Origin of the sequence: Bacillus sp. UNC437CL72CviS29, from assembly GCF_000482345.1 — a bacterium.
GTDB lineage: Bacteria > Bacillota > Bacilli > Bacillales > Bacillaceae_G > Bacillus_A > Bacillus_A arachidis.
The window spans coordinates 115,344-173,014 of sequence record NZ_AXVB01000004.1 but is presented as its reverse complement, the minus strand read 5'-3'; the positions used below and the strand labels follow the sequence as shown (position 1 = coordinate 173,014).

36 protein-coding genes (2 of these 36 cut by a window edge) are annotated in these 57,671 nt (G+C 33.6%); 24 read left to right on the top strand and 12 right to left on the bottom strand.

The genetic code is table 11. From position 1 onward, the window contains the following. A protein-coding gene (locus tag M014_RS0103935; RefSeq protein WP_026590551.1) for a hypothetical protein crosses the window boundary here: on the bottom strand, positions 1-204 show its beginning. It extends 654 nt beyond the left edge of the window; only the first 204 of its 858 coding nucleotides appear in the window; the start codon lies at positions 202-204; its stop codon lies beyond the left edge, outside the window. 391 nt (positions 205-595) lie between these two features. Further along, positions 596-1,564, bottom strand: a complete 969-nt coding sequence (locus tag M014_RS0103930; RefSeq protein WP_026590550.1) for an ornithine cyclodeaminase — start codon at positions 1,562-1,564, stop codon at positions 596-598. A gap of 373 nt (positions 1,565-1,937) precedes the next feature. Between M014_RS0103930 and M014_RS29080 the strand changes: the two genes are divergently transcribed. The 14 genes from M014_RS29080 to M014_RS0103860 all read left to right on the top strand — a co-directional run bounded on the left by M014_RS29080 (position 1,938) and on the right by M014_RS0103860 (position 40,269). Next, entirely contained in the window at positions 1,938-2,075 is a 138-nt protein-coding gene (locus M014_RS29080) for a hypothetical protein (protein WP_155924315.1), read from the top strand. Between the two features lie 612 nt (positions 2,076-2,687). Continuing rightward, positions 2,688-4,052, top strand: coding sequence for a lysine 2,3-aminomutase (gene ablA / locus M014_RS0103920; RefSeq protein WP_051588534.1), 1,365 nt, complete (start codon positions 2,688-2,690; stop codon positions 4,050-4,052). An 80-nt stretch (positions 4,053-4,132) separates the two neighbouring features. Next, positions 4,133-4,870 carry a thioesterase II family protein gene (locus M014_RS0103915; protein ID WP_026590548.1) on the top strand — a complete coding sequence of 246 codons (738 nt, stop codon included), beginning with the start codon at positions 4,133-4,135 and terminating at the stop codon, positions 4,868-4,870. Continuing rightward, positions 4,857-5,834 (top strand): 2,3-diaminopropionate biosynthesis protein SbnA, encoded by a 978-nt coding sequence (gene sbnA, locus M014_RS0103910; RefSeq protein ID WP_035414545.1) that lies wholly within the window; start codon positions 4,857-4,859, stop codon positions 5,832-5,834. Before M014_RS0103915 ends, sbnA begins: the two co-directional genes overlap by 14 nt. 134 nt (positions 5,835-5,968) lie before the next feature. Then, complete coding sequence (locus M014_RS0103905) at positions 5,969-9,217, top strand: condensation domain-containing protein (protein ID WP_026590546.1); 3,249 nt, start codon at positions 5,969-5,971, stop codon at positions 9,215-9,217. A gap of 10 nt (positions 9,218-9,227) precedes the next feature. Next, positions 9,228-10,304, top strand: a complete 1,077-nt coding sequence (gene rsgA, locus M014_RS26350) for a ribosome small subunit-dependent GTPase A (RefSeq protein WP_051588533.1) — start codon at positions 9,228-9,230, stop codon at positions 10,302-10,304. A 66-nt stretch (positions 10,305-10,370) separates the two neighbouring features. Beyond that, entirely contained in the window at positions 10,371-19,847 is a 9,477-nt protein-coding gene (locus tag M014_RS0103895) for a non-ribosomal peptide synthetase (protein ID WP_026590545.1), read from the top strand. A 10-nt stretch (positions 19,848-19,857) separates the two neighbouring features. Beyond that, on the top strand, positions 19,858-31,101 hold the full coding sequence (locus M014_RS0103890; RefSeq protein WP_026590544.1) for a non-ribosomal peptide synthetase: 11,244 nt from the start codon (positions 19,858-19,860) through the stop codon (positions 31,099-31,101). A 103-nt stretch (positions 31,102-31,204) separates the two neighbouring features. Beyond that, complete coding sequence (locus tag M014_RS0103885; RefSeq protein ID WP_026590543.1) at positions 31,205-33,487, top strand: M28 family peptidase; 2,283 nt, start codon at positions 31,205-31,207, stop codon at positions 33,485-33,487. Positions 33,488-33,568: 81 nt separating this feature from the next. Beyond that, the gene (locus tag M014_RS0103880; protein WP_026590542.1) at positions 33,569-34,276 is read left to right on the top strand and encodes a 4'-phosphopantetheinyl transferase family protein; all 708 of its coding nucleotides are present in this window, start codon (positions 33,569-33,571) and stop codon (positions 34,274-34,276) included. A 61-nt stretch (positions 34,277-34,337) separates the two neighbouring features. Continuing rightward, on the top strand, positions 34,338-35,093 hold the full coding sequence (locus M014_RS0103875; RefSeq protein ID WP_026590541.1) for a ParB N-terminal domain-containing protein: 756 nt from the start codon (positions 34,338-34,340) through the stop codon (positions 35,091-35,093). Between the two features lie 108 nt (positions 35,094-35,201). Continuing rightward, a complete protein-coding gene (locus M014_RS0103870) occupies positions 35,202-36,455 on the top strand; it encodes an MFS transporter (RefSeq protein ID WP_026590540.1) in 1,254 nt (417 codons plus the stop codon). 403 nt (positions 36,456-36,858) lie between these two features. Further along, positions 36,859-37,431, top strand: a complete 573-nt coding sequence (locus M014_RS0103865) for a TetR/AcrR family transcriptional regulator (RefSeq protein ID WP_026590539.1) — start codon at positions 36,859-36,861, stop codon at positions 37,429-37,431. A gap of 249 nt (positions 37,432-37,680) precedes the next feature. Next, entirely contained in the window at positions 37,681-40,269 is a 2,589-nt protein-coding gene (locus M014_RS0103860; RefSeq protein WP_026590538.1) for a YhgE/Pip domain-containing protein, read from the top strand. A 40-nt stretch (positions 40,270-40,309) separates the two neighbouring features. Here the strand turns inward: M014_RS0103860 and M014_RS0103855 are convergent, their stop codons facing one another. Then, positions 40,310-40,834 (bottom strand): DinB family protein, encoded by a 525-nt coding sequence (locus tag M014_RS0103855; protein ID WP_026590537.1) that lies wholly within the window; start codon positions 40,832-40,834, stop codon positions 40,310-40,312. Between the two features lie 90 nt (positions 40,835-40,924). Beyond that, positions 40,925-41,866, bottom strand: coding sequence for a helix-turn-helix transcriptional regulator (locus tag M014_RS0103850; protein WP_026590536.1), 942 nt, complete (start codon positions 41,864-41,866; stop codon positions 40,925-40,927). 200 nt (positions 41,867-42,066) lie between these two features. On the opposite strand from M014_RS0103850, the gene M014_RS0103845 reads away from it, so the two are divergent. Next, positions 42,067-43,080 (top strand): LacI family DNA-binding transcriptional regulator, encoded by a 1,014-nt coding sequence (locus tag M014_RS0103845; RefSeq protein ID WP_026590535.1) that lies wholly within the window; start codon positions 42,067-42,069, stop codon positions 43,078-43,080. 40 nt (positions 43,081-43,120) lie between these two features. Here the strand turns inward: M014_RS0103845 and yhfH are convergent, their stop codons facing one another. Continuing rightward, positions 43,121-43,249 carry a protein YhfH gene (gene yhfH / locus M014_RS27815; protein ID WP_000567010.1) on the bottom strand — a complete coding sequence of 43 codons (129 nt, stop codon included), beginning with the start codon at positions 43,247-43,249 and terminating at the stop codon, positions 43,121-43,123. A 201-nt stretch (positions 43,250-43,450) separates the two neighbouring features. Here yhfH and M014_RS0103835 point away from each other — a divergent pair, with 201 nt between their 5' ends. The 3 genes from M014_RS0103835 to M014_RS0103825 all read left to right on the top strand — a co-directional run bounded on the left by M014_RS0103835 (position 43,451) and on the right by M014_RS0103825 (position 46,927). Continuing rightward, entirely contained in the window at positions 43,451-44,185 is a 735-nt protein-coding gene (locus M014_RS0103835; RefSeq protein ID WP_026590534.1) for an MBL fold metallo-hydrolase, read from the top strand. 9 nt (positions 44,186-44,194) lie between these two features. Continuing rightward, positions 44,195-45,184, top strand: coding sequence for a lipoate--protein ligase (locus M014_RS0103830; protein ID WP_026590533.1), 990 nt, complete (start codon positions 44,195-44,197; stop codon positions 45,182-45,184). Between the two features lie 210 nt (positions 45,185-45,394). Beyond that, the gene (locus M014_RS0103825; protein ID WP_026590532.1) at positions 45,395-46,927 is read left to right on the top strand and encodes a fatty acid--CoA ligase family protein; all 1,533 of its coding nucleotides are present in this window, start codon (positions 45,395-45,397) and stop codon (positions 46,925-46,927) included. Between the two features lie 344 nt (positions 46,928-47,271). On the opposite strand, the gene M014_RS0103820 is transcribed toward M014_RS0103825, so the two are convergent. The 3 genes from M014_RS0103820 to M014_RS0103810 are packed head-to-tail and all read right to left on the bottom strand — an operon-like array spanning position 47,272 to position 48,790. Then, positions 47,272-48,063: a DUF817 domain-containing protein gene (locus tag M014_RS0103820; protein WP_026590531.1), complete on the bottom strand. Its 792-nt coding sequence runs from the start codon at positions 48,061-48,063 to the stop codon at positions 47,272-47,274. Positions 48,064-48,081: 18 nt separating this feature from the next. Continuing rightward, positions 48,082-48,303 (bottom strand): helix-turn-helix domain-containing protein, encoded by a 222-nt coding sequence (locus M014_RS0103815; protein WP_026590530.1) that lies wholly within the window; start codon positions 48,301-48,303, stop codon positions 48,082-48,084. A 10-nt stretch (positions 48,304-48,313) separates the two neighbouring features. After that, entirely contained in the window at positions 48,314-48,790 is a 477-nt protein-coding gene (locus tag M014_RS0103810; protein WP_026590529.1) for a DUF2975 domain-containing protein, read from the bottom strand. 278 nt (positions 48,791-49,068) lie between these two features. On the opposite strand from M014_RS0103810, the gene M014_RS0103805 reads away from it, so the two are divergent. Then, complete coding sequence (locus tag M014_RS0103805; RefSeq protein ID WP_026590528.1) at positions 49,069-50,175, top strand: metallophosphoesterase; 1,107 nt, start codon at positions 49,069-49,071, stop codon at positions 50,173-50,175. A 45-nt stretch (positions 50,176-50,220) separates the two neighbouring features. Here M014_RS0103805 and M014_RS0103800 read toward each other — a convergent pair whose 3' ends face one another. Next, the gene (locus M014_RS0103800) at positions 50,221-51,363 is read right to left on the bottom strand and encodes an anti-sigma factor (RefSeq protein ID WP_026590527.1); all 1,143 of its coding nucleotides are present in this window, start codon (positions 51,361-51,363) and stop codon (positions 50,221-50,223) included. A 5-nt stretch (positions 51,364-51,368) separates the two neighbouring features. Next, positions 51,369-51,869, bottom strand: a complete 501-nt coding sequence (locus tag M014_RS0103795; protein WP_026590526.1) for an RNA polymerase sigma factor — start codon at positions 51,867-51,869, stop codon at positions 51,369-51,371. A gap of 118 nt (positions 51,870-51,987) precedes the next feature. Between M014_RS0103795 and M014_RS0103790 the strand changes: the two genes are divergently transcribed. The 3 genes from M014_RS0103790 (at position 51,988) to M014_RS0103780 (ending at position 53,703) form a co-directional block, all read left to right on the top strand. After that, complete coding sequence (locus M014_RS0103790; RefSeq protein ID WP_026590525.1) at positions 51,988-52,896, top strand: AraC family transcriptional regulator; 909 nt, start codon at positions 51,988-51,990, stop codon at positions 52,894-52,896. Between the two features lie 164 nt (positions 52,897-53,060). Beyond that, positions 53,061-53,279, top strand: coding sequence for a helix-turn-helix transcriptional regulator (locus tag M014_RS0103785; RefSeq protein ID WP_026590524.1), 219 nt, complete (start codon positions 53,061-53,063; stop codon positions 53,277-53,279). Beyond that, the gene (locus M014_RS0103780; RefSeq protein ID WP_026590523.1) at positions 53,266-53,703 is read left to right on the top strand and encodes a hypothetical protein; all 438 of its coding nucleotides are present in this window, start codon (positions 53,266-53,268) and stop codon (positions 53,701-53,703) included. Before M014_RS0103785 ends, M014_RS0103780 begins: the two co-directional genes overlap by 14 nt. A gap of 177 nt (positions 53,704-53,880) precedes the next feature. On the opposite strand, the gene M014_RS0103775 is transcribed toward M014_RS0103780, so the two are convergent. Continuing rightward, positions 53,881-55,641: a sensor histidine kinase gene (locus M014_RS0103775; RefSeq protein WP_026590522.1), complete on the bottom strand. Its 1,761-nt coding sequence runs from the start codon at positions 55,639-55,641 to the stop codon at positions 53,881-53,883. Positions 55,642-55,650: 9 nt separating this feature from the next. After that, the gene (locus tag M014_RS0103770) at positions 55,651-56,355 is read right to left on the bottom strand and encodes a response regulator transcription factor (RefSeq protein ID WP_026590521.1); all 705 of its coding nucleotides are present in this window, start codon (positions 56,353-56,355) and stop codon (positions 55,651-55,653) included. A 141-nt stretch (positions 56,356-56,496) separates the two neighbouring features. On the opposite strand from M014_RS0103770, the gene M014_RS0103765 reads away from it, so the two are divergent. Together M014_RS0103765 and M014_RS0103760 are read left to right on the top strand one after the other, a co-directional pair. After that, positions 56,497-57,324, top strand: a complete 828-nt coding sequence (locus tag M014_RS0103765) for a CPBP family intramembrane glutamic endopeptidase (RefSeq protein WP_026590520.1) — start codon at positions 56,497-56,499, stop codon at positions 57,322-57,324. Between the two features lie 154 nt (positions 57,325-57,478). Next, on the top strand, positions 57,479-57,671 hold the 5' portion of the coding sequence (locus tag M014_RS0103760) for a hypothetical protein (protein WP_026590519.1). 107 nt of this gene lie beyond the right edge of the window; the window shows 193 of its 300 coding nt (coding positions 1-193); its start codon is at positions 57,479-57,481; the stop codon falls past the right edge of the window.

The window sequence follows — 57,671 nt, the reverse complement described above, 5'->3', positions numbered from 1 at the left end:
TAGTAAATACACATCCATCCCATTATCACGAAAGCCAATCCATTTATAAGCAGTTATTAAAAGCCCGTCAGGTAGTCCTCCTAAATATCGTAAAACATAGTAATAATGATAAATTGAGACAAGAATTAACCAACTCAATAAGAGAGTGAGAGAAATCTTATTTAAAAAGGCTTGTTTTATATGTAAGTTAAGTGCACGCATCATGATTGAAATAGCCCCCACCATTTTTAATAAATATGTATATGTTCTATATTACTATTAATTGTAAAAAATTTCTTGTTTTTTGAATTGATAATTAAAAAAAATGGAGAATTCATAAAGTGAAACTTTAATCAGTGGGGATTTTCTTCATCTCCCACTGATTATTAGCCCTCACCAATCGGGATAAAAAAGTATGATTTAGAAGAGAATCAAAGATTCAACCATGATTCACATAGTAGTTATGCATTTTTAAATAAGCGCTGCGAAAGCGGTGTTTGATAAAATGAAAAAAGTGTTCTGAAGATCGAAAATCCAGAACACTTTTTTGTATTTTTCTTCAATTGGTTGATTAGGTTAACTGAACAGTTAAATCTTAATTTGAGTTGCTAATAGCCTATGCTTCTAGCGGTTGACCATAGCCTAAAGCAATGGCTTGATCATAGTAATATTGAGCAATTACGATATCAAAAGTAGCCATTCCCATTGGATGGAACATGACAACTTTATCTTCTGTAATCTCTTTAAATGCATTACTACAAACAATATCTTTAATATCAAGAGTGTCTGATTTTTGTAAATTTCTTTCATTATGCATGACTTCTATATCTGTATTTGCACGACATACCTCTTCCCAATTGTCAACTACAATTACTGGTGAATAGTCTAGTATATCAGTTTTAAAATCACGTAGTGATACGTTTAGTAGCAGTGCATTTGGTTTTGGAGGACCATCAATATATCCTTTACTTGATACAGTACACGTAATAAATATATCTGCATCACGGTACACATCTTCCCATGACGAGCATATTGTGACTTTTTCTCTAAGTTCTACTGGGATTTTATTTTTATCGATTTCCGATATATCAAAAAGACGTATATTTTTAATTTTATCTCCTAAAAGGGTTGTTGCCATTTGTAAATGTAATTGACCTATTGGGCCCAACCCGATTATTCCGAGTGTTACATCATTTAGATTATGTACTTTATCAAACTCTTGAATCATAAGACCTGATACAGAAGCAGTTCGTATACCACTCACAATTGGTGTATTAATTGTTGCGAATGGTACACCAGTAGTCGCATCATTTAATATTGTGATTGAATTTGCTCTAGGTATACTAACTTCAAGATTTTTAGGAAAGCTAGCGATCCACTTAATACCTGCTACTGAAAACTCTCCCCCAGCAAACGCTGGCATTGCTATAATCCGATTGTCTGGATCATTAAATTGTAGATAAGGCTTTATTGGTTGTGAGAAATCAGAATGATTCATAACGTTGACAGCTTTTTTAATTATTTCAACTGTTTTTATCCAGTTGATTCCAATATCAGTAATATCTTTAGAATTTAAGTAAAGCAATTTTCTACACCCCTAGTTAAAATGTATTAGTCTAAAACTTTCAGGCTTAAAATAAAACGTTTGTTTTAAAAAGTAGAATGAATATAAAGAGTAGAACACATCCTTTCAAAAATCCCTAATCTATAAACACTTATTGCTATTGTTTTTGAGATTGATATTTTAAAGTAGAATAACCATTTGTTTAAAATAACAATAATTAAGAATGCAAATGAAAGTTTATAGAAGTAGTATTTAGATATAAAGTTGTAGTTTTCTGAGTTGATTGACAATTATGTAAATTATTGTATCATATTTGCATATAAAAAAATATTCTAAAAATGATTAGCTGTATTTTAATCTAATGATAGAGCTGCTTTAGGAAAATTAAACGAAGATGATTCAACGTTATCTTGAAGAAGTGAGCCATCTTCGGCATACGGAAGAGAATAAAAAATGGTATGCGTTGGACAATCCTTCGGCGATTGAAAAATTTGTTCATGTAAGCGATACTTACATTTTTTTATTAATTTGAATGGGGTTTGTCGACAGTCTGACAGGTAGAAAGTAGATTCTACCTGTTTTTTTATTATACAAATTTTACTTGAAATAGAATTGGTAGCCACCCAGCATATTAAGTTTATAGGATCATAGACATGTAAAGGTCTTTCTTATATATAAAATGAGCAATGACAGAATTTTTACTATGTAGGAGTTTGCCATTCCTATTATTCCTAAATATAAACTGAAGTACTGTCATGATTTCTCTTCATCGCAAATATGTAAAATAAAGCAGTGAAAACAAGAAATGAATTGCCAGATTTTTTGTGAAATTTTACTGATTGTTATTAACATAAATTGACACGTATATTTTAGATACAGAAAGTTAAACAGCAAGAAGGTAGTGAATCTGATGCTAAATACAAAAAATGCCATAAATTATCAATTGGATAATGGTGGGGAATCATCAATATGTACCGTCCTTTTTAAATGAATATGAAGTATCGCTATATCATATTTACAAGCACAATACTTTAGATTAAAAAGCATTAAAGTTACTATCATAACCTATTCATCTAATAATTCAGGGAGTTGTTCAAAAGTGGATCAATTATACAAACCAACCCGTCATTGGAGAGATATAGAAATGTGGAAACATGTTACTGAAGACCAATGGAATGATTGGGTTTGGCAACTTACGAATACAATCCGTACCTTAGAAGATTTAAAAAAAGTAATTCATTTAACACCAGATGAAGAAGAGGGAATAAGAATATCTACAAAAACAATCCCGCTTAATATTACTCCGTACTATGCTTCACTGATGAATCCGGACGATCCGCATTGTCCAATTCGGATGCAATCTGTACCGATTTCGAATGAAGTATATAAAACAAAGTACGATCTTGAGGATCCATTAGAGGAAGATGAAGATTCTCCAGTTCCTGGTTTAACTCATCGATATCCAGATAGAGTGTTATTTTTAGTTACCAATCAGTGTTCAATGTATTGCCGATACTGCACACGTCGACGTTTCTCTGGCCAAGTGGGTATGGCGGTTCCGAAAAAGCAGTTAGACAGAGCTATTGAGTATATAAGAGAAACGCCTGAGGTTAGAGATGTATTAATTTCCGGCGGAGATGGTTTGTTAATTAATGACACTATATTGGAGTACATACTGAAAAGTTTAAGAGAGATCCCTCATGTTGAGATTATTCGAATAGGGACACGTGCTCCAGTCGTTTTTCCACAAAGAATTACAGAGAATCTTTGTAATATCTTAAAGAAATATCATCCTATATGGCTGAATACTCACTTTAATACATCAATTGAAATTACAGAGGAAGCAAAAAAGGCGTGTGAAATGCTTGCTGATGCAGGTGTGCCATTAGGAAATCAGTCAGTGATATTAGCGGGTATCAATGATAGTGTAACAATAATGAAAAAGCTAATGCATGATCTAGTAAAGATTCGTGTTCGCCCTTATTACATATATCAGTGTGATTTATCAGAAGGCATTAGTCATTTTAGAGCCCCTATATCGAAAGGTCTTGAAATTATTGAAGGACTCAGGGGGCATACGTCGGGTTATGCAGTACCTACATTTGTGGTAGATGCGCCGGGCGGGGGAGGGAAAATTGCTATTCAGCCAAACTATATCATTTCACAAAGTCCTGATAAAGTGGTTTTACGTAATTTTGAGGGTGTCATTACATCGTATCCTGAGCCGCAAGACTATAAGGCTGATAGGGCATTAGACTATTTCAAGAAAATCTATCCACAATATACAAATGAATCTTCAACTATAGGGGTTGCAGGGATACTCCAAGATAAACAGTCTAGCTTAATTCCAGAAGGTTTGTCGAGGTATAGTAGAAGAAAAGGGTATGAAGAAAATCCTGGTCATATTTCATTGAAGAATAATAGGGATAAAAGGGATAAATTAAAAGAAAAGAAGTATCAATCCCAGCTTCAAAAAATGGCAAGTAATCATGAACTCAATAAAGTGTAATAGTCTTTTTAATCTGTATTTTTGAATATTAATCTTAATAGTTATAATTAGAAAGTTTCTATTTAAAGGGGGGGGAATGCATGCTATTATTTTGTCTACCTTACGCTGGTGGTTCGGAGGTAGGGTATTACAAATGGGGGAATCATTTAGATAAATCTATTTATTTACATCCTGTTCCGTTGAAAGGAAGGGGACAAAGATTTAATGAGGGCTTCTATATGAGTATGAAAGAAGTAACGGATGATATTTATAATATGATTCAGGATAAGATCGACCAAAATCAGTATGCATTATATGGACATAGCATGGGAAGTATATTAGCTTACGAGCTATATCATAAGATCCGTTCTGAGGGCAAAAGATTACCAGAACATATATTTTTTTCTGGTTGCAAAACACCGGATCGGATGAAAGATAAAGAAAAATTACATCATTTTTCTAATCAGGAATTGCTAAGTAAATTGAGTGCTCTTGGAGGCATCCCACAAGAGTTGGTTGATAGTAAAGAATTAACAGATTTGTTTCTACCGATAATAAGGAATGATTTAAAGATACTAGGAGAATACGAATATAATCCTAATCAGCATAAAATCGAATGTGATATTTCCATTCTTATAGGAACTGAAGATACAGTAAAACTAGAGGAAGCTCTAGAATGGAATAAATACAGCGAGCGTGAAGCGATAGTTTATACATTAAATGGTAACCATTTTTTCATTAACAATAACATTGAATATATTAATAAAATTATAAACAAATCACTAATTTATGAAAAAAATAACAAGAATCAAGTGGGAGTAAATTATGAGTATTTATAATAGTGTATTAGATTTTGTTGGAAAAACGCCAATGGTACAACTAACAAGTAAAGACTTATGTAATGTGAATTTATTCGTTAAATTAGAGGGAAACAACCCTACTGGTAGCGTTAAAGATAGAGCAGCTGCACACATTCTTGAAACTTTGCTTCAGAAAGGTGATATCGACAAGGATACAACAATTATTGAATCTTCGTCTGGTAATTTTGGTATCGCTTTAGCAAGTTATTGTAAAAGGCTAGGTTTGAAATTTATTTGCGTAGTTGATCCGAAAATTTTACCTGTGAATGAAATGATCATTAGATCTCTAGGAGCAACAGTAATAAAAGTAACAGAACCCGATAATTCAGGTGGATATTTAATCACAAGGTTAGAGAAGGTTAATGAGCTAAGAAATTCAATAGCAAATTCATATTGGATTAATCAATACGGTAATAAATTAGTTGCAAATGCATATTACGAGACCGTAGGGAAGCAAATATGTAACGAAATTGAAGTGGATTATATTTTTTTAGGTGTAAGTTCTGGGGGGACAATTACTGGCATTTCTAATTGTGTCAAAGAGAAGTTCCCGAAATCAAAAGTTATCGCGGTAGATATGGAAGGTTCTGTTATTTTTGGTTTGCAACCTCAAAATAGATCCATCCCTGGGATAGGCTCAAGTATTGTACCGGATATTCTAAAAGATTCAATCATTGATGATGTTGTGATAATCAGTGAAAAAACGAGCATAGAAATGTGTAAAGAACTCTTAAGTAAACATGCAATATTTGCTGGAGGTTCTTCGGGTGCTGTATACGGTGCAGTGAAAAATTATTTTAAAGATAAAAACTATGTGAAAAAGCCTAATGTAGTAACGCTGTTTGCAGATAGGGGAGATCGATATTTTGATACGATTTACAATGAGGAATGGTGTCATAAAGTATTGAATCCTCATTCTGAAAAAGAACTCAGTTTGATATAGGGTTTTAAACATTTGTATCAATCAGATAGCACTAAGGAGTAATTAGGTTTTCTAAATGATGGGGGCTCATCATTTCTATTTTATAAAAAAGTACTTTGTTACTTAAACTACTGATACTTAGGGTGGGATCAAAAATGAATAAAGAATATAAATTGTCAGAGGGTCAAAAAGGATTATGGAAAATACAAACGGCCAATCCGCAATCAACGGCATATAATACTTACTTTTCTGCAAAGGTTGAAAGTGATATAGATGTATACGATTTACAAAAGGTTAGTGATTTAATTTCTGTGAAACATCCTATTTTATGTGCTCGTTTTATTGAGAAAAATGGTGAAATACTACAAACGGTTAACGAAAATAATCGTGTATCTTTTGAAACCTACACTTTTATAAACGAGCAGGAAGTACGTGATTTTTTCAATATTGAAGCAAATAAATTGATTGATTTAAAGAATGGACCACTTTCTAGATTTATAGTTGCTACTACTGATGATAATAATAAATATGTATTGCTTATTACACACCACATCGTTGTCGATTATTGGTCACTTATTGTGATATTGAAAGAAATCGCTTCTATTTATAAACAGATGAGGAATAACGAAGATTTTTCTCTAGTAGCAAATGACTGTTCTTTTTTTGATCATATTGAGATGTTAGATGAGTATAAAACAACAGATAAATATAAGAAGTCATTAGATTATTGGAAAGAAAGGTTACACAAAGGGGTAGAGGAACTTCAGCTGCCATTCGGAAAGTCTAGGGATATGTTGAAAAGTGAAACAGCTGAATCCATTGTTTTGCAGTTAGATAAAGGTTTAACTGAAAAAATTTATTCGGAGTCCTTTAAGATGGGTGTTACTCCTTTTAGTTTTTTATTAGCAAATTACCATATAGTGCTATCTTATTATTTTGATAATAACAATATCGCTACAGGAGTTCCTTTTTTAGGACGGCATTCAAAAAAACATCTAGATAAGATTGGTTATTATGTGAATACATTACCTGTAAACTGCTTGGTAAATGACACGCAATCTTTTGCTGAGTATGCCAATTTGGTACAACGTGATGTAAGAAAAATATTCTCAAATCAAAGGGTATCTTATCAAGAATTGATAGAGAAGTACAATGATCAAGGTAATTCCGCTAACCAGCCTTTATATCAAACTATGTTTGTACTAGAAAAAGCAAGAACTTCTGATTTTGAAGGTGCCTCGTTATTTTTTGCAGGTGTGGAAGGCATTACATTAGATATGGGAGAAATAAAATTTTCTTCATTCCCTCTTCTAAAGAAATTTGCGCAATCTGATCTAACGTGTATATTTGAAAAAGTTAATACTTCATTACATGGGGTTATTCAATATAATGCTTCTCATATGACGAAAGAGTTTATGGAGAGTTTTTTGAATTTTTATAAAAATATTCTTGATGTTACTACCTCACAGCCAGATAAGCAAATAGCAGAGCTTAAAGTATTATTAACAAAAGATGTAGAACTGATTGATCGAACAAACGAACATGCGGATAATTCAATGGGTGATTTGTATCATAAAGGTGGAGTTTCTTACTACTTAGAAAAACAATTCAATAAGGTTCCAGATCAAATTGCAATCGTAACAGAAAATCATTCTGTGACTTATAAAGAACTTAATTATAAAAGTGCATCCATCGGAAAGGTATTGTTATCTCATCCTGCACAACAAACAAGGCGCCGTGCACTTATTTGTTGTGATAAAGCGATTCATTCTATTTATAGCATAATAGCTGCCACGCGTTCAGGGTATTCTTATATTTTATTAGATAAGGGAACCCCTCTCACAAGAGTGAATGAGATTATCCATCAGACTTCACCGGAGGTAATCCTATTTGATGAAGGAAGTTCAAATGTTTTAAAAGAGTTACGTATTCCATCAGATATTTTAACTTTAAATATAAGTCGAATTGAAGATTCTACAGATATGTTATTCGAAAGTGTTTATGCGGATGATCAAGATGAGTTATATTGTGTCTTTACTTCTGGTTCGAGTGGAAACCCAAAAGGGATCAGCATTCCTAATGATGGTGTTCTGAGGTTAGTATTAAACCCTAATTATTGCAAGCTGTCAAACCAAAATGTTATTGCTCAAATGAACAACTTAGGTTTCGATGCTACAACGTTTGAAATTTGGGGAGCTTTTCTTAATGGAGCTAAACTCGTTTTAATCGAAAAAGAAGATCTGTTATCTCCGGATGTATTAAAGGAAAAGATTAGCCATAACGGTGTTGATACGTTATTTATTACAACATCTTTATTTAATCAATATTCTACTGCAGAAAGTAGCCCATTTAAGGGGGTAAAACAGATTCTTTTTGGTGGTGAAAAAGTTAATTTAGATTGTGTTAAAAAGTTCTCTAAGAATCTTCCAGGATGCCAATTTATTCATGTATATGGGCCGAGTGAAACAACTACGTTTGCTACTTTTCATAAAATTCACGATGTAGAATCATATGAAGAAGATTTACCTATAGGAATTCCTATTTCTGATACCGTTATTGATATTCGAAGTCAGGATGGCACTCATAATCTTCCTATTGGAGTGGTAGGTGAGATGTATATTGGAGGTAAAGGTCTTGCCAATGAATATCTGAATCTTGAGGAAGAGACCCAAAGGAAATTTATCTCTATTAAATTAGAAAATGGGGATATAACTCGGTTATATCGTTCGGGTGACTTAGCATATCGAAATACACAAGGTGAAATTGTTTATTGTGGTAGAAAAGATATGCAAGAAAAAATCAGAGGTTTTAGAGTTGAGTTAACGGATATAAAAAAGAAGATTGATAAAGATATAACTGTAGAGGATTCATATATTACAACAGTTCAAGATGAATTTGGCCAAAAGCAAATTGTGGCTTATATAAAACCGTTTGAAATAAATAGATTTGATCTATCTATTACTAAGGATACATTAAAGGGATTATTACCTGAGTATATGATTCCATCGTATTTCGTGATTGTAGAAAAATTCGTGCTAACAAAAAATGGGAAAATAGATAAAAATAATCTTCCTAAGCTTGTTATACACCAAGAAAACGTAAAGTATGAGGCACCTATTACTGAAACAGAAAGAATTATTTCAGAAATTTGGTGTGATATTTTAGGACGAAAAAAGGTAAGTTGTATTGCTGAATTTTTTGAAGTAGGTGGCCATTCTTTGCTCGCTATGAAAATTAAAATGAATATGGAAGAGCGATTTTCTATCAAGGTTGCATGGGAAGAATTTTATACATTAACTACTATTAGAAAAATGGCAGAGAATATTGATAAGATATTGCTTTCTGGTCAAAATGAACAGTTAAGTATGCCGAAAATCAAAAGAAGAGCAAGAAATAAGGTGTAGGAGGTTATTGATGGATATCTTAAAAAGTTATGGTTTGAATCTTCACTGGGAAAACGAGTTTAACAAGCATACAAGTTCACAATGTGAAATCGCAAGAGTAGTTACTTGTTTTACTAGTAAAGATATACTAATAGCCACACAATCAGGTTTGAGGAGATGTAGGACCTCTCAGAAACTATTAACATCTAATGCAGCGAGTCTACCGGTCCCTGGCGATTGGGTAAGGGCTAGAAGCATAAAGAATGATGAATATATTTTAGAATTCATTTTAGACAGGAAATCTATTTTTTATCGTAAGAAGCCAGGAAGCCTTTATGAAGAGCAAGTAATCGGCGTAAATCTAGATAAGCTATTTTTAGTGACATCAATGAATAAAGAATATAATCCGAGACGACTTGAAAGATACATTACTCAGGCTCAGAAATGTCGTATTGAACTTATTATTGTTTTATCTAAAGCGGATCTAGTCACTGATCCTGATTCTTATGTAGAAATAACTCGTAGAATTCATCCTGATGGTAAGGTCTTAACAGTATCTGCCCTTGAAGGCGTAAACGGCATACAGTCGTTAATTCCACATTTAATCCCTGGTGAGACAGTAGGATTTGTAGGGGCAAGTGGTGTTGGAAAAAGCACAATTATTAATACTCTAATTGGAACTGAAGTGATGAAGGTTGGTCATGTTAGTGAAGCTACCTCAAAAGGCCGCCATACAACTACACGTAGAGAATTAATTTTATTTAATAACGGGACTATTTTGCTTGATACACCTGGAATGAGAGAGTTTGGAGTTTTACTTGAAGAAAATGATAGTAAAGCAGGATTTCCAGAAATATTGGAGTGGGCAAAATATTGCACCTACTCCAATTGTCAGCATAAAAACGAAAAAGGATGTGCAGTTAATCAAGCTGTAGAGAACGGGATCATTTTGCGTAAACGCTTGGATAACTATCATAAAATAACGTATGAGCAAGATTTTCTATGGGTAAAAGGCAGAAGAATAAGTAAGGAGAAGTTGAATTATAGCAAAGGTGCTAAAGATAAAGAAAAATATAAAAGAAACAAATATAACTATTTTAAAGATTAACGTTATCAAAGTAGCTATTTGAGGAGTCTCTGAACAAAAATTAAAGGAAATGTGAGGTAATCTATTTTGAATGATATTTTTCAGATGTCTGCTTCGAAAGCCCAACAAAGGTTATGGTATTTCGAGCAAAAATACGCTAAGACGCAACTATATCATGTTCCCTTAGAATTTGAAATGAGCGGAGCGTTTCATGAAAATGCTTTTAAAGAAGCAATTAAAACTCTAGTTAAACGACATGAGCCATTGAGGACATCGTTAAAAGAGATAAATGGAGAAGTAGTACAATTTATCCACGAAGATATTGAAATACATGGAGAATCAAGAGAGTTTAGTCAATTGGAATTTTCGGAAAAAGTATATTCTGATGAATACAATGAAATATTCTTGCCAGTTTTTGATTTCCATACAGCTCCTTTATTTAGGTGGAAAGTTATCCATTTTAAAAATAATGTTCACAGAGTAATATTCGTATTCCATCATATTATTGTAGATGGTTGGTCGCTTGAACTATTTTTAAAGGAGCTGTCACAAGCATATAATGCATATTCAAAAGGAACCTGTTATCAACCAGATGAAATAGAAGTTCAGTATGCAGATTTCGCACAGTGGCAAGTAGAGTGGCTTAATAATGGTGAAAGAGAGAGAGTTAAAGAGTTTTGGGATGGTATGTTCGCAGATGGATATGAGAAAACAGATATTGATTATCCTGCAAATGATAAATCACTTATCAACTTTTCTGGTGGTTATCATGAACTGAAAGTGGACCATAAGACAAAGGAACAGATGAATAATTTTATTCAGAAAAATGGTGCCTCTTTATTTTCAGTATTGTTAACTACATATATCGGAACTTTGTCATATTTTTCAGGGGAAAATGAAATTGTATTAGAAACAGTAGGTTCTGGAAGAGTTAGTAGTGATCTGATGAACATGATGGGGTTCTTCGCAAATGTATTACCGTTAAAGATTAAGGCTGGTAGCAAAAGCTTTAATGATTTAGTGCAAGAGGTACATCAACTATCTCAAAAGTTAAATGAAAATCAATCGCTACCATATGAAGAAATAGTCAATCACTTTGCTAGTTCAGAGTATATTGAAGATTACTCACCTTTTTCTGACTTCATGTTTCTATTTCAAGATACATCTATTTCAGAAAATTTATTTAATGACTCGATCTGTAAACTGCATAAAACATATGGACCGTTGGCAAAGAAAGATATGACCATTATCGTTGATAAAGATAATGATGGATTATCTATTGGATTGGAATACTCATTACAAAAATATGATAGGAAATTTGCAGAGACATTTTTATCTACCTTTTTTATTTTGCTTAATCGCTATCTGAGAAAGCCAGATGCTGAAATAGTAAACATTTCACCTTATTCTCTAAGTGATTTCGATAGCCATTATGAAAAAATTAATCCAGTAAGAGAAACGGATTCTATTTTTAATGCTCATGCTATGTTGGAAGGTGCGATATTAAAACATAGTCAATTAGTCTTTACAAAATATAAAGGCGTTAATTATACATATAGTGACCTTAGTGAGCAAGCAGACTTAATACTAGGTGAACTCATTAGCAAAGGAATCGCTCCAGGTTCGAAGATTGCAATTATTACTGATAGAGAGCCTGCATTTATCTCTTCAGTGTTAGGTTGCTGGAGAAATGATTGTACATACATCCCTCTTGATTTATCATTGCCATCAGAACGTATGCAACAAATTTTAAACGCAGCAAATTGTAGTTGTATAATTTATAACTCGGAGAAAATAGAATTGGATTCGCTCAATTTAAAGCATGAAAAAATTATAGATTTAAATTGTGAATTTGATCATAACGTTCTTGTTAAGAGAAAAATTGCAAAAAATCCGGCTTATGTTCTGTTTACATCGGGTTCTACAGGAGTACCAAAGGGTGTCATTATTTCTCAAAATGCGTTAGGAAATTATTTAGATCATTGCGTAAATAACTATTGTATAAATGATAATCGTCTTGCTGTAGTCCATACGTCATTATCCTTTGATTTAACAATAACAAGCGTTTTTCCACAACTTATAAATGGTGGAAGAGTAGAATTCATTGAAGTAAGGCAAGGTTTAGATGGATTCGTTTCATATATTCGAAACGTAAAAGAACCACTTTTACTAAAGTGTACACCTGCACACTTAGAAATTTTATTTGAATCAATAGATTCTCAAACTTTAGCAAGTAAAAAAATATGTGTTGTTGCGGGTGGAGAAAATATTAATGATGATCTCATTCGAAAGTTCAAGAGGTTGTTGCCTTTATCTAAATTGATTAACGAATATGGGCCAACTGAAGCCACTGTTGGTAGCAATATCTGCGAATTAACATTAGATTCTTCTTATGCAAATAAGACGAGTATGGGGCAATCCATTAAGGGAATGTTTACTTATGTGTTAAACAAATACAATATGATCCTCCCACCATATACAATAGGAGAGATTATATTAAGTGGTACAGGCCTTGCAGAAGAATATTTAAATGATAGTAAGTTAACAGATTCAAAGTTTATAAAAGAAGGTTTCCTGGGCAAGCGTATATATAAAACCGGGGATTATGGATTCTACGATGATAACGGAAATGTATATTACGTGGGAAGAAAGGATAGCCAAATAAAAATCAGGGGTTATCGTATTCAAAAAGAAGAAATTGAGAAAAATATAGGTACTTTAATTAATCATGCTTTTGTTACAGTTTTAGGTGTTAAAAGTACAAGTGATAGATTAGAGCTATGTGCGTTTTATAAAAATAGTGTAGAGATTGATGTTCAATCTGTTAAACAGCATCTTGCAGATAAATTACCATCGTATATGATTCCAGCTTATTTTATTAGAGTAGATGAGATACCAATTAATCGAAATGGCAAAGTTGAAGAGAAAAAGCTAGAAGAAATTTTTCTTCAAAAAAGAAAAGAACTAAATACAGCGAGTAATATGCAAGTTTTTTATGGTATAGATAAGGAAATCTCAGCTGTATGGAGTGATATTTTAGGACGTGCAGACATCAATCACAAGATGAATTTTTTTGAAGTGGGTGGCAATTCAATACTTGCTGCGCAGTTAGTTAATAAAATAAATGAAAAATTCAAAGTAAGTTTGACATTAAAAGAGTTGTTTGAAGCACCCGTTTTTGAACAATTCTCTAATATAGTTAAGTCAAGCCATACTAGAGATGAAAGTATTTTAGATGAACAAAGTTTGTTAGAGAACCTTCCTAGTATGGGACAAGAGCGTTTGTGGTTATTGGATCAACTTGAACCCAACAATCCATTCTATAACATTGTCTTTACGATAAAAATTTCCGGGAAATTAAATATAGATAGACTGACAAGTTCTCTAAATACCATTGTGAATAGACATACTGTGTTTGGTTATGCGTTTAAGCAAAGTGACGAAGGTAACGTTATTATAGAAGAAAATACAGTTGAGTTGCACATTGACCAGGAAAGCGTGCAACCAGATTGTGATGTGAATCAATATATAGAGGATGTTTCCAGGGAGTTTGGTAATATTCCTTTTGATCTGAGTCATTCGCCGCTGCTAAGGGCGAAGTTATTACAAGTAAACGAAAGAGAGAATTATCTCACTTTCTCAATTCATCATACAGTTTGTGATGGGTGGTCTATGGGAGTCTTATTAGAGGAACTAAAACATTTCTATGAAGAAGATTCTAATACAAGCATACAGGTTGATGAAATAAAGTATCCTTACAAAGTATACTCTAATTTACAAAGAAAAAGGATTGAGAAAAATTCCATTCAATCCAAGTTAGATTGGTGGAAGAGTAAATTCCCAGAAGAACTCCCGGTTTTAAAAATGCCTACATCATTTCCGAGACCAAAAGAAATGTCCTTTAAAGGAAAGCACGTTCTTTTTTCTTCTGGAAAGGATATTTGTAAAGCTGTTAAAAGAAAAGCGCAATACTTAAAAACGACAGAATTTAATATTCTATTTGCAGCATATAGTTTAATGCTGCAAAAGTATAGTAGACAGGAAGAATTTGTTATTGGTGTTCCATTTGCAAATAGAGAAAATGTTTATTTTGAAAAGCTTATTGGCTATTTTGTAAATGTGTTGCCTATACCTATTCAGTTTGATGAAAGTATGTCGTTCCATAAATTAATCGAAAACATTCAGAGGGATTTCTTGAACGTTTATGAGAATCAAGATGTACCAATGGAACTATTATTACAGGAATATAACGATAGTAGAGATCTAAGTAGAACACCACTTTTTCAAACTTTATTTACGTTACAAAATGCACCGTTAAGTGAAATGAGAATGGGAGAGTTAGAGCTTGAACCTATTTTTATTGAAAATTATACTTCTAAGTTCGATCTTTCATTAATTGCAGAAGAGAAAAATGAAGAGTTTCAATTTAATTTAGAGTATTGTACAGATTTATTCCATGCAAACTTTATAGAACGTTTTATAGAAAACTTCCAAAACATGTTACGTATCATTTGTATGGAAGATATAAAGCTAGATGATATAGATATTATTAGTGAAAAAGAAAAGCAATTTCTACTACATGACTTTAATAACAATAAACTTGAATTTCCTTTCAATCAGTCTATTAATGAAATCATTGATCAATGGGCAATGCGTGTACCAAATAAAGTTGCATTTTCTGATGATAATGGAACGATTACTTATGCTGAGCTAAAGTATGAAACGGATTTGCTTTCAAGGTCTTTTGTTCAACCAGAGGATACACCAACACCTGTACTAATATATATGGATAGAAGTATTGATTTTGTAAAAACAATACTATCTATTTGGAAAGCTGGAAGATCTTATATTCCACTTGAGGTGAATTATCCAGCTGAAAGAATTAAAGATATTATAAGGCAGTCAGAAACAGATACCATTGCGGTAAACAATCTATCATTAAGCTCGTTACCGTTAATGGAAGAAATTAATAGAATGGTTAATATTAATGAGACGATTCATGTTCCTAACATTGAACCGGTTAGAAAATTAAAAATGAACGATTTAGCTTATATCATTTTTACTTCAGGCTCAACAGGTAAGCCTAAAGGGGCAATGATTGAACAAATAGGTATGCTAAATCATTTATTTGCTAAAATACACGATTTTAAAATTAGTAATCAAGATAGAATTGTTGAAAATGCTTCGCAATGTTTCGATATTTCAGTATGGCAATTTTTCTCTACCGTTTTGGTGGGAGGATACTGTCACATTGTATCAGATGATACTGCCAAGAATTCAAGAGAATTGTTACAACAAGTATTAGAAAAGAATATCACGATTTTGGAGGTTGTTCCAACTTTACTTCGTTTCATTTTAGATGATCTCGATTCTCTCTCTATCTTGAAAACATGTGATCAGTTAAGAATGTTGGTTGTAACTGGAGAAACACTACCGCCTGACCTTGTAAATAGATGGCATCATAATTTTGGGAATATTCCGATTGTTAATGCTTACGGACCAACTGAGTGCTCAGATGATGTGACACATTATTGGTCCGAAGAGAAATTTGAAGATATTGTGAGTCATGTTCCCGTAGGGAAGCCTGTTGCGAATATGAACCTTTACGTACTAGACAATAATATGAAATTACTTCCTAGAGGGGTACCAGGTGAATTATACGTCTCTGGAATTGGAGTTGGTAGAGGGTATATTAATGCTCCGCTAGAAACTAAAAAGGCATTTTTAGATAATCCTTTTAACGGAGAAAAAAATAGATTTTATAAAACTGGTGACCTAGTAAGGATTAATGAGGATGGCGATTTAGAATTCTTAAGTCGTTTAGATTTTCAGGTGAAAGTAAGAGGTTATCGGATCGAATTGAATGAGATTGAAAATGTTTTATTGAATAACGAAAAGATAAATAACTGTTTAGTAGTTGGCTTCGAGGGTGATTCGGGAGAAGCGAATCTAGCTTTATATTACTCGTGCAATAACTTAGTAAGTAATGAAGAAGTTAAAGCATACCTGAGCTCATATTTACCTTCTTATATGATTCCGGTTGTGATGATAGAAGTAGAAGAATTTCCAATAAATAAGAATGGGAAAATTGACAGGAAGTTGCTGCCAAAACCTATTTTAAAAGAGGAGATTCTAGATAAAAACTTTAGTGATACGGAAGAGAAATTAGCGAACATTTGGAAAGAATTAGTTGGTAGAGATGTAGGAAGAACAAGTGAATTTTTTGGCTTAGGTGGTCATAGTCTTTTAGCTGTGCAAATGTTAAACAAATTAGAGAATACATTCAACAAAAAAATTACACTTAGACAAATATTTGAAAACCCAATACTTAAAGATTTAGCTCAGGTTATTGATAGAAGCGAAGAATTACAGGTTAGTGTACCTGGGCTTCAAAAATTTGAGCACAACAATCACCCGATTCTTTCATATTCACAAGAGAGAATGGCGTTTTATGAGTATGTGAATCAAAATACTACAATGTTTAATATACCGGGTGTATTTAATATTAAGGGTAATTTAATAAAAGAGGATTTAAAAAATGCAATAAATACGATGGTTTCAAAGTTTGATGTTTTACGAACTACTCTATCTTTTGAAAATGGAGACCCGAAAATTCATATAGCAGATGAAATGCATGTGGAGTTAGATTACGTAGAACAAAACGATCCTGTAGAGATATCTAATTTAATTAGCTTGAAAACTAAGTATGTATTTGATTTGGAAAATGGTCCTTTAATGAAATTTACATTAATGAAAAGAGAGAAAGATGATTTTGTACTCATTGCTTTATTCAGTCATTTAATAGCTGATGGGTGGTCAATTAACCTAATCATAAAAGAAGTGATGTGTAATCTTCTAGAAAAAGAACAAAAATTAACATTAGATGAATATAAGATAAATAGCAGTTTACAGTATTATGACTACGCGAAATGGCAAAAGGATATGTATGAGAGTGGGAAATTTCAGCCGCAACTAGATTATTGGGCGCAAAAATTAGGGGATAATCCTGAGAGTACGTTATTAGAGAGTAGCTTTGATCATAACAGAGAAGTTAATACATCTTCTATTTTGTTGAAACAGGACATAAATCCAAGAATCATGGCGGATTTATATAAATTGTCCCAGGAGAAAAGAGTTAGTTTATTCAATATTTTGTTAGCTAACTTCTTCCATTTGGTACGCTTATTAACAAAGAACGAAGATTTAACCATAGGTATTCCTATTGCAGGAAGAGAGCGGTCTGAATTTGAGGATATGATTGGATGTTTCATAAATACATTGCCTATAAAAATATCGGTAAATGAAGAGGTATCGTTCCAATCCATTTTAACCATGGTTGAAGAAAGTGTTACGGAAGCGATTGAAAATAGCTCGATTCCGTTTGAGAAAATAGTAGAAAGAATTTTACCGGATAGAACTTTTGGGGAATCACCATTATTCAGCCTTTTCTTTAATATGCTTGCATTCCCAGATTTAAAGAAGAGCGAAGTGCTTTCAAAAGGAAACTTGGCCATTGAGGAGTCAGAATTTGTGCCTGAAATTGATTCGAAATTCGATGTCACTTTTTATGTTCAAGAAAAGAAAAATCAGCTTACAATCTTTTCGGTATTTGATGGAAATAAATTCACAGAAAACAGGGCGAAACTAATATCTCAACAGTACTTTAATCTGCTAGTAAATAATATTGAGAATACTTTAAATGCAAGTCTATCTTCTCAAGAACAAGTTTTAAATTATACAGATATGCTAGATAAAAAGTTTGAAGTACCGCTATTTGAAAAATTTAATAGAGTAGCTCGTGAATACCCTAATCAAATTGCTATTAAGAGTCATGGACAATCTTATTCGTATCAATATTGCTATGACTTGAAAGAAAAGATTACATCCTATTTAAAGATGAAGTTGAAACCGAATGAAAGAGTTGCAATTTATTCGAATAGAAATAAATATTTACCGATTATTTGCCTTGCTGCTATGGAATCTAGGAATCCTTTCATCATCTTGGATAGTGAACATCCACAAGAACTATTAACAAAGAAAATAAGTATAGCTAACCCAAAACTCTTAATTAATTGTTGTGACCATCAAATTGAAAGTAGCGAGGTTAATATACAGCATATTGATGAAATTATTAATAATAGCTACAGCAGAGACAAAGAAAGTTTAGATTATGAAATTTGCTTTGACACGGCTTGTTATATTAACTTTACTTCGGGTACAACAGGAGATCCTAAAGCAATTCAAGGGAATCATGGAGCGTTAACTCACTTTGTTAATTGGTATATAGAGGAATTTGATTTTGGTTTAGGTACTTCATTTTCTATGCTATCAGGGCTCTCACATGACCCTATTTATAGAGATATGTTTACTCCGTTATGTAGTGGTGGAGTATTGTGTGTGCCGGATGGAATGAATCTTTTAGATGCAGATAACATTATTCAGTGGTTAATGAAAGAGAAAATCAATGTTGTCCATACAACACCAAGCTATTGCAAACTAATCTTTTCCGACAAACAAACCTATAGAGACTTAGATTTTATCTTTACCGGTGGAGAAAGTTTAAATAGAAGTGTGTACGAGAAAATAAAACAGAATAATTCAACAACTAGAATTTTCAGTTTTTACGGATGTACAGAAACGCCGCAAGGAATAATGCTAAAAGAATTAGCTCATAATACGCTAAACTTTAGAGGTTTAGGAAAGGCTATTCCAGGAGTACTTCCGATTATTGTAAATGATAAGTCGATGAGAATATGCAGCTCGGGAGAAATAGGTGAAATATGCATTATAAGTAATTACATTACAGACGGATATTTAAATTATGATTCAGTCGATAACTATCAAGTATTTACATTTGATGATACACACAGTATCCCTCTCTTTAGGACAGGAGATATGGGCTGGATGAATGAAGAAAATGAAATTATTTATATTGGCAGATCAGATCGTCAAGTTAAGATTAGGGGAAATAGAGTAGAGCTTGGAGAGATAGAGAGTTTAATCGCTGAATCAGAGTTTGTAGCTCGGTGCGTATGTATCGCAGATTGCGAAGATGACAAAAGTATATATGCTTTTGTTGTCAGCTCCGAAGATGAAAGCATGGTTAAATCTAATATCCAAACAAGATTAGCTAAAAGCTGTCCGTTATATATGTTACCGAATCAAATAATAATGATTGATGAGATACCTCTAACTTCAAATAAAAAAATTGATCAAAAAAAATTAATGAATTTGGTCACACAAACAAGAAATGAATTGGAATTGGAAGTGGAAGAAGATCTAAATGAAATTGATTTCGTTTTAGTAGATATTTGGGAAGAACTATTAGGAAGAAAACCTAAATTAAATAGTGATTTCTTTGAATTAGGGGGCAATTCTCTAAAAGCAGTTCAATTAGTCAGTCGAATAGAAGAACAATTTGGATTGAAAGTGTCTATAGAAAACTTATTTGTTAACAGAAGATTAAAACAAATGTCTAGATTAATAGAAAGCGACTTAATTACATTTATAGAATCTCTTTCCGAAGAAGAAGCAATACTTTACTTAGAGAAAATTAATGGGTAGGTGCGAAATAATGACTAACAGTAGCCTTTCAAATAACAAACTTAAGCTTTTAAATGCTCTCAAAGGAGGAAACAAGCGTGTAAGTATAAATTCATTACCGGAAAGACCTTCAAATTTTGAGCATATCCCATTGTCTAGCGAGCAAAAAAGAATGTGGATATTTTGGGAGGATGATCCTCAGAGCACAGTTTTTCATTTAATGGATTTCTTCAAAATTTCTGGGGATATAAATCTTGAAAAATTAGAAGAGGCTGTAAGTGCTACAGCTTCTTCCTTTGAAGCTTTTAAAATGAACTTTGTAAAAAATAATGATAATCCAGAAATCAGGCTTTCTACCGAAGGGAAAGTTACCTTTAGTGTTATTAAGCCTTCAACAAATATAAATAGTCTAGTTCTTTGTAAAAATCTATGTGAAGAACCATTTGATTTAGAGGCTGGGCCTTTAGCTAGAGTGATTCTAGTAAACGATGGTAGTAAAGGCTTTACGATGGGAATATCTTTTCATCACATTATCTCCGATGGTTGGTCTATTAATATCTTTTTAGAAGAAATCATGAAATATTATTACGGTTTAAACACTGGGGCTAAACCAAATCGAAATTTTGTTGACTATTTGTTTTATAAGCAGAATGAGAGTTATAAAGAAGCGCTGAACAAAGATATGGAATACTGGGAGAGTAAATTGGTAGAACCTATTAATCCAATTAGGTTTCCGGGTCTATTACACAATACGGGGACATTATCGTTTAAATCAAGGTTAAATTCATTGAAGTTATCTCCAGAGGCAAATGTGAAAATTAATAATTTTTGCAAAGAACATGCTATTACGCCTTATCAATATTTCTTAGCTGCTTTTTATATTATGTACCATAAATTTACGGGTTCAGAAAAAATATGTGTAGGAACACCTACTGCGGGGAGATTATTTCCGGAATTAGAAAGAGAGGTAGGATATTTTACAAATACACTCCCTATTGTGATAGAAGGAAACAAAGATATTGAGGTTAAGGATTTACTTCATTCTGTAAAAGATACATGTTTAACAGTCTTTAGACATCAGAATGCAGGATTAAATGAAATCATCGCAAATAGGAAAGCATTTTTTAATGATAGGAACTATGAACTGTTTAATGGATTGTTTTCATTTAACAATTTTCCAGAAGTAAAAACCAAAAATCTTGAGTTTGATATTACACCTTTAAAAAATAAAGCAGAAGAATCACAAGTTGATTTTACATTATCAATTTCAGAGAAATCTACAGAATACTATATTGATTTTCATTATAGACAGGATTTCCTTGAAGAAGAGAGTGCTCATTATATTCTTAATACATTTGAAAAAGTTTTGATGGAAATGATGGAATCTTTAGATACATCTATTGGTGAAGTAAAGATTTTTAATACGTCACAGCTTGAAGAAGTAGTAAATAAAATTCATATTCATCCACATAGTGAGCGTCCGTTAATTCCTGTACAGCGTTTATTTGAGAGGCAAGCAGAAAAAACACCTTTAGCTACAGCTGTTGTTCATAATAATCAGTCGATTACTTATGAGGAGCTTAACGAAAAAGCTAGTGGTATTTCAGCTCTCTTGTTAGAGAGGAAGTTTCAGAAGGAAGAAGTTTGCGCCGTTTACATGGATCGCGGAGTGAATTTTATCGCTTCTATATATGGAATATTAAAAGCGAGAGGGAAGTTCGTATTAATTGATCCAAAGTACCCAATTGAACGTGTAAGAATGATGTTGGAAATTAGTGGCGCGAAGACAATCTTAACTTCAGATTGTTATGAAAACCTCTGTTTAAATACATTTGATGAAAAGCAGGTTTTAAACTTAGATACGGTAAATTTCCTGGATTATAAATATGATCAATATCTTGTATCAAACTATCAATTAGAAGAAAACATGGGTGCTTATATTATTTTTACGTCAGGTACAACAGGGGCTCCAAAAGGTATTCACGGGACGCATTTAGGTTTATTAAATCATAATTATGATACTGTTGAAGAGTTTAATTTAACTTCTAGCGATACATCCATTCATTTTTCTGCTTTAGGGTTTGATGCTACCCTAGAGGAAATTATGCCAGTTTTAACGATTGGCGGTACGGTTATAGTTAGAAATGAAGAGGCAATGGAATCATTTGTCGATTTCAATTCATTTATTGAGGATCATAAAATATCAGTAATTGGAATACCAGCTGCCTATTGGGAGAAATGGGTTATTTTTTTAACAAGCGAAAACATAGATTTGCCAAATTGTATTCGAATTATTACTTTGTCTGGTCAAAGAATCTCACCAAAAGTTTTAGGGTTATGGAACAAATTAACAAGTGGGGAAAGTCCAGAATTAATTAATACGTATGGACCATCAGAGGTTTCTATTACTACAACGACTTCAACCTATAAGGGTGAGAAGAATTCAATAATTGATAGAGAGTTTTCAATGGGGCATGCTTGGCGGAACTATAAATTGAGAGTTCTAGATGACAAATTAGAGGATGTAGGCCCTTTATCTATTGGTGAGTTATACATTGGTGGTATAGGAGTAACTTTTGGCTATTACAATAATGTCGACCTTACAGAAAAGAGCTTCATCTATTTAACTGACGAGACAGGAAAAAAAGAAAAATATTTTAAGACTGGTGACCATGTTTCTATGTTGCCAGATGGCAACTTAGTTTTCATTGGAAGAAAAGATTCGCAAGTTAAAATTCGAGGGAATCGTGTTGAAATAGGAGAAATTAAGAACGTCCTAGACAGGCATGATGATGTAATCGAATCTGTTGTTACAGTTGAAAAAGATGCATTCGATGAAAACTTTATTATTGCATATGTAAAGGGGGATTTTCCGCAGAACAATCTTTCGCATTTAAAGTTTCATTTAGAGAGTTATTTGCCTTCATTTATGGTACCTAAATTTTTTGTAGCAATTGAAGAAGTGCCATTGACAGTTAATGGGAAAGTGGATTATCAAAAATTATCTACTATAGATCGCGAGAATGAGCCAATAACAATTTCGGAAAAACCAGGAACCATTCTTGAAAAAGAGTTATTAACTATTTTTCAAGATATCTTAAATAACAATGCTATTGGAATCGACTCTAACTTCTTTGAGTATGGTGGAGACTCTTTAAAGAGCATTAATTTGATTTCAAAAATCAACACTAAGTATGGAATTAAATTGAAAATTTCGGAAGTATTTACATCACCGAGCGTTAGAACACTAGCATTAAAGTTAGAGGCTGCAGATGTAGTGCATAATTTTAATAAGAATAACACAATTATTCCTTATGATCTAAAAGAGGTACGTATGACTCCTATTCAGAAGCAGATTTATGTTGTGCAATCTAAAGATAAACAAAATACTTCATACAATATGCCAATGAGTCAAATTCTGTATAAGAAATTAGATAAAGTGAAAATGGAAGAAAGTGTGAATGAGTTAGTACAAGCTAATGAAATCTTGAGAACAATTTTTACTGAGGAAAATGGTGAGTTTGTACAAAAGGTGAAAGAGAATATTCAAATAACGATCGAAGAATATAATTGTGAAGCAACTAAAGTTAATGAAATGTTGAAAAACCTCATCCAGCCATTTAACTTGGAAAAAGGTCCATTATTTCGATGTGCACTTATAAATCTAGAAAATGAAAGACAGGCAATTTTCTTTGATTTTCACCATATTATTTGTGATGGAACGTCACTCGTAACGTTCTTTAAAAACTTATTTGAGAGATATAACGGAGGAGTAATTGAGGTTCCGAATGTTCAATATAAAGATTACGCTCATTGGCTTAATCAAGAGTTAGAGAAGGGTTCATTTCGTAATCAGGAACTATTTTGGAAGGAATATGTTTCTAAAGAGTACTTTGAACTTGATTTACCTATAGAGCGAAATCGATCTATTACTAAACAATCGATTGGTAAAACATTAGAGTTTTCCATTGATAAAAAAGCCGTGAACAGAATTAAAAATTTCTTAAACTTACCTGCAATAACAGACCATTTTATTTTGTTCGCAACTTTCTCAGCTGTAATAAACCGTCTTTCTAATTCAGAAAAATTCTTCATTGGAAGCCTTATTTCTGGAAGGGATGACGATCAAATTGAAAATATGATTGGTTTGTTTATGAATTATCTACCAATTAAACTAGATTTTAATGAGAAATTAAGTTTTAAAGATTTAATTATAAACACAACCAACGATTTATTAATGTGTTATGAAAATCATAATGTACCGTTTTCACATATTGTTGAACAAAGTGAATGGAGTGGGGAATTTAACCGAAATCCACTATTTGATACTATGTTTATTTTTCATAATGAAGTGCCCCCAGCACAAATGTCATCTGAGTTATTTCAGGGAGAAGAATTAAGTATTGAACATGGTAATAATAAACTAGATTTAAAAGTAGATGTTTTTCCTAGAGAGGAACAGTTTAAGTTTTTAGTGGAATATGATTCGGCTTTATTTTCTGAACATACACTACAAGTATTTGTAGATTTGTATCATAATTTTTTGAATGTAGAAGAGGCTGAATTAGACGTAGCACTTGCTAGAGTTGCGCCACTTTCAACAGAAAACAGTTTACTACTTAGCTCAAAAAGAAAAGCAAACATGGTTGAAGTACCAGTGTATATATCAAGTTCATTTACTTTCGATAATGTTGCAGATTCAATCTCTTTTTGGAGCAAAAACTTTGCTGTGAATCCGAATATTACTTTTGGACCATATAATCAAGTGTTTCAAGAGTTATATGACTCAGAAAGCTCGATGAATCAAAATGATGGTGTCACATTTGTATGTCAAAGAGCTGAGGACTGGATTCGAGATTTGGATGATGAGAAAGAACAATTAGAGATCATTAAGTCCTTAGGACAAAAATATATTGAGGCTATTAAGTCAGCTAAACCTAAAGGGAAGCTAAACGTAGTGTTATTACCTATTTCTAATTATGAATTATCGGAAGGTTTAACAAATGAAATTAATCATATATATGGAACAATTTGTGATCAACTAAAGGAGTTACCTTCAGTAAGAATATTAGATTTAACTAAAATTGAAAATGAATACGAAATTTTAGACATGTTTGATGAAACAACGGACGATATTGCCCATATACCGTATACAGACACAGCATTTACATCCATTGGTATGTGTTTAGCGCGTGAAATTGTATCATTCTATCAAAAAAAGTTTAAAGTCATCGCAGTAGATTGTGATAATACACTATGGAACGGTGTATGCGGAGAGGATGGCCCAACTGGAGTTAAAATTGAAGATTCTCATCGACATCTTCAACAATTCTTATTGGATTTGAAAAATAAAGGTTTTCTTCTTGTATTATGTACAAAAAATAATGAGAAGGACGTTTTAGATACTTTTAAACAAAATCGTGAGATGGTGTTAAAGCAAGAAGATTTTGTTGCTTGGAGAATAAATTGGTCACGTAAATCAGATAATTTATTATCTATGGCTAAAGAGTTGAATTTAGGTATCGATAGTTTTATTTTTCTAGATGATTCTCATATGGAGTGTCTTGAAGTTATGAATAATCTGCCATCTGTTCATACAATTCAAGTGCCTGAACCGCATTCCTTGATTGTACCTTTACTCAAAAATAGTTGGGCATTTGATATACAATTGTCAGTTAGTAACGAGGGTAACAGAAGCGAATTATACAGAGCAGAAAAAGAGCGGAAAAAAGTTTATGAAAGTAAAGAAAGTACAGAAGATTTCTTGAAGTTGCTTAACCTAGAAATGTCATTCCATAAGATGAAACCTGAAGAGTTAGCTCGTGTATCTCAGTTAACATATAGAACAAACCAATTTAATCTAACTACAATGAGGCGATCAGAAGCAGAAATTTTAAAGTTAAATCATGAGAACATAAGAGTGATAAAACTAAGAGACAAATTTGGTGACTATGGTCTTGTAGGCGTTGTATTTTTTGAAGTGAAGGAAGATGAACTGTTCATTGATACATTTTTATTAAGCTGCCGAGCGCTAGGTAGAAATGTTGAATTTGCAGCAATGGAGTGCCTTAAGAAGTTGGCAAAAGAACTTAAATTGAAAAGGGTATCTGGGAAATTTATTCCGACAGAGAAAAATAAACCAATTCAAAGCTTTTTAAACCAATTAACAGATTTACAACAAGATGGCTCGTTTTTACTAGATGCTGAAGAAAACCTTTCATCAAATTTTATAAATGTATTTTATGAACAGGACTTTCCAGAGGAAGTTAAAAATGAAAATAAAACAAATCAGTTTATGTATAATCATATCGGTATTTCAGTATGGAACATTGAATCTAAAATTATGGAATTTGAAAGTATAGGCTATAAATGCATAAAAAAAGTTTATGATCCAATACAAAAAGCAGAATTAGCTCTTTTAGAACATAAGAGTGCACCAACACTCGAATTAATTAGTTCAACTGGCCCAGATAGTAGAGTGAACAGCTTCCTTGAAAGTAGAGGAGAGAGTCCTTACCATATCTGTTTTGAAATAAATAATTTAAATGAAATTCCAACTATATTGAAAGAAAATAACTTAACTCAAATCGAAGAAGTAACGAAGCCAGAGCCTGCTATATTGTTTGATAATGCAAGAGTACAATTCTATTCTGTACCAGGCTTTGGGTTAATTGAATTCTTAGAAGTAGGATCTGTGCAACAGAACGTGAGTAAGGAAAAAGCAATGCTTTTATTATCAACCGCTGATCCAAATGTATTGAGTCAATTTCTTTTAGCTCTAGGAGGAAAAGAACAACGTAATGCAACAGGAGCTTTTAAAAGTTTGATAATAAAGAAGTATAGTTTCGAAATCATTTCAAAGAAAAATGTAAAAGGAAATAACTTTGGAAATATTCATGTTATAAGTCCGAGCTTTCATTTAGGTAATTTCGAAACAAATACAGTAAGTAAAGAAATGATTGGTTTACATGCATCATCGAGCCAATATAAATTCTATAACAATTGGGATTACTTAGGTTATGAGTTTGAAAAAGATGTTGATTTACTGAGGTTATCAGATTGGGAGATAAACATCCCTAAATTTGAAAGCTTGTTACATCGAAAATATTATTTACCACTGATCTATTCAAATAATAGATTACAACACGAATTTTTTAGTCAAAGTATTCTTAATAAAAAGAGTAGGGGTAACACTCAACTTAGAAAACCTGAAAATTCTATTCAGGAAAAGTTACTTGAAATTTGGAAGGAAGAGCTTTTAGTAAATGAGATGAGTATTGATGATTCTTTCTTTGATCTTGGAGGGCATAGTCTAAAGGCGGTAAGTTTATTAAAAGGAATAAACGATAAGATGAATTCATCCTTACTTCTAAGCGATATTTTTAGATTGAAAACGATTGAAATGATTTCAAAAGAAATAGAGTCTAAAGAGCTTGAAGTAATCTCAAGCGAACCGATCCAAGAGAATATTTGGTATCAAACTTCAACAAGTCAAAAAAGAATGTACCTATTACACTCTATGGAACCGGAGTCTCTGGCATATAATCTTCCCGTTATAATAAAATTTGAAGGGGACTTCAATCGCGAAAAGTTTGAAAAGTCTTTATCTTTCATTGCTAATAACAATAGTGTTTTTAGAACAATCTTTAAATCAGATAACCATAGTGTTCAGCAAAAAGTAATTGAACATGTTTCAGTGCCAATTCAAATATTAGAGAAAAGAAAGGACATAAATAGTTCTTTCAAAGAATTTATAAAACCTTTCAATCTTGAAGAAGGTCCTTTAATCAGAGTAGGTCATCTAAAGGATTCAGATGTAAATTACGTGATTTTTGATTTTCATCATATTGTCATGGATGGCTTATCTATTGTTAGCTTTCTAGAAGATTTATATCAACATTACTATAGTGGAGATTATGAAAAACAAAAATATGAATATATTCACTATGCATTATTAGAGAATCAGTATCTTACAGAGGGAAAATTTGAAGATGCTAAAAGTTTCTGGAATAGCAAATTTCAAAATGGTGTTGTGAAGTTAGACCTACCTTATGATTATAAGAGACCACAAGAGAGCTCTTATAAAGGAAGTTCCATCAAGGATAATTTCTTGTATAAACGTGAGGACGTAAGTGAATTATGCCGTAAACTAGAGATTACTCCTTATACTTTTTTCTTAACAGGATTTTATATTCTATTAAATAAGTACTCGAATAGTAAAGAAGTTATTGTTGGAAGTCCTTTCTCAAATCGATTAAGAGCAGAATTTAGTGATTTGTATGGGGTGTTTATTAACACGCTGCCACTAAATTACTCTCTGGATGCAAGGAAAAATGTAAAGGACACATTAAAGGAAGTGTTTTCAGAGATAGAAAAAGTTCTCGAGCATCAACACTTTCCATATGAATTAATTTTGGAAGAATTAAATGTAGATAGAGCCTTAAACCGTAATCCGCTTTTTGATATTCTCTTTAGTTTTAATGATTTCGACAATCAAGGATTAGATGATAAAGTTAAAGGCTATTCTATTATGGATAACGGGGATAATACTACTTTGATGGATTTAGAATTAGTAGTTATGCCAAATGATGAATTTTATCAACTAAAATTCATCTATTCAACAGATTTATTCAAAGAAAATACAATCACGAGAATGATTGACCATTACAAAACAATTTTAAATTTTATGATGAACAACTGCCAAGAAAGTTTATCAAACTTGTCAATAACTAGTGCTATAGAAGAAAGGCAGCTGGAACAATTTACAGATCATCATTTACAGTTACCAGAATATACTGTTCCGGAAATCGTTATGCAACAAGCGGAGAAAAATCCGCTTAAACCAGCTATTGTTTTTGAAGATGAAACTTGGAGTTACGAGAAGCTATATCACATGTCTAATAGAATCGCGATTTCCTTAAGGGAAGCTAATATGCCAAAAGAATCAATTGTTGCAATTATGATGGACCGTTCGCCTTGGATGGTAGCCTCCATATTAGGAGCTTGGAGTGCCGGACTGGCATATCTTCCAATCGAGCTGGATATACCATCTGACCGAATGAATGATATTTTAAAACGAGCGAATTGCGGGACTATTCTGACGGTTAGTAATGACGATACCCCACTTGAAGTGAAAGACATAAATGCCAATGTTATAAAAGTAGATGAAATTCCTGTTAAAGACTTGGAGAAAGAGCGCTTTAATATGGATATTGATTCAAGGCAATTAGCTTACGTTATATTCACCTCTGGCTCAACTGGAAAACCAAAAGGAGCAATGGTTGAGCACTTAGGAATGTTAAACCACATCATGGCAAAAATTGAACTATTGTCATGTAACGAAGATTCTGTAGTGGTACAAAATGCTTCACATTGTTTTGATATATCTGTATTTCAATTTTTTATGGCACTCTGCACCGGGGGAACAACGAGAATAATTAAGAAGTCAGAACAGCAAAACTTAAAATATTTTATAAATGTTTTAAATAACGAGAAAGTCACTCATTTGGAAGTTGTACCTTCATATCTTAATATTCTTGCGGATTATTTAAACGAATTTGATTTGAAGTTAAATGATCTAAGATTCTTATTGGTAACGGGGGAGCCAGTAAAGACAGCGACACTAACAAAATGGTTTGAGCATCATACCATACCAGTAGTCAATGCCTATGGTCCGACCGAAGCATCTGATGATATTGCTCATCACATTATGTATGAAGCACCTAAGGAAGATCCGGTTCCAATTGGTAAGCCAATTGTAAATAGTAGTCTGTATATTCTAGATGAAGAATTACAAAAAAGACCTGTAGGACTAAAAGGTGAGATATATGTTGCAGGAATTTGTGTAGGAAAAGGATATATAAATGATCAAGCTAAAACAGAGGTAAGCTTTATTCAAAATCCGTATTCTAAGAGTTCACATGATCGAGTACTATACAAAACTGGCGACATTGGAAGATGGCGGGAAGATGGCACAATTGAATTTTTCGGTAGGAAGGATTATCAAATAAAAATTCGAGGGTATCGTATTGAACTAGGGGAAATAGAGCACACCTTATCGGAACATCCATTAGTCAGTGATGCGGTTGTAAAAGTGCAAAGTATTAATAATGAACAGTTACTAGTAGGGTATGTTCAGTCTAAGCATGCTGATACATTGGAGCTGAAAAGAGATATTCAACGCTTTTTAAACGAGAAGCTTCCTTATTATATGGTTCCAGACTTTTTGGAAGTACTGCAAAAATTACCTTTAAATTCAAATGGTAAAGTGGATAGACACTCGTTACAAGAGGTCACAATAAATAGTTCCAAAGAAGAGTTAGTTACTGAAAATGAAAAGAAAGTAGCTCAACTAGTAAGGAAGATTTTAAAACTGGAAGATATGATGATTTATAGAAGTGACAATGTATTCTCGTTAGGGGCTAATTCATTAACAATTATTTCTTTAATAGCCAACTTAGAGCGTGAAACAGGTAGGTTGTTAACCTTTAGAGAAATCGTATTAGAACCTACAATCATGGGAATTGCAAAGAGTTTGAAAACGGATAATAGTGATGTTGTACCAGTAACTACATTTAATATAACTGATGAATACAATCTATTTTCTTTTCCACCGATTGCAGGTTGGGGTCTAATTTATAATGATATCCCAAAATATATGAAGTCAGGTAATCTTCATTTATTTGATTTTATTGAAGATCAAGACAGAATAGAAAAATATGCAGAATATATTTATAACATGAGTAATCAAAAAGAATGGATTCTTATGGGGTACTCTGCTGGTGGAAATCTCGCTTTAGAAGTAGCGGCCTACTTAGAGAGGGTATATTCATCAAATGGAAAAGTTATTATGTTCGACTCAAGGACACAAATTCAACATCAGACAAGTGAAGATGAAATTATAAAAGAAGTAAATGAGGACATAAATAATGGGCTAAATCAAGTGTCAGAGCTAGCAAATTGGATAAATGATAATCCAAATATGATTGATGTTGCATATAATAAAAGGCTTGCATTTGCAAATTATTTTTACAATGAGCAAAACATGAGAAGCATTTATTCGGAAGTGTACTGGGTTTCTCAAGATAGTTATGATGAATCTGCTGAAAAAGAAAAGGTAATAGCTCAGTGGAAAGATATTTTAGGGAAAGATACTCTAAATATCAATCAGGGATTCGGTAGTCATTCTGATATGTTCTTTGAACCTTACATGAAAGACAACATCAACCTATTATTAAATATTATTAAAAGTAGTAAAAAAGGTTTATTAGTCTAATATACTTTGATTCTACGAATTTTACTTCATAAAGAGGGGATATGGATACATTCATATTTCCTCTTTAACCAAAAAAAGACTGAAAATTAAGAGGATAATTATTATGGAAAGCCTTAAAAACAAAAGCATAATGAGTATTTTGTTTATCTTAATTCTTTTATTAATTTGGGGATCTGTATTTCATTTGACCAAAGATATTGGAAAAGCCCCTGTAAATCCTGAATATGAGAAAAAAGCTGCTCTTCAATATCTTGATAAGATGACACAATTTGTCCGCCCAATAGGAACTAAGGGAAACGAAGAAACAAGAAAATTTATTAAGAAAACGTTAAAAGACGAAGGTATAAAGGTCGCAGAATTAAATTCCTTCGTTGAGCATTCGGAGTTCGGTCCGCCACTGGACACTGGAACACCTTCTAATATTCTTGCAACGATTAAGGGGAAAACAGATAATTCAATTTTAATTGTCGGACATTATGATTCTGTCCCATCTTCAAACGGAGCCGGAGATAATGGAATAGCAGTTGCGAATATGCTACAAACTGCTATTGAACAATCAAAAGAAAAAACTCCTAACAATAATATTTTATTTTTATTTACTGACGGAGAAGAAATTGGTCTTCTAGGAGCAAAAGCGTTTTATGAAAATCATTTTGCTGAATATAATATTCAAAGCGTTATCAACCTGGAAGGGAGAGGGAGTAGTGGAATACCTTTTCTTTTTGAAACCACAAATCAATCAATAGGGATTGTAAAAGAGTACGCTCATCAATCAGACTTTGCGGTTACTTCATCCTTTTTTAGTGAAGCTTATAAACTCTTACCTTTTAATTCAGATTTTACAGTTTTCAAAAATGACATTCAGATAGGATTTAATTTAGCGTTCATTGAAGGGTTTGGAAATTATCATAATATAAATGATGAATTTGAGAATATCGATCATAGTACAGCATTTATGCAGTATTCAAACTTAAAACTCTTTATAAATCTACTCAAAGATAGAGAAATGACTTTAAATGAAGATGTCGATCAGCTTTCATGGACATTGCTCCCTGGTTTTGTGATTTTTTATGGGAAATGGATAAATTTAATATGTATCGCATCAATACTACTATTTCTAGGAATTGTTATCTACAAAAATAAAAGTATTAAAGTGTTAGATGTTTTAATGCCAATTATTGTGATTGGATTGACAGTTGGAAGTGGTTTATTGTACATACAGGTTTTTAAATGGTTTAATCAGTATTTATTTGATTCCTGGAGATTGCTTCCATTGAATAATGATTTATTTTCAATAAGCTTGGGTGTGTTTGCTTTACTAATTGTGTTAATTGCTTTGTATGTTCTCAAAGTAAATAAAAAAACTCCTGTATTTTCCGTGGGTGTTTTAATCGTTTTATTTATCAGTTCAGTAGTGAGTCATTTCATATTTCCAACACTGGTGCTGCCGATTTTTCTTTTCGCCGTTCCATTCTTCATCTCAGATTTGCTTCCCGGAATTAGTTCTATAAAACGTTGTCTAATATTTTTAGCTATATCGTTAATTCCAATTTTATTTACTGTGTATACATTCCGAGTTATCTATATTGCAGTTCCTAAAATTGCTCCAGTATTTATATTTATTATGCCCGTGCTTTTTGTGACTTATCTTTTGGTTAATAACCGATCTAATAGGAGTACCATTTCAATTTCAGCTCTATCAGCTTTAGTCATCTTAATCATTTTGTCGATTAAAGTTCTTTTGACTACCGAGTTTAGTTCAGCAGAGCCTCGACCTAGCTCATTGTATCTATATAGAGATATTAATGGTGGGAACTATTGGATGACTGACCAGACAGAATTAGATGATTGGCAAAAAAAGATCTTTAATAACAGTAGAGATGTGAAAGAGTCAATGTTTTTTGGAGTAGAGGAGACGTATAAACTCTCACCAATAAAAGAGAGCTTCTCGTCATCAAATTTGAAAGTGGATGGAAAAACTCTTAGCCAAACAAAATTGCAGTTAACTATTTCTAACAATGATTATAATGCTCTGTTTTTATTAATAGAAGATGGAGATGCACTAGACTCAATTACTATAAATGAGACTTTAATTGACAAGGAGAAGTTATCCAAAAGTTTGTTGGAAGATAAGATTTTATTACGTATATGGAATACTAAAGATATTCATTTAGAAGCTAAATACGAAAGTGGAGCAGTTAATAAAAATGTTAGAATTTTAGGGATGAATTTTGATCATATGATAACTACTCCTAAGATAACACAAGATAATATTATGCAAGCGTGGCCTGGCTATATGACATTTGTTCACCTGAATAACATTAATTGGGATAAAGAAAGAGGATTTAATTTCGAACATACATTAGAAGGTTGGTCTTGGAAATAGATTACAACGGTATATGAATCATGTTAAAAGAGGTTGTTATAATCAAATGAACTTAAAATAATTAAAAAGGTAGAAGTGTAAATGAAAATGAGAAGAGAGATTTTAATTTATGAAGTTCACTTACCTAGTAATTTGTCTTTGGAAGAATTTGAAGAAAGTTTATCAATATTAAGTGATGAAGAACTTAAAGTATATAAAAATTATAAAGTTGACCACAAAAAAATAGAATTTATTATAGGCCGTTTACTAATTAAACAATTAATTAGCAAAGAATTAGATATACCTATAAGTGAAGTTGAAATCATGAAAAATAAATATGGAAAACTATTTTTAAAGAAACAATGTATGCACAATGAAAAAGAATCGTTACATTTTAACTTATCACATACTGAAGGACTAGTTATATGCGTAATTGGTTATATGGATCAAATAGGAGTAGATGTAGAAAACATTACATACGATTTTTTAGAGGTTATGCCTCAAGTGTTCGTACCAGATGAAATAAAGTATATAAATGCAGGGTCATCATATGAAACGAAGTTAATTAGGTTTTTCCATTTGTGGACAAGAAAAGAGGCGTTAGTTAAAGCGAAAGGGTTAGGATTTTCACTGTCACCATTATCGTTTCGTGTACCGTATCAATTAGATGAAAATACTGCAGAAGACTTTAACTATTTTACTTATTCGCCAATGAAGGACTATGTAGCATCAGTAGCAGTTAAAAATGCAGAAGGCATCAAACATACATTTATATCAAAAAAAATCTGTTGGAAAGATTTAATAAAGTAAGTTATTTCATTCTGAAGTAACGTCAAAAAATTAGTATGTTGATTACAGGAGGAATAATATAATGGTTAATTTAATGAGAGAATCTGAATATGTACACTCATTTCTATGTAATAATCACAAGATTGAATTAGCTGTAGTTGATATTGATAAATTGATACCACACGAAGAAGTAGATTTAAAAAAAATCAAAACAGTTTCTGAGGGGATAAAAGATAGTGGCTTCGTAAAACATACTATTCCTTGTATCAAGTATGATGATAAATTCATCGTTCTGGATGGACATCATAGATTAGCGTCACTAAAAGGATTAGGTTATAAAAGGGCACCTATTCAAATTGTAAGCCAGGATTCAATCGTTTTAGATTATTGGTATCATGTAATTGGTGATTCTAACTGGAAACCTCAATTATCTGATACTATTCATTTAAACGTTGGTGTAACGATTGCGGAGTATAAATGTAAAGATTCTGAGAGTATTATGAGGGTGAAGAATCAAAACATTAACGATATCTTTACTTCTATTCAAGATATATACCATTCTTATGGAGTTAATCGATTTTATCGCCAAAGTACAATGCCTCAAAATGAATCATGGGTTCAATATAGTGGCATAAGCTTAGAGACGATTATAAATAATGCATTAAAAGGAAACTTAATGCCACCTGGTTTGTCGAGATTTAAAATTCCTTATAAAGTTTTAAACTTAGAAGTGCCTCTTTCCCTCTTAGAAAACGGAGAAGAAGCGGAGTGGATATGTTTTTACGAAAAAACGTGCGGATTTCAGGTATGTGATTTTCCAGTGGTATGCATCAATTAATTTCTGAATATTAAAAAGAAACATTCAAATGATTGTGTTCTATGTGAGGAAATTATACCTTAACCTGTTGTTAACAAATAATTTGTAAATAAAATTAAGAGGTGCTTTATGCCATTAGAAAAAACAAATTCGTCTGCAACTTCACTTTTAAGAAATCGTTTCATTCTGGTCATTCTAATTGCTAGTTGTTTTATGCAAATAGGTATTTGGATTAGGAATTTTGCTATTTTATTATTTGTTGTGTCAGTGACTGATGGAGATGCATTTGCCGTGTCACTTATATCGGTTGCAGAATTCCTTCCGATATTTATATTCTCATTTATTGGTGGTGCCTTTGCAGATCGTTGGAAACCAAAGCGAACGATGATATGGTGTGATCTTCTAAGTGCATTATCAGTGTTTTTAATATTAATTACCCTTATTTATACTACTTGGAAGGTTGTGTTCTTTGTTACTTTCATTTCAGCGACTCTATCTCAGTTTTCACAGCCTTTATCGATGAAGTTGTTTAAGAAGCACTTGAGTGAAGAACAAATGCAGAAAGGAATGTCATTATTTCAAACTATAATATCTTCTTTCATGATATTCGGCCCGATTTTAGGTACATTTATATTTGAACAGTTTGGTATCCATGTTTCAATGGCATTAGTGGGAATGATGTTTTTATTGTCTGCCATGACATTGATGTTCATACCAAAAGATCAAAACATTTCCATAACTGACCAGGAATCCTCAGTTTGGATGGACATGAAAGTTGGCTTCAAATATGTTTGGGTTCATCAAATATTAAGGACTTTAGGATTTGTTTTTATGGTTGCGGGCTTAGGTTTAGGGTTAATAAGACCGTTATCCATCTTTTTAATAACTGAGAGGCTTCATTTAGATAAAGAATATCTACAGTGGCTTTTTGCTGTTGATGGAGCAGCTATGATTATAGGTGGAGTTATTGTCATGATTTTTTCAAGCAAAATCGTGCCACAAAAGATTATAATGGTGGGAATGACGATCATGACTGTAGGGATTTTTATGTTAGGATCATCTACAGTGTTCTGGGTCACCCTAATTACTCAATTCATAATAGGTTTATTCACACCCGGGTTGCTTATTGGGATAAATACAATCATTTTAAACAACACCGAAGAAAATTTTGTGGGCCGCGTAAATGGAATTCTGACACCATTATTTACAGGGACTATGGTAATTAGTATGAGTATTTCTGGTCTATTAAAAGAGCAGTTTTCTCTATTCACCATTTATCAATTCTCTGCCATCTTTTTTATTATAGGTATTTTAGTCATGATTCCGATAATGAGTTTAAGGAATAATAAAGTGGAAGTTAATCACTCTTCCGATGTAAATTAATTTGTTATTCTACATTTACTTGATTCTTCTGACTTTTGAGGGCTGAGCATCTTTTAAACTTGTTGATTCTCATACTAATCATTTAAAATAGGATGTGATTAGTATGAAAAACGAACTGTATCCCGCATGAATTGGCTGTAAAAATCAGATGGATGAGGGCTAATAATCGGTAGGGGAATTACCTCATGAGTAAAGTTTCACTTTACTCATGAGGTAAATTTGCTTTGGACAAGCCGTACCTTTTGACTCGTCAATTACTCGATATATGTTAAAAATTTGATTAGAAAAAAAATGATGCGGGGAATAATTAAAAAGAGACCTTGTATAGGAGAGAAGACTGTGATAATATCAAGTGTGTACTAATTGACTATATTATCCATATGGTCATTTCGGAGGTGAAGATGTGGCAATAGATCGAAAGCATTCGATTATTGAAGCTGCAACAAAGTCTTTTTCAGCGTTTGGCTACAAAGCAACAACAATGGACCAAGTCGCAAAGTTAGCGAATGTTGGGAAGGGAACGATTTATACGTTTTTCAAAAATAAAGAAGAATTGTTTGGCGAAATTATTTCTAATTTAATTACAGAAATGAGACAGGTAGCCAAAGAAGCAATTCGTCCAGACGTTTCATTTTTTGAAAATGTACATAAAGCATTATATGGTATTTTAGAATTCAGAAAAGAACATCAATTGATGATTAAACTCATTCAAGAAGAACGAGATATGGGCACGAAAGAAGTACAAGACGGCATGCAACAAGTAGAGACTGAAATTGTATCAGTTATTCAATCTTACTTAGAAATTGCAATTGAAAAGGGCGAAATTAGTGAATGTGACCCGGAAATTACGGCGTTTATTATGCTTCGCTTATACGTATCACTTATTTTTGATTGGGAAAAAAATCATGAACCACTAGATAAAGAACGAATCGCAGAACTGTTTGAACTTTATTTATTAAAAGGATTGTCAAATTAAGATAATCCTTTTAATATAGTTGAAAATGACTAATTGAACGAAATAGTCATAAGTATTGAATGTTAATTTTTAATCTGTTTACATTGACCAAATGGTTTAAATAGTCATTTAAAATAAAAAAGTGCATAGTATAGAGAGAAGATGATAAAAGTTGGGGTTAGATAATACTTATAGCAGAATATGGCCTTTTTTATTTGGTTTAAAATGACTAATTGAACATTGCGGTCATAAATAAAGGGAGGGGAAACAATGAGAGGATTTACGTTACTTGGTAAGGAATTTACGGAAATTATTAAAAGTAAAAAAATTTTAATACCTATTATAGCTGTTTTATTTGTACCACTTTTATACGCTGGTATGTTTTTATGGGCGTTTTGGGACCCGTATGATCAATTAGATGATTTGCCAGTTGCAGTAGTTAATCTTGATAAAGGTGCAGTATTTGACGGCAAATCAATTGAAGTTGGTAAAGGATTAGTCGACGAGTTAAAGGATAATAAAAGTTTTAAATGGGAGTTTGTGAGTGAAAAAACGGCAAAAGAGGGAATGGAAAATCGAAAATATTATATGTTAGTTCGTATTCCAGAGAATTTCTCAGACAATGCAACAACGCTGCTGAAAGAAAATCCAAGACGATTAAACTTAGAATATATACCAAATGAAAGCTTAAACTTCTTATCTTCACAAATCGGCGGGACTGCGATTGAAAAAATTAAAGGAGAAGTATCTAATACGTTAACCAAAACGTATGCAGAGAAAATGTTTGATTCCCTAAAAGATGTTTCACAAGGATTTGCTGATGGATCGGATGGAGCGAATAAGTTACACGATGGTGCTGGGGAGCTGCAAGATGGATCTGGCAAGGTAACAGACGGCTTGCATACATTGCAAGGGAAGTCTGGAGAGATGAAGAATGGAGTTGGTCAGTTAGTAGGTGGATCTGGAAATTTGCTAGATGGATCAGGTCAAGTATCAAGTGGTTTAAACTTATTAAACAGTAAAACAGGTGAATTGAAAAATGGAGTTGGTCAGTTAGTAGATGGATCAGGTCAAGTATCAGGTGGTTTGAACCTGTTAAACAGTAAAACAGGTGAATTGAAAAATGGAGTTGGTCAGTTAGTAGATGGATCAAATCAGGTGACAGATGGTTTACATTTACTCGCAAATCAATCAGCTACATTGCAAAAAGGTACAACAGATTTGGCTACGGGAATGACTGGGCTTGCCAATGCACAAAGTGAACTAGAGACAGGTGCAAAAGATATTCAAAATGGCATTCATACTTTAAATAGTAAGGTGCAAGCCTCTATATCAAGTTTGAAAGATTTAGAGCCAAAACTTGCAGAATTGGGTGCGGCTTCACAAAAAGTGGAAGGGTTAAGTCAAGTATCACAAGAGAATGTTAAAGCATCGAAGGAAACGATGGATGATTTAGTTGCTTTACAAAATGCGATTAACAGTTTACCAAAAGAATCTCAAGATAAGTTACAGCCTCTTATGAAGAGTGCTACGAATAACATGGCTGCAGTTCAAAAGCAATCAGCCATCATTGCGGGTGGAACGAGCGAGTTAAAGGAAAAAGTAAGTGGATTACAAGTGAAGCTACCAGATACAAATCAATTGACGAATTTAGCGAATGGCATTAATCAATTAGAACAAGATCAAATGAAATTCGTAACTAATTTCCATAAATTTGGTGAGAAGTTAGATACAGCAACATCTGGTGCAGGTAGCTTATCTAAAGGATCCGAAAAATTAATTCAAGGTGTAAATAAGCTAGCAGACGGTTCAAATAAAGTGACAAATGGTCTAGTTCAATTAGCAACAAAATCAGATGAAATGATTGGTGGAATTGGTAAGCTAGCAGATGGTTCAAATAAAGTGACAAACGGTCTAGTTCAATTATCAACAAAATCAAATGAAATGATTGGTGGAATTGGTAAGTTGGCAGAAGGCTCAAATAAAGTGACAAACGGTTTAGACACGCTAAATGGTGGTCTAAATAAAATGTTAGATGGCTCAGGCCAATTAATCGACGGAGTAAACAAACTAGCAGACGGCTCCGGAAAAGTAACAGACGGTTTAGTAAAAGTAAATGACGGAACTGGTGAACTTGCTGAAAAACTTGGCGAGGGTGCTGAGAAAACAGGGGAAATAAAAGGAACTGATAAAACATACGATATGTTTGCAGATCCAGTGAAAGTACAAACTGAGAAGATGGCAGAAGTTCCAAACTACGGAACAGGATTTACACCATACTTCTTATCGCTTGGTTTATTTGTTGGGGCACTTCTATTATCGATTGTATTTCCATTACGTGAGACAGTTGGTATACCAAAGTCAGGGTTTAGCTGGTTTATTAGTAAGTTCGGTGTACTACTTGCAGTTGGCGTAATTCAAGCGCTTGTTGCAGATGCTGTATTATTATTAGGATTAGGTATTGAAGTACAAAGTGTGGCATATTTCGTATTGTTTAGTATTCTTACAAGTCTATCGTTTATCGCTTTAATTCAGTTCTTAGTAACTACTTTCAGCGATGCTGGACGTTTTATCGCGATTTTAACATTAATTCTACAATTAACAACAAGTGCAGGTACATTCCCGCTTGAGTTAATTCCAAAACCACTACAAGTATTTAATGCATGGTTACCAATGACGTACTCTGTATCTGGATTTAAAGCAGTTGTGTCAAGCGGAGACTTCGGATTTATGTGGCAAAGCGCAGGTATATTAATGATCTTTATTGTTCTGTTGTCACTTGGCACGATTGGTTCGTTGACTTGGATGCATAAGCGGCAGTTTCGTAATTTAGTAGAGGAGAAATCGATAGAAGCCTAGGGAGTGATTCTCTAGGCTTTTTTAAATTTTATAGGGAGATTTATTTTAGAATAATACTTTGTTCCAGCCTTTCTTTCTGACGAAGATGGTGTGCAAAATGCATATAAATCAATTGAAACCATTCTACAGCATTTAAATACCCAAGTCCCGGGTGCTCTACCTTTTGATTGTTTGGAATCGACGAGAGTTTTGGTTCAAGCTCTTTTATCTTTTCAATAAGTTGTAACAGTGTTTTTTGAATCGTTTCTTTATCTGTTGGATTGGCCGGTGTATACCCTGGACGATTAGGTACTTTTATTTGTATTGGAGGAAAAGCACCCATCTTATATACTTGCTCACCCATTTCGGTTTTTTTGCCATCTAAAGTGGCAGATTCAGCTGTACATGTTGCGATGGCATCTAATTGCATATTTGAAGCTGCAAGTAAATGATTATACATTTGTCCGAGTGACCATTCTTCTTCAGAAGGCTTTTTTCTAAATTGTTCAAGGGAGTATTTTTCTAATTCGTTGATGTAGTACGTGGCTATACTTTCGAATTTCTCTAAAATGGCATTTGGGTTCATCGTGTTAACTCCTTTTCTTGTATAAGATTTAATTCTTAAGGACTACTATAAATGACTGATGTTGACACCATTATGTCAGTAGTGAAAAAATTAAATTTGCAGCAATTTTTTTGCCTCTTCTCGAACTTTCTCAGAAAGAATAGTAGGTTCTAATACTTTTACTTGGCTTCCCCAGCTCAGCACCCATGGAAATACTTCATCTATACCTCTTGTTTTTAAGAAAACATGAAGACCATCCTTTTTATGTTCGTATGTATCGATATAAAAATAACGAGACTCTATAACTTTATGAGAGATAGTAGGGTGAAATAATAGATGAATGATAACGGTTCGATCATCTTTTGGCTCATAGTCTGGTAAATAGAATTCTTCTGGTTTTTGAAAGAATTTATGTTCTTCTTGTAAATCACTCATACGGTCTAAACGAAAATGCCGTATTTGTTGTCGAAGAAGGCAATGAGCGACAAGGTACCAAATCCCTGAGATATTCACTAAGCCATAAGGATTGACGGTGCGAGCCGTTTTGTCATTTTGATTAGGCTTGCGATAAGAAAAGGAAACACATTGTTGTTTTTGAATGGCTTCTTGTAAGAGAATCAGCTGTTTTTCGAGTAGTTCTTGAGCAAATTTTTGATGAGAGAAAGTCCCGGAGAGGAAGCGGAAAGTTCCGATTAACTCCTTAACCTTCTTTTGTTGTTCGGAAGGGAGAATGGATTCTAATTTTTCTTTAGCAGACTTTGCATGTGTAGAAAAAGCAGAATCAAAATTATTCTCAACATAATTGCTCCCTAATAAAAGCGTTACTGCTTCTTCTGGTTTAAATTGAATAGGCGGCAAGAAATACCCATCCATTAAAGAATAGCCTTGTCCGGGCATTGAAAAGATGGGAACGCCAGATGCACTCAAGGATTGCATATCACGGTATATCGTTCTCGTACATGTCTCGAATTTTTCAGCTAAACTTTTGGCCGTGACAATTTGTTTTCTCTGTAACTCTATGAGAATAGCGAGTAAACGATCAGTTCGATTCATTATGTATCATTCCTTATTTATTTGATGATAATCTTTATAATGGAATGTTCGAAAGCTACAATTATTTCTCCTGCAAATACAGACTTTTTACTATGAATAATATTAATATAGTAAAATCCTGCGAACTTATATTGCAGTTTCCAATAATATACTATATAATCTAGTTAAGAAAACGTTTTCATACAAAGGGGGAGAATTTCGTGTCAACGATCGAGGACGTGGCGAAATTAGCGGGGTTATCAAGAACAACGGTTTCTCGGGTGATTAACAACCATCCGTATGTGTCAGATGAGAAGAAAAAGAGGGTTCAATTGGCGATGAAGCATTTAGGATTCGTTCCTAATTCTGCAGCAAGAAGGCTCCGTAAACAGAAAACAGAAACAATTGCGGTGCTTGTTCCAAGGATTACAAATCCATTTTTCAGTAGATTTATTGAAGCGATTGAAATTGCTGCTTCTGAACATAAATATAAACTGATTATTTGCCAAACAAGATACTTACCGGAAAAAGAGATGGAATACTTACAACTGTTATCAACAAAACAAGTTGATGGGATTATCTTATGTTCACTTGAGAATCCATGGGAGAATGTGGAGCCATACTTACAACACGGTCCAATCGTGTTATGTAATGAGTACATTGAAGAAGCAAATATTCCAACGGTTAAATTTGATCATGCACAAGGGGCTTATATCGCTGCGAAGCATGTATTAGAACAAGGTTATCGCAACCTTATTTTTTGTCGTGGAAATGAAACGAAAGTAGTGAGCCAACAGCGAAAAATGGGCTTTTTACGTGCAATCACTGAGAAGAGCAAAGAAGTAGAAGCGATCGATTTTCTTGAAAACGCTTTCTCTTGGGAAGATGGAAAAAGAATGTTCCATGAAGTATTAAAGGACAAAAAAAATCCTACCGCTATTTTGGCAGGAGGCGATGAAGTCGCAGCTGGAATTATCGCAGAAGCGAAACGCCATGGCTGGAGCATTCCTGATGATTTAGCTGTAGTTGGCTTTGATAATCAAATTTTATCACAGATTTCAGAGCCTGGTATTACGACAATTGAACAGCCAATTGATGAAATGGCCCATAAAGTTGTCGATTTAATGATGGATAAAATCCATACGAAAAATTATCGTAAAAAAGAATTGTATGAGTTTGAACTAGAGCTCTTGGTGAAAGGTTCAACGACGAAGGATACAATGTTACTAGCCTAGTAGACGATGTCTGCTAGGTTTTTCTTATGTTTAGAAACTACTATTCTTCGTGAACGCAGTCGTCACATTTATTATGATATGCTTCGTGTTGCTCATCAATTTCTTTTCCGCAATGTGCACACGTTTTTGTTGGCAAATTTCTGAAAAATTCCATCGGTTGATCGATCATGTAAATCCCTCCATTTCCATTTCTTAGTATCATTGTATTAGTACAAAAAACAAATGTCAACAACTGTTTTATAACAAAGTGAAAAATAATGAAAAAGTTTAGGAAATGGATTATAGTTAAAACTGTAGAGTGTAAGTAAAAATCTTTCTCAATAGATGGAAGAATACTGCATTTCTAGCGGTTTAGAAAGGATGGATACATATGAAAATGACTGTTGTTGGCTTTTGGGGTGGCTTTCCAGAAGTGGGAGAAGCAACGTCGGGGTATTTGTTTGAACACGATGGTTTTCGTTTGCTTGTTGACTGTGGCAGTGGTGTACTAGCACAGCTTCAAAAATATATAACACCATCTGATATAGATGCAGTTCTGTTGTCACATTATCATCACGATCATGTTGCGGATATTGGAGTGTTGCAATATGCAAGATTAATTTCAAGCATGGTAAAAGGGCAATTACCACAATTACCGATTTATGGACATGGATTTGATGTGCAAGGATTTTCTTCCTTAACACATGAACCGTATACGAAAGGGATTGTGTACAATCCGGAAGAAACGGTGCAGATTGGACCATTTTCTATTTCCTTTTTAAAAACAGTTCATCCCGTTATCTGCTATGCGATGCGGATTACAGTAGGGGATAAAGTTGTTGTATATAGTGCTGATTCCAGTTACATTCCTGAATTTATTCCATTTACAAAAGATGCGGATTTATTTATTTGTGAATGTAATATGTATGCACATCAAGAAGCTGCTAAGGCAGGACATATGAATAGTACAGAAGTAGCGGATATTGCAAAACATGCAAATGTTAAGGAACTCCTATTAACTCACTTGCCGCATACAGGAAACCCATCTGATTTAGTAGAAGAAGCAAAACAAATTTTCAGTGGCTCTATTGTGCTTGCGCATAGCGGTTACGTTTGGAACTCATGAGGTGATTAGATGTTATTTATTGATAATAAAGGGATTACAGATCCTACGATTAACTTAGCGATTGAAGAATATTGCGTGAAAAATTTAGATATTAATGAAACGTACCTTTTGTTCTACATTAATGAACCTTCCATTATTATTGGAAAAAACCAAAACACAGTAGAAGAAATTAATGCGGATTATGTAAAAGAAAAAGGGATTCATGTTGTACGTCGCTTATCAGGTGGTGGCGCTGTATATCATGATTTAGGAAACTTAAACTTCAGTTTTATTACGAAGGATGATGGGGATAGTTTTCATAACTTTAAAAAGTTCACAGAGCCTGTTACGAAAGCGCTTGGAAAATTAGGCGTAAATGCAGAGCTTAGTGGCCGTAATGATATTTTAGCGGAAGGTAGAAAAATCTCAGGTAATGCGCAGTTCTCAACGAAAGGCCGTATGTTTAGTCACGGTACATTACTATTTGATTCTGAAATTGAACATGTTGTATCTGCACTAAAAGTAAAAATGGACAAGATTCAATCAAAAGGAATTAAGTCAATCCGTAGCCGCGTAGCGAACATTACGGAATTTTTAAATGAAAAGATGACAACAGAAGAGTTTAAACAACTTCTTCTAGCGACGATTTTTGAAGGGGAAACAGAAATTCCAACATATGAGTTAACAGAAGAAGATTGGAAAGAAATCTATAAAATTTCTGAAGAGCGCTACCGTAATTGGGATTGGAACTACGGAAAGTCTCCTAAGTTCAACTTACAACATTCACACCGTTTCCCAGTTGGACAAGTTGATGTTCGCTTAGAGGTGACAAAAGGAACGGTAACAGAGTGTAAAGTATACGGTGATTTCTTCGGCGCACTAGATGTTCATGATATTGAAGAGCGTTTAATAGGAGTACAGTTTGATAAAGAAGCTTTTGCTAAGGCGTTAGAAGATGTAGATGTCAAACGCTACTTTGGTAATATAACAAAAGAAGATTTCTTAGCATTATTCTTTTAACTCGTAAAAACAGTCATAGTATCCGTATGACTGTTTTTTATTTTGTTGCAAAAAAACGTATAAAAACAAGGGATAGAGCCTCTCATTGAAAAATGAATGAATGCTCATTTATATGCAAGTATTTGGATTTTACTTGCTAGTTTAATTTTCTTTTAATATAATGTATTTAGAATTTTTAAATTTTCTAAATTTTATAAAGGTGGGGTTTATGTGAATCTCGTTCAATCTTTGGCTGAAACAGCAAAAAAGAAAGGGGAGAAACCGGCGTATATATTTATGGATCAGTCGGTCTCGTATGACCAATTAAACAAAACGGTCACGAAGTTTTCTAGTAGTTTAGCAAAAATGGGCATTGGAAAAGGGGACAATGTCGCATTAATTGTTGGTAATTCACCGCATTTTTTAGTTGGTTTATATGGGACGATGAAAGCCGGAGCAACTGTCATTCCAATTAACCCAATTTATACAGCAGACGAAATGCATTATATTTTACAAAATGGAGATGTAAAAACAATCATCACACTCGACGTCCTTCTACCTGTTATACAATCTCTTACAACAAGACTTCCTTCTCTTGAACATATCATCATATGTGAAACCTCAACAGATTTCAATCATACAGAAACCGAAAAAATGAAAACGTTTACTAGTCTTATAGGAAACGGTGACCCATCCTATGAAGGTCCGGAGCTAGATGAAGAAGATGTAGCTGTTATTTTGTACACTTCAGGAACAACTGGAAAACCAAAGGGTGCTATGTTAACACATAAAAATTTATATAGTAATGCTAGCGATGTAGCATCGTATTTACAATATACTGCAGATGATCGCGTTGTTGCTGCGCTTCCAATGTTCCATGTATTTTGTTTAACGGTAGCTGTGAATGCTCCAATTGTTAACGGTGCGACGATTTTAATGTTGCCGAAGTTTAGTCCGAAAGAAGTATTTCGTATTTGTCGTACATATGAACCAACAATCTTTGCTGGAGTACCGACGATGTACAATTATTTATATTTATATGAAGAAGCAAGTGCAGAGGATGTTAAGACGCTTCGTCTCTGTATTTCGGGTGGAGCTTCTATGCCTGTTGCGCTTTTGAAAAACTTTGAAAATCGCTTTAATGTTATTGTTTCAGAGGGATATGGATTATCAGAGGCTTCACCAGTTACTTGTTTTAATCCGCTAGATCGTCCGCGTAAACCAGGTTCAATTGGAACGAATATTTGGCATGTAGAAAATAAAATTGTCAATGAGCTTGGAGAAGAAGTGCCTGTGGATGAAGTTGGGGAATTAATTGTCCGCGGTCCAAATGTGATGAAGGGATATTATAATGCACCAGAAGATACAGCGGCAACGCTTCGTGATGGATGGCTGTATACAGGGGACTTAGCAAGAATGGATGACGAAGGCTACATCTATATTGTTGATCGTAAAAAGGATATTGTCCTTGTAGGTGGTTATAACGTATATCCTCGTGAAGTAGAGGAAGTATTATACCAGCACGAAGCAGTTGCAGAAGTTGTCGCAATTGGTGTTCCAGATGAAAACTTAGGAGAAGCAGTGCGCGCCTATGTTGTTCTGAAGAATGGTGCGGTAACAGAAGAAGAGTTAACGCATTACTGTTCTTTACATCTTGCAAAATATAAGGTGCCAAAGAGTATAGAGTTTTTGGAAGAGTTGCCGAAGAATACGACAGGTAAACTCTTGAGAAGAGCGCTGAGGGAAAAGGCGTTAAATGTATAATGTTTTTTAATTAACATGCGGTAGCTCCCGGACTAAAGTTTGATCAAAAATAAAGCAGAAACCTGCATGTTACGGAGAACTCAAAGAATCCATTTTGAAAAAAACAATCAAAATGGATTCTATAGTTTTAAATGTAGATGGAATTTGTATGAAATTGTTTAATCATACTACGGTATTTTTTGTTGAATATTAGCCCCTTATAGTTTAAATGAATAGTTTTACAAGCTAATTTAATACATGTATTTCTGCAATATTATCCAAGGCTTTTTCCAATGTATCTGATTCGGAATTTTGTACAATAAAAAGTCCTAGGGATATGATTTTTTTAAGAGAGTTCTTATCTGTTATAAAAATTGACTAGTATCTACCTGGGTGGAGTTTTTTTCCTTAACTTGCTTTAACGTCGCTACTATAAGAAAGCTAACAATCACTAATAAAAGCCATGAACTCACCTTTCCTAGATGAACGAGATTCCATGCATCGGTTTGGTTTGGATACTTCCAAGCTCCAAAGAACGTTGCGATATTTTCAGCTATCCATATAAAAAATCCGATGAGCACAAAAGAAAGTGCGATTGGCATACGATAACGAGTTCCATCAACTTCGTATGTGACCCATGATTGCCAAAAAACGATGATTACAAGTCCAGATAACCACCAACGAACGTCAATCCAATAATGGTGGATGAAAAAGTTTAAATAAATCGCAGTTGCAAGAGGGACAACTACTAAAAACGGTGGCCACTTAACTAATTCAACTTTCAATCTTCTCCAAGCCTGGCAAAGATAACTCGCTACACTTGCATACATGAATCCGCTATATAAAGGCACTCCAAAAATTTTGAAATGGCCTGCCTCGGGATAAGACCAGGAGCCCATATGTACCTTAAAAAGTTCAAGAGCAAGTCCAATAAGATGGAACAACGTGATAACCTTTAGTTCATCACGTGTTTCAAGCCCAGAATGCACCATCCACCACTGCATCAGAAGACAGATGATGAGCAGCCAGTCATACCGTGGTAGGAAGGGAAGTGGCATGATTTGTGTAAAAGCCAAAGAGGCAAAAATAACGACAGGAAACAAGCACGATAGGGCCTGCTCCCAGCCAAAATGAACGAGTTGTTTTAGAGCTCTCATAGTTTGTGCCTCACTTTATTAATCTTGATTGTCTTCGTCATTTTTGTATTCTAAAATGTCTCCAGGTTGGCATTCCAATGCTTTACAAATAGCCTCTAAAGTAGAAAATCTAATTGCTTTTGCCTTTCCATTTTTCAATATAGAAAGGTTAGCCATTGTTATTCCAACCCTTTCTGAAAGCTCTGTTACGCTCATTTTCCTTTTAGCTAACATCACATCAATATTGATTATTATTGCCATGTTCATCACCTCAGACCGTTAAGTCATTTTCTGATTTTATATCAATCGCTTCTTTTAACAGTTTTTGAAGAACAGCAGCAAACACTGCAATTACCATTGAAGCAAAAATAACGACTAAGCCAATTAATATGATACCTGGAGCGTCGTCTATCTCCGCTATGAAATAAAAGAATGGCATGCCTACCGCATACAAGACACTGATTGTGATTGCACAGTATTTGATATTTTTTAAAGCTCGGACAGATAATTCCGAGAAAGCTTTGCTCTTATCAATGTAAATTAGAAGTCGAAACGCCTGATACAATGCAATGAAAAATGGTAGCACTGATACATACATAATGATTAAAACGGGATATAGTATATGAGCATAATCTGGATTTACTGGATTATTAGCTAACCAAGGTAAGCTAAATATACATAAAGCAAGAATTGGAATTCCAATAAGCATAACAGCGATCTTTAAAAAGAGCGTTGATACTTGTTTCATAAAAAGCACCTCACTTATTTATTGTAAATTTGAATTTAACATATCATTTATCGTTTTACAATAAATTTTTATTTATTATAATTATATTTTTATTGTTAAATAAATGTTAGTTGTTGACAAAGATAAAAGTACAATTGCAATCTTAAATATGGGGAAATAAGCAGCACTAGACAAATTGTTTCGTGCTTTTTTATTTTTATAATCCTTGGCAGTACATATGATTCACAGTATGAAAAGATTGCAGGTTATAATAAAAGAAATAGAAAAGGAGGCATATTGTGAAGATTAGTCAATATTTCAATATAGTTACTATTTTTCTTATATATACATTACTGATGTTTTACATTGGATGGAACGGATGGGTTTGGCTTCAAACCATGTTTGGTTGGGAATCTTGGGGGTATTATGCTGCAGTAGTTGGGTTGCTCTCGTATGCGTATTTAATTGTCCAGGTTTTCAAATTCATGCCTTTCTTACGGACGATTGGTTCTTATTGGTTTGCGGTGATACAATATGCTCTTATATTGTTACCACTTGCTGATATAGCTGTATTTATCCTGCAGTTATCAGTTCCGGTAGATACAGCCATTATGTGGACGGGGATTGTTACGCTTAGTATGTTTATTTTCATTTTTGGCTATGGAACATTTAATGCGTATAGTCCGGTTGTTCGAAAGTATGAGATTCACATACCAAAAGAAGCGAGGGAGCGTAAAACACTTCGCATTGCAATGGCTTCTGATATGCATTTTGGTAAGTTGTCAGGTGTTTCTCATTTGAAAAGACTCGTGCACCATGTAAATGAAATGAAGCCTGATATCATCTTGTTACCAGGAGATATTATCGATGATCATCCTGGAGAATTCATTAAGAAAAACATGGGGCATGTGATGAAAGAGATGCAGGCACCTCTTGGTGTGTATGGAGTGCTTGGAAATCATGAATATTATGGACGAGCAATTCCGGAGTTTCTGCAAGAGATGGATAAAATTGATATCCATATCATGTTAGATGAAGTGATCAAAGTTGAAGATAGTTTTTATCTTGTTGGTAGAAGGGATAAAACAGAGCGAGATCGTCAAAGTTTCGAAGCGCTAATGAGCACTGTAGATAAATCGCTTCCCGTTATCGCGATGGATCATCAGCCGTTTGAATTAAAACAGGCAGCGGAATCTGGCGTTGATTTATTACTATCGGGCCATACGCATAGAGGACAAATGGCACCGAATCATTTGATTACGAGAAGAATGTATGAACTAGACTGGGGATATTTACAAAAGGAAACATTTCATGCGATTGTTTCTTCAGGATTCGGATTTTGGGGTCCGCCGCTTAGACTTGGAAGCCGGTCGGAAGTCATTCAGGTCGATGTGAATTTTAATTGAGATAAAAATGAAACAACCATTCAGCTTTGAATGGTTGTTTCATTTTTAGTGACGAGAACCACTTGGACGGTCAAACCAATTCCAAAATTCAATATCTCCAAGAGTAGCGTCACGAACATGAGGAGAATTTTGTAATTTTAATAATTCTTTCGATGGGCCAGTAATGACAATACCGTAAACTTTGATACCATGTTTTTTCACATATTGATATTGTTTTTGTAGGTTTAATTCTTTACTGCTACGCTGGGTAACTTGTTTTACGATTTCTTCATGCTGTGATAAAACGCGCATCATTTCTAGTACCTCTTCTTCCTTTGTTTTCACCTGTTTTGTTTCAAGGTTGCCAAAATGTATATGTTCTGGGAATCCGAAAGCTTCAAAACTAGATATACGAGGGCGGTCGTCACTTGCTGCTTCTAACCCTGTATCTAAAGCGTACCATACAGGAGTTGGTGGCATTTCTTGCGCCTCAAATACACTATAAAGAATAGGTTCTAATTCTTGCAATGTGTAAGATTTATCAAAAGAAATAGCGAGTTCTGCTACGGTTCCATCAGGTATTTTTTGCAGTGTCTCCCACACTTTTTTTGTATCTTCTTGGAAATTTGTCATCTCTTTCGTTTTTGGATGAACAAAGAAGAGATTTTGTTGATATGCTGTGTCAGCCCATGTTTGTTCTACCTTTACAGATGAAAGAAAACTGTCAATTTGGACGGTGCCAAGTTTAAACTCCCCTTTACCAACTGTTTTGACTAAGCGGATATTACCGTGTGTACGAAAGAAGGCTTCTACATTCGTCCCTCCGCCGGTAACTCGGCTATTTGGGATTGTTGCTTCTAGTGCCAGTGCAGGGACGTCCCTAACTTCTTTTAGCTTTTGTTCATTGTTCACTTGAAAATAGATTGAAGATAGGACGCCGCCGATCATATATAGAACCATACAAACTGCAAGTAGAAAAGCAAGAGTTTGCAAACGATGTTTCCATTTAATCTTTCGAAAAGGCACTTGAATATTAGAGACTGGCGGGAGTTTTTTCTTTATCTTTTCTGTTTCTGTAAGCAGTCTATCTAAATGGGTTTCACATATCGTACAAGTCTCAATATGGTTTTCTAGCTTTTCTTGTTCTTCAGCTGTAATCGTATCTTGTTCATATTTTTTCCAAAGCTCTTTGTATTGCATGCAAGTCATTGATATCACTCCTTTGCTGATCGTATTTCTTTTCGGCCACGGTGCAGTTCAATTTTGACTTTTGCTAGTGTAAGTCTAGTCATCTTGGTGATTTCTTTATAGGAGAATCCATAGTAATCTCGCAGTAAGAGAATATTTCGCCTGACGATAGGAAGGGAAGAGAGGCGTTGTAACCACTCTGTAATTTCATACTTTGTGAAATAGGCATTTTCTGTACTTGGAACATCAGGTAAATGAAAATCTTCTAGTGTTGTTGTTTTATATTTTGCTTCTTTTCGGTGCCAATCAATAAAGGCGTGGTAGGCGATTGTAAATAACCAATTCCTAACTTCTTCACCTTTGTAATAGTCAATGTGGACGAGCATCCGATAAAAGGTTTCTTGCATCAAATCCTCTGCCGAGTGGAAATGTCCTGTTAGGGAGAGAAGATAGCGAAAAAGGTCATGCATATGCTGTTTATAAATTTCCTCAAGTATTTGTTTTTTCACGGATATTCCTCCCTTCACTTATAACAACGAATGTAATATGAAAAAGTTACAAATTTCTGTAAAATAAAAGCAAGAAACGTCAAGAAAAGAATTCTCTTCTCTTTTATCATAATACATATAAGGTGGGTGAACAGAGATGGAAAGCTATGAAACACAAATTCAAAAAGCAATTGATTACATTGAAGTAAATGTAATGGAAAAACAAACATTAAGTAATTTGGCTCGTATTGCAGGGTTCTCGGAATATCATTTTCATCGCGTATTCCAAGCGCTAGTAGGCGATACTGTCATGGAGTATGTTCGTAAGAGGAGGCTAGCCCGGGCAGCTTATCAGCTTTCACATACGGAAGAAAAAATCCTTGATATCGCATTAGAACATGGCTTTCAATCTCATGAAACGTTCATTCGAGCCTTTAAAAAGTTGTTTCAGATGACGCCAAGTAGCTACCGAAAGCAAGGGATTAAGACACCGATGTATTATAAAGCAAATGTGAAGCAGCGAAAGTTCAATCCATATTTAGGGGGAATACAAATGGAATTTCGTATTGAAAAAAAACCAGCGTTTCATGTAGCTGGATATGAGATGAAGACGTCTAATAAAGAAGGAAAAAACCTTAAAGATATTCCGGTATTCTGGGATCGTTATTTACAAAACAATCTTGCAAGTAACATTACAAACCGTAAACATACAGATCAGTATGTAGAGCTTGGAATGTGCACGGATTTTAATTTAGAAGCAGGGGACTTCACTTATATTATTGGAATGGAAGTTACAAGTTTTGATGGGGTATCAAATGAATTAGCGCAGCGTACGTTCCCAGAAGCAACATATGCTGTATTTACAACACCAAAAGTACCTCATAAAGACATGGTATCGTCTCTCCAACAAACATGGAAGAGTATTTTTTCAGAATGGTTCCCCCACTCAGGCTATGAACATGCGGGCGTTACAGAGTTCGAGTTATATGATGAGCGTAGCCATGAAGATAAGAGTGAGTTTGCGCAAGTTGAGATTTGGCTGCCAGTGCAGAAGAAACAACAATAAGAAGAGAAGAAAGTTTCCTAGATTCTAGGAAACTTTTTTGTATGAGATTTAAGGTTAATCGTATTATAAAATTACATAGCGATAATTTTAGCGCCTGTTATGTAACATATATATTGAATTATGTAATATATATGTTACAATTTGGTTAAGGAGGGATAATATAGGTGAGGAATAAAGTAAAGATAGCTCGTGTCCAAGTAGACTTAACGCAACAACAACTGGCACAGAAAGTTGGCGTCACGCGGCAAACCATTAGCTTGATTGAAAAAGGTGCATATAACCCTACACTAAAATTGTGCTTGGAGATTTGTTATGCAGTGAATAAGACGTTGGATGAAATATTTTGGATTAGCGAGGAGGAGCAGATATATGAAGATAATTAAAGATGAACGATTACAAATGCAAAGTTTGAAAAATATTCGTATTGCCTTTATGGTCCAAACGATAGGGATACTTGCCATTTTACTTTATGAGGCGATTACAGAAGGGGTTATGGAGGCTAGAGATAATCCATTATGGTTAGTATTTATGCTTACTGTGGTTGTTTTAAGTTGGCTGAATCTCAAAATTTCCCTTGATGTGTATGATAATGCAAATGAACAGAAAAAGCCCCGTCCTTATTACCGAATTGTAATTCTTTCTGCATTGGTTGGTACTGCTTTAGCACTCCTAGCAAAATTCGGTCCAGATCACAGTAATAACAGTCAAGCCCTACTTGTAGGCAGTGTGGTTTTTGTTTGTTTTCTCATTCCTTTTTCTTTTGTTTACTATTTACAAAAAAAACGATTAGAGGAAGATGACGTATAATATTTAATTCTTCTATAGAAACGCAATCTTCATCCCCTCCTAGTTTCTAAAATATGTTCGGAAGGAACAACTATATTTCGACTTATCTATGGCTTATTGACTAGATTCAGGATGTAAGTCTTCAAAGAACATTTACCAGTATTAAATAAATATAAAAGAACTTCCTAGACTTTTAGACTAGGAAGTTCTTTTGTTATTAGGCGAGAAAGGAAATACCATATTAATGGTTGTCCCTTTCCCAAGCTCACTTTCAATAGAAATCGTACCGTGATGTGCGAGAACAAGTTGTTTTGTAATCGCTAAGCCAAGGCCTGTTCCAGCATTATTTTCTTCCGTATTTGTACCGCGGTAATATCTTTCGAATAGAAGTTCTTTCGTTTGTTCATCCATGCCTTTTCCATTATCAGAAATAGAAAGTGTGAAAGCGTGTTTGTTCTGTCCAAGACTTACAATGACATTGGTTGTTTCATTATTATGTTTGACTGCATTTGCTAATAAGTTCTCAATGATACGCTGGAACCATTTTTCTTCAATAGAATAATGAATGTTACTAGAGCTAGGAACAAATTCTATGTTTTGATTTTGAAGTGTCGGGTTGTTAATAAATTGTAATAAGACTTTTTGGACAAATTGATTAATCTCAACTTCGACATGGTGAGTGGGAATCGCATTGTTTTTTAATTGATACGTTAAGCTTAAGTCGTCAATTAATGTTGTCATATATTGAGATTTTTCTCGCATGACACGTCCAAACTCTTGAATGTCTTTATCGTCCCATTTATATTGTTTCGATTCTAGTAATAGAGAATACCCGTAAATAGAACTGAGCGGTGTTTTTAAATCATGAGTGAGACCAGTAATCCATTCCTCTCGTGTTTGTTGAATAACTTGTCGTATGGACTCATTTTTTTTGAGTGTAATAGAAAGGTGCTCTAGAGCATTTGTCACATCTTTAAAAAGACGGAATGACCACTTTTCTTTACCCGAGCGCCGAAAACGGACTGTTTTTCCTTTTTTACTGACTGGTTCTTCGTATGTTCCACCAGCGATATTTTTGAGCCAGCGCATGGTATGTAATAACGGTTTACCAAATTTTCTTCCGTACCAAATAGAAAGAATAACTAAGTAGACAAACGCAATTAAAATAATAACGCCAAATCCCATTAAGAATTTTTTTGCGAATATATCTTCATTCATATCAGATGGATAGTAATATTCATTCTTTACTGTTATGGTAAATAAGGTTTGGTCCTCTGGATTATACAAACTTGAGACATTTTCTTTGTGATTCCAAGGCTCTTTTTCAGAAAGTATAGCTTGAATGGCTGAAAAGGATTTTCTTTTTGTTTCAGGATAAGCAAAAATCTCTTCTCCTTGTGCGTTAAATATTTGCAGCGTAGCACCTTCTGCGGTAAGCCGTTTCTTTTCTTTTTCTGTTAAAGAAAATGCAGCTGATAATGGTGAACCGTGTTCTTGTTTTAATTCTTGAAGTAATGTATTACTTTTTAGCTTCCCGCCATAAATCATAATTGCTGTTTTTTCCTCTAATTCAATGTTCCAATACGTCAATTTGTAAGGATTTTGTATATCATGCTGTAAATAAGCAACTAGGGATGTTTTCGTATAAGAACCAGGAACATCTTCAGGAGAATTAAAGTCATACAGTACCTTTCCGCTTTCATCAACAATTTGAAGCCAATCATTTTTTTTCTCAATCATTTCTTTTACCTCAGAACTTAATGTTATACGCCCGTTTTCCGAAGAAACGTTTTGAGAAATAGTGAAGTTATCAAGTTCGGGAACGTTTGGTTCATAAAGGCTCGTATTGAAAAGATAAACTAAATAGCCAAAGGCAATGATGACTGCAATTAGTAAAGTAAACAAAACGAAAATATGCTGTATAATAAATTGGATAATAATCCTTCTACTTAAATTCATAGTTGGTACCTACTTTGCGATGAATTTATAGCCAAGTCCGCGAACGGTTTTTATGTATTGTGGGTTACTTGGATCAAGCTCAATTTTTTCACGTAGTTTTCGAATATGAACCATAACTGTGTTGTCATCTCCATTATAGGCGGGTGCCCCCCATACTTTTTCGTATATTTCTTCTTTTGAAAATACGTAATTCGGATGTTCACAGAAAAAAAGTAGTAGTTGAAAGAGCTGAGCTGAACATTCAACAACCTTTCCGTCTACTTGTAATTCGGCTGCATGTTTATCGACTTGAAATCTTCCAAATGAAATAAAGTGTGTTTCTTTCGTAGGTTGTGATATTTGTTTCATGTGTCTTCGAAGTTGCGCTTTCATACGAGCGACAACTTCTAGTGGATTGAATGGTTTTGTAATATAGTCGTCTGCTCCGTATAAGAAGCCAGATACTTTATCTAAATCAGATGATTTTGCTGTTAGGAAGAAAATTGGGCAATCTGTTTTTTGGCGAATGATTGGACAAATGTCAAAACCAGATTGTCCAGGAAGCATGACGTCTAGAATCATTAAATCATAACGATTTTGTTCTACGAATAGTAAAGCTTCTTCTGCAGATGTAGCAGTTGTAATATGAGAAAATCCTTCTTTTTGTAGAATAGTAGTTAATAGTTGTAAAATAGCCGTTTCATCATCAACAAGTAAAATATTTGCAGTATACAATTTGAATCGCCCCCTATTTTCATCGAATATCATAACATTTTCTTGTAAGTTATGGAATTTTTAAGGAAAATTTAAGGTTTTCTTTGCTTAAAAATAAGATTCGAATGATATGATAAATGTAACATAGGGGAGGAGAGGGTTGTGAATCCGTTTTGTGCGATGCGAGCCAGATATTTTTTAATTGTATTTACACTACTTGTTTTGATTGAACGTGTTAGTAAACAATTGCTAGAGAATACATTTCATATATCAATTTCTTCTTTTGTAAGCATACTTGTACTCTACATCATTCCATCACTTTGGCTATGCTGTCAATGTAAGCGCCATCGTGTTCCATTTACTTTATTTGTGAATAGAAGAGAATCATTTAATCTTTTACAAGTTTTAATGATTACGGGAATGCTATGCCTTTTTAGTTATGGATATCTTGTATTGTATATGTATAGCTTTGTATGGATTACACCAGATTATATTATAAATATATTACATGAACCGATTATAGGGAGTGCGGGGGGATACATTTATCAATTTATCATAATCGTACTAGTAGCTCCTATTGTATGTGAATTTATATTTAGGGGATTTCTATTTCAGCGCTTTGCGGCGAAATGGGGAACGGGAAAAGCGATGGTTATTGTAGCGATTCTTTTCGGATGTTTTCACATTGATTTCCTCAGTGCGGTTATATTTAGTATTGTACTATCAATTGTATACATTCGTACGAAAAGCTTACTGATGCCGATTAGTATTCATATGTTAAATAATGCAATTGTACTTATTACATCTTTTATGTTCAGCAAGGAAGAAATGATAAGCTTTGCGGATTTTTCTAATCAAACTCCATTTTTTACAGGACTTATTATTTTTATCATTGGATTAAATTTTGTACTCATCTTTTTGTTCATGAATCGCCGTTATATAAATAAAGAGGTGCCGGTAGTATATACGAATAAAATGAGAGAGTTATAGGAAACGTATTATCCGTTAAATAATCAGAATATAAAGAATTGAAAAGGTGATGCCTCCTTTCTTAGAACGGAGAGAGCATCCGTCCATGCATAGGAGTGATTTATATGCTGGAAAATCAAACAAGATTTATATAGAAAGGAATGAATATGATTCTATGAATGAAACGATTCGATCAAATAAATTGTTTTATGTGATCATGGTGAGTTTAATTGTGATTACGACAGTGAATGTAGGGTTTCGCTGGGAGGAAGCATACTTTTTTGTCTATTTAGCACTTCATCTTCTAGGCCTACTATGCATTGGGGGCGGAATTGTAGTTGAGAAAAGAAGTGAAGATGGAATTAATT

Excerpts from the sequence above, each read along its gene's own strand:
- M014_RS0103870 (WP_026590540.1), top strand. The coding sequence starts at position 35,202 with ATGCCATTAGAAAAAACAAATTCGTCTGCAACTTCACTTTTAAGAAAT.
- M014_RS0103815 (WP_026590530.1), bottom strand. The coding sequence starts at position 48,303 with ATGGCAATAATAATCAATATTGATGTGATGTTAGCTAAAAGGAAAATG.
- M014_RS29080 (WP_155924315.1), top strand. The coding sequence starts at position 1,938 with ATGATTCAACGTTATCTTGAAGAAGTGAGCCATCTTCGGCATACGGAA.
- M014_RS0103790 (WP_026590525.1), top strand. The coding sequence starts at position 51,988 with ATGGAAAGCTATGAAACACAAATTCAAAAAGCAATTGATTACATTGAA.
- M014_RS0103800 (WP_026590527.1), bottom strand. The coding sequence starts at position 51,363 with ATGACTTGCATGCAATACAAAGAGCTTTGGAAAAAATATGAACAAGAT.
- M014_RS0103890 (WP_026590544.1), top strand. The coding sequence starts at position 19,858 with ATGACTAACAGTAGCCTTTCAAATAACAAACTTAAGCTTTTAAATGCT.
- M014_RS0103775 (WP_026590522.1), bottom strand. The coding sequence starts at position 55,641 with ATGAATTTAAGTAGAAGGATTATTATCCAATTTATTATACAGCATATT.
- M014_RS0103855 (WP_026590537.1), bottom strand. The coding sequence starts at position 40,834 with ATGAACCCAAATGCCATTTTAGAGAAATTCGAAAGTATAGCCACGTAC.
- M014_RS0103835 (WP_026590534.1), top strand. The coding sequence starts at position 43,451 with ATGAAAATGACTGTTGTTGGCTTTTGGGGTGGCTTTCCAGAAGTGGGA.
- M014_RS0103885 (WP_026590543.1), top strand. The coding sequence starts at position 31,205 with ATGGAAAGCCTTAAAAACAAAAGCATAATGAGTATTTTGTTTATCTTA.
- M014_RS0103915 (WP_026590548.1), top strand. The coding sequence starts at position 4,133 with ATGCTATTATTTTGTCTACCTTACGCTGGTGGTTCGGAGGTAGGGTAT.
- ablA (WP_051588534.1), top strand. The coding sequence starts at position 2,688 with ATGTGGAAACATGTTACTGAAGACCAATGGAATGATTGGGTTTGGCAA.
- M014_RS0103905 (WP_026590546.1), top strand. The coding sequence starts at position 5,969 with ATGAATAAAGAATATAAATTGTCAGAGGGTCAAAAAGGATTATGGAAA.
- M014_RS0103880 (WP_026590542.1), top strand. The coding sequence starts at position 33,569 with ATGAAAATGAGAAGAGAGATTTTAATTTATGAAGTTCACTTACCTAGT.
- M014_RS0103860 (WP_026590538.1), top strand. The coding sequence starts at position 37,681 with ATGAGAGGATTTACGTTACTTGGTAAGGAATTTACGGAAATTATTAAA.
- M014_RS0103850 (WP_026590536.1), bottom strand. The coding sequence starts at position 41,866 with ATGAATCGAACTGATCGTTTACTCGCTATTCTCATAGAGTTACAGAGA.
- M014_RS0103780 (WP_026590523.1), top strand. The coding sequence starts at position 53,266 with ATGAAGATAATTAAAGATGAACGATTACAAATGCAAAGTTTGAAAAAT.
- M014_RS0103830 (WP_026590533.1), top strand. The coding sequence starts at position 44,195 with ATGTTATTTATTGATAATAAAGGGATTACAGATCCTACGATTAACTTA.
- M014_RS0103820 (WP_026590531.1), bottom strand. The coding sequence starts at position 48,063 with ATGAGAGCTCTAAAACAACTCGTTCATTTTGGCTGGGAGCAGGCCCTA.
- rsgA (WP_051588533.1), top strand. The coding sequence starts at position 9,228 with ATGGATATCTTAAAAAGTTATGGTTTGAATCTTCACTGGGAAAACGAG.
- sbnA (WP_035414545.1), top strand. The coding sequence starts at position 4,857 with ATGAGTATTTATAATAGTGTATTAGATTTTGTTGGAAAAACGCCAATG.
- M014_RS0103810 (WP_026590529.1), bottom strand. The coding sequence starts at position 48,790 with ATGAAACAAGTATCAACGCTCTTTTTAAAGATCGCTGTTATGCTTATT.
- M014_RS0103875 (WP_026590541.1), top strand. The coding sequence starts at position 34,338 with ATGGTTAATTTAATGAGAGAATCTGAATATGTACACTCATTTCTATGT.
- yhfH (WP_000567010.1), bottom strand. The coding sequence starts at position 43,249 with ATGATCGATCAACCGATGGAATTTTTCAGAAATTTGCCAACAAAAACG.